We start from the raw sequence: 57258 nt of genomic DNA, 5'->3' as shown, positions 1-57258 counted from the left end.
CCAGGGCGACTACTGGCCCGGCCAGTACAGCCGTACGCACGTCGGCTCCGACCGCTTCTCCTACGCCGCCGTCATGGAGGGCATCCGAGCGGGCCGCATCTGGGTCGACCACGGCGGGCTGATCGGCGCCCTCGACGTCCGGGTGAGCGGCGGCCACCGCTGGGCCACGCTCGGCGGCGCCCTGCACGTCCGCAAGGGCACCGACGTCAGGCTGACCGTCGACGTGGCGATGGCCGGCGGCCCCAACTGGGCGGGCTTCGTGCCCAAGCTGGCCCGTGTCGACGTCATCCAGGGCGACGTCACCGGCCCGGTCGCCGACAAGGACACGTTCACCGCGCCGACGGCGAGGGTGGTCAAGTCCTACGAGGTGAACAAGTCCTCCGGCACGCTCCGTCTCACCTACGACCTCGGCAGGGTCGACCGGCCCGTCTACGTCCGCGTGCGCGGCACCGACGGCAACCGTGGCGCCGTCGGCGCGATGGGCGCCGCCGTTGACCCGGCCGGCCCCGCCATCGACGTCGTCGGTGACGCCGACCCGTGGCGCGACCTGTGGTTCTACTCCAACCCGGTGTGGGTCCTGCCCTCGTGACGCCGTACGTCCTGACGGTGGACGCCGATGTCAGGGACCTCCGCGCGGCCGACCGCCTGCTCCACACGCTGGCGGCCGAACTCGCCCTTCCCGAGGGCGTGTTCGGCTGCACCCACCTGGTGCGGGGAGAGCGTCCGCGGGTGGCGCTCTCCCTCGCCCTGCCGTCCGAGCCGCTCCTGCGTACCGCCCAGGAGCGGCTCACGGCCGGGGGCCGCGAGGTGTCACCGGGCGCGCCCGACGCGGTCGGCCGCGCGGTCCTCTACCCCGGCGTCTCGACCCTGACCGGCACCCTGACCGTCGCGGACGTCCTGTCCCGCTCGGCCATCGACCGCGTCACGGTGCTCGGTACCCCGGGCGCCCCCGCCCCCGACACCCCCCTGGTGACGAGGGAACACGTCCGCCCGCAGTGGCAGCACGACGAACTCGTGCTGACCGCCATGCCGGCGATCGGCGGCACCCTGGTCCCCTTCGAGGTCCCGGACCCCACGCCCTGCTGCGCCGACCACTGAGAGGAATCACCGCAACGCCGGTCCCCGACCTGAGAGTTGACTCTCACGTTGTCTGAGAGAACACTCTCATGTCATGGATTCCGGCAATCGCTTCGGCGACATCGAGATCACCGACCCGAAAGCCATGCGGGCCCTCGCGCATCCGGTACGCCTCGCCGTTCTCGAACGCCTCCAGCGCGAAGGCCCCGCCACGGCCTCCCAGCTCTCCCCGCACGTAGGGGCCACCCCCTCCGTCACGAGCTGGCATCTGCGGCATCTGGCGGGCTTCGGGCTGGTCAGGGACGCCGCCGAAGGCGGCAGCGATCGTCGCGAGCGGCGCTGGGAGGCGGTGGCGCGCGGCTTCCGGTTCCAGGTGCCTCGGGACGCGGAGGGCACCGCGGCCGCGCGGGCCCTGGGGCGGGAGATGTTCGCCCGGGCCGGCGAACTGACCGAGCGGTGGACCACCGACACCGAGCCCCGGCTGGAACCGGCCTGGCGCAGGGCCGTGAAGCTGGGCAACACCCGGATCGTCGTGACGGCGGACGAACTCGCCGCCATCGAGGACGCGATGGAGGCCGTACTCGCCCCGTACGTGATGCGTGCGGCCGCCGAGCGGCCGGCGCACACTCGCGGCGTACGTCTCCTGCGGTACGCCCTGCCGGAAGCGGCGGAGGACTCCGCCGACGGGACGGAGACATGAGGCTCGTGTCGTCCGCATCCCTGTGGCGGGACGGCAGGTTCACGCGCAGCTGGGCGGGCAGCGCCGTCTCACAGTTCGGCGACCGGATCTCCGAGCTCGCGCTGCCCCTGATCGCCGCCGGTGTGCTCGACGCCTCGGCCGACCAGGTGGCCTGGCTGACGGCACTGGTCTGGACGCCGAACCTGCTCGCCCTCGTACTGGGCGCCTGGGTCGAACGCAGGCCGCACAAGCGGCGGTTGCTGATCGCTACGGATCTCGTACGCGCGGGCGTGCTGCTCACTGTGCCGATCGCCCACGTGCTGGACGCCCTGACGCTGGGGCATCTGTACGTGGTCGCCTTGCTCACCGGACTGGCGAGCGTGGCGGCCGGCTGCGCGTGGGCGCCCTTCTTCGCGACGCTGGTGCCGCGCTCGGTGTACGTCGAGGCGAACAGCAAGTTCGGGGCCGCCCGTTCGGCGTCCTTCGTCGCCGGGCCGGCGCTCGGCGGAGGGCTCGTACAGACACTGACCGCACCGGTCGCCGTCGCCGCCGACGCGGTCTCGTTCGTCGTGTCCGCGCTGCTCCTGCGCTCTGTCGCGCTCGACGAGCCACCCCCGGCCACCGCCGCTCGCAACGCGCTCGTACGGGACGCGCGCGAGGGCGCGGCACACATCGTCCGCGATCCGATACTGCGGGCGAGCCTCGCCTGCACGACGACCGTCAACTTCTTCACGTTCATCTCCAGCACCGGACTCGTGGTGCTGTTCGCCGACCGGGTCCTCGCTCTCTCCCCGGCGGCCATCGGCCTCACGATGGGCATCGGCGCGAGCGGCTCCCTCGTCGGCGCGCTGGCGGCCCCCCGGCTGGCCCGGCGCATCGGCGTGGGCCGCGGTATCGCCGTCGGCGCCGTGCTGTTCCCGGCGCCCATCGCCCTCGCCGCCGCCGCGGACGGACCCGCCTGGGCGCGGGCCGGGACACTGGGGACCGCCTATTTCCTCATCGGCCTCGGCGTCATGCTCTTCGACGTCAACCTCAACTCCCTGCAGACCGCCGTGATCCCGGACGCGCTCCGCAGCCGCGTGGCCGGCGCCTACAGCACCGTCAACTACGGAGTGCGCCCGCTCGGAGCGGTCGTCGGCGGTGTGCTCGCCACCACCGTCGGCCTGCGCACGACCCTCGTCGTCGCAGCCGTCGGAGGGACCCTGTCCCTGCTGTGGCTGCTGCCCTCGCCGATACCGGGCATCCGCGCCCTGGACGGCGATCTGCCCACCGCGCCCGCCGAACCACCCGGTCACGCCACGGAATTGAGGCTGCCCGACCAACCCGGGTAGGTGCTCCTGGGACGCCTCGGCGCACGTGGAGTTGCCGGAGTTTCGTGGAGTGTCCGTGATTCGGGTCGGCTGGGGCGGATGACGTACGAGTCGGTGCGCGGCGATGGATCCGACAGCCGGGCGTCTTCCGAACCGGAGGAAGAGTCCGGCCGCCCACTGCGGCGGCACCGCGACTTCGCGACCTTCTGGGTCGCGCAGACTCTCTGCCTTCTCGGGGACTCCTTCGCGCTGATCGCTCTGCCGTTGCCGGTGCTCCAGGCGACCGGTTCGATCGCGCGGATGGGGCTGCTCACGGCGGTCGGTGGGGCCGCCTCGGTGGTCGCGGCGGTGTTCGCGGGGGCCGTCGTGGACCGGGTCGACCCGCGGCCGCCCCGATCGGCGCGGCCGTCCTCACCCGGGCCGCGGAACACCAGGGCACGACCCCGGTGAGCCTGGTCGCGGGCGCGTGCTGCGTGCTGATCGCGGGCGCCGCCCTGTTCACACCGATCCGGCGCTCGGGCCGCCGGACCTGACCCGGCCGCCACAGCGCTTCGGCAACACGGGGGTGCCCGTCGCAGTGCATTGGCCCTTGGCAGCGGCCTCTTCCACTTCGGCATGCGTGCGCCTGTTGGGACCGGCCCGATCCGGCGTACTTTCCCTGGGCCTGAGCGGGCCGGGTTGTAGACGCCGAACGTCCGGGTCGCCTCCGTTTGGACGACCGCGTCGACGGCGGCCTGGGCCTCGACACCTGCACGACGGATGCCGGGGACGCGCGGATCAGCTGCCCGTAGGCACCCGCCCGCACCGGCCGGCAATCCCTCGGGGTTGCCGGCCGGCCGCTGAAAGAACGTGGGTCACCGGGCGGGTGCGAAGACGAACGAGAACTTCGCCGGCTCGGCCTTCAGGAAGTACTGCGGCAGCGGGCCCGGACCGCAGGACTGCGAGCCGATGCCGTGCTGGCCGTGGTCGAGGTTGACCCACACCGTGTCGCCCGGCACCAGATCGGTGAGGTGCCGCGCGGCGTCCAGCTGCTCGCTGGTCCAGGGCCGCGCACTGAACCAGAACTCCGGCTCACCCTCGATCCGCAGCCCGCCGAGCTCCGCCCAGCGGACGTCGGACCGGGCGCCGTTCTCCTGCGGGCGGACGTACGGCGTCTGGAGTTCCTCGATGCTCGCGTCCCACAGCAGGAGCTTCGCCGCGGCCCTGGTGTCCGGATACGCCTCGCCCCCGCTGCCGAACCACGTCGCGGACCCGGTGACCGCCGCCGGCAGCCCGAGCCGCACCCCGAGCCGGGGCAGCGGTACCTTCCAGTCGCCCTCGGGAGTGACCGACACGGTCAGGCGCAGCCGTTCGCCGTCGGACGTCCACCGGTACACGGTGCGCAACGCCACGTCGCGGGCGGCGGGCGCCACCCGGGTCCGGACGGTCAGCGAGTCGGCCTCCGTCTCCACGCCGTCGAGGCGGTGCCGCATCCGGTGCAGGCCCAGCTGCCGCCACAGCACGCCCCAGCGGGCGTCGTCCTGCCAGGACGCGCCCTCGTCGTTGTCGGTGGGGGCACGCCACACGTCCAGGCGCGGACCGGTGACGTCCACCCCGCCGACGGACCGCAGGGCGCCGGTGCGGGCGTCGAAGGCGCCCGGGCCGAGCACGATCAGGTCGCCGTCGGCCCTGGGGCCGGCACCGGTGGCCGTGGCCAGGGGAGCACGTGGCGCGACCGTCCGCTGCGCCCACGCCACCTCGTGGCCCCGGCCCGCCCAGGGGCTGTCGGCCGCGAGCAGCGCCCGGACCGTCCAGCCGACCTCGGCCCCGCCGCCGTCGGGAGCGGCCGCCGGCAGCTTGACCTCCGCCGACTCACCCGGCGCGAGCGGCGGCACGGGCAGCGTGTGCGCACCCGTGGACTCCCCGTCCACCTGGTAGGAGAACTCGAACTCCAGGTGCGAGAGGTCGGCGAAGTCGTACGCGTTCGTCACCCGTACGGCACCGTCGGCACCCTCGATCCGCACCGGCTCGATGACCTTCTTGTACTCGACGAGCCCGGGGGAGGGCCGCCGGTCCGGGAAGAGCAGCCCGTCGCAGACGAAGTTGCCGTCGTGCAGCTCCTCCCCGAAGTCGCCGCCGTAGGCGAAGCCCAGCCCCGGGTGGCGGACGCCGTGGTCGATCCACTCCCAGATGAAGCCGCCCTGGAGCCGGTCGTGGCGCTCGAAGACCCGCTGGTAGTCCGCGATACCGCCGGGGCCGTTGCCCATCGCGTGCCCGTACTCGCACTGGATGAAGGGCAGTTCGCGCCGCTTGCCGGTACCGCCGTCCAGGTGCTGCCCGATCCGCTCGACCTCGGCGTGGGAGGCGTACATCCGCGAGTACACATCGGTGTCGCGGCAGTTCCAGTCGCCCTCGTAGTGCACCAGGCGGGAGGCGTCCCGGCCGTGGATCCACTCGGCCATCGCGGTGAGCCCGCGCCCGGTGCCGGCCTCGTTGCCCAGCGACCAGAAGACGATCGACGGGTGGTTCTTGTCGCGCTCGACCATCCGTGCGGCGCGGTCCAGGAGGGCCGGGGTCCAGCGGTCGTCGTCGACGGGATTGTCGCGCCAGCCCTGCTCGGTGAAGCCGTGGGTCTCCAGGTCGCACTCGTCGATGACCCACAGGCCGTACTCGTCGCAGAGGTCGAGGAAGGCCGGGTGCGGCGGGTAGTGCGAGGTGCGTACCGCGTTGAGGTTGTGCCGCTTCATCAGCAGCACGTCCTCGCGCATGGTCTCCAGGTCCAGCGCGCGGCCCTTCTCGGGGTGCCACTCGTGCCGGTTGACGCCCTTGAACAGGACCGCCCTGCCGTTGACCTTGATCAGGCCGTCCGCCAGGGCGACCGTGCGGAAGCCGATGCGCAGCGGCACCCGCTCGCCCGCGGTGACCAGCTCGCCGTCGTACAGCTTCGGCGTCTCCGCCGACCACGGCTCGACCGCGACGGTGACCGGTTCACCGGTCGCGACATCGATGTCGAGGGCGGGCACGGACACCCGTCCGTCGACGTCGGAGTCGACGCGCAGGGTGCCCTCGCCCGTGGTGTGGTCGTAGGAGGCGTGCACGAAGAAGTCGCCGGCCGCGCCCACCGGGCGGTGCAGCAGGGTGACGTCACGGAAGATGCCGGGCAGCCACCACTGGTCCTGGTCCTCCAGGTAGGAGCCCGCCGACCACTGGTGCACGCGGACGGCGAGCACGTTCCCGGCCGGCTTCAGCAGCGCGCCGACCGTGAACTCGTGGGGCAGGCGGGAGCCCTTGAACTCGCCGAGCTCGGTGCCGTTCAGCCAGATGCGGGCGCAGGACTCGACGCCGTCGAAGCGCAGCACGGCGTCGCCGTCGCCGAGGGCGGGCCAGTCGTCCGGCAGGTCGAAGACCCGCAGGTGGTCGCCGGTCGGGTTCTCCGTCGGGACGTGCGGCGGGTCCACCGGGAAGGGGTAGAGGTGGTTGGTGTAGATCGGCGCACCGAACGCGCCGTCGCCCTGGAGGACCCAGTGGCCGGGGACCGTGACCTCGGCCCAGTCCCCGGCGTCGTAGCCCTCCGCGGCGAAGGAGCCGCCCTCGGCGTCGGCGGTCGCCGACAGCCTGAAGCGCCAGTCGCCGTTCAGGGACAGGGACTTCGCGTCCGAGACGGCGTACCAGGCGCGGGGCGCCAGGGCTCCGGCGCCGGGTGCGACGTCCTCTACGTAGTCGACCGTTCGGGTGGTGCGGAAAGACATCGGACTCCAGGTCTCGGGAAGGGAACGTCAACCCTTGATGCCGGTCTGTGCGATCCCCTGCACCAGCCAGCGCTGGAGGAAGAGGAACACGAACACCAGGGGCAGGATGGAAACAGCCGTGGCCATGAAGATCGTGTGGAAGACGACGGTCTGGTTGGTCATATAGCTGGAGAGCGCGACCTGGACGGTCCATGAACTGGGATCCTGGCCGATGACCAGCGGCCACAGGAAGGCGTTCCAGCCATTGATGAAGGTGATGGTCGCCATCGCGGCGAAGAAGTTCAGCGAGTTCGGCACCACGACGCGCCAGTACGCACCCCAGTAGCCCAGTCCGTCCATGCGCGCCGCCTCCTCCAGCTCCTTGGGGAACCCCAAGAAGTACTGCCGGAACAGGAAGCAGGTGAAACCACTGAACAGGCCCGGAATGATCAGGCCCCGGTAGGTGTCCACCCAGCCGAGCGAGGAGACCAGCACGAAGCTGGGGACGAAGGTGACCGCGGTCGGGACCATCAGGGTCCCCAGGACGGCGTAGAAGACCTTGTTGGCGTGCTGGTAGGGGATGCGCGCCAGACCGTACCCCGCGAGGGAGCACACCAGCAGGACGCCGGCGGTGTGCAGGGTGGCCACGACCGCCGAGTTCCACAGGGACTGGGTGAAGGGGACCGTCTCGTCCGTGAAGAGTTCGCCGATGTTGCCCCACTGGATGTCCGTGGGGAAGAACTTCCAGTTCTCTCCGGTGATCGCGGCATCGGTGGAGAGGGCGTTGCGGACGATGATGTAGAACGGGACCAGGAAGAGGAAGGCGGCGACGCCGGTGGCGATGTACAGCCCGGTGGAACCCATCACGCCGCCACCGCGCCGGACGCGTCGGGGCCTGTCCGACGACGGTGCCGGCTTCCGCACCTCGGGCATGGTGGTGGTCACTTGGACTCGTCCCCCCTTCCGAAGCCCATGAGCTTGCCCTGGAGCAGGGTCACGGCACAGATCAGCACGGTCAGAATGAGTGCTCCCGCGCTGCCGGCGCCGTAGTCCTGGCTCTCGCCCAGGGCCTTGTAGTACAGCTCGACGAGTGGCGGGCGCCCCCAGGTGGTCTTCGACAGCAGGTTGTAGAACTCGTCGAAGGCCTGGTAGGCGGCGATCAGCAGCAGCAGGATCACTGCCGTGGATGTGGCGCGCAGCTGGGGCAGGGTGATGTACCGGAAGGTCTGCCAGCCCGGCTTGGCGCCGTCGATGGCGGCGGCCTCGTACAGCTCGTCCGGGATGTTCTGCAGCGCCGCGATGAACAGGATCATGAAGAAGCCGGACTGCAGCCACAGCCGGGCCGTCACGATGACCAGCCAGTACCAAGGCGGGTTGGGGTCGGACAGCCAGGCGATGTTCTCGATCCCGAACCAGCCGAGCACGGTGTTCATCAGACCGAAGCGGACACCGCTGAAGATGGACATCTTCCAGATCAGAGAGGCGGCGACATAGCTGACGGCGGTGGGCAGGAAGAACACCGAACGGAAGAAGGCCCGCATGAAGCGCAGCCGGTTCACCAGCAAGGCCAGGCTCAGTGAGAGCGCCCAGGTGGTGGGAACGATGAACGCGGCGAAGACGGTGAAGGTGCCGAGCGAGCCGACGAAGTCGTCGTTCGTCAGCATGTACGTGTAGTTGTCGAAGCCGATGAACTTGTCAGGCGTGACGGTGAAACGCGCCTCGAAGAAGCTGAGCCACAGGCTCCAGAGGATCGGCGCGTAGACGAAGATCGCCAGACCGATCAGGAACGGCCCGGTGAAGAGCCAGAAGGCGTAGGTGGGGCTGCCCCGCAGCCCCCGCCGCGGCTTGGCCCCAGAGGCCTTCGCCGGGGCGGGGCGCGCGAGGTCGCGCGTGGTCGTCGGCATGTCGTGGTCCGTCCCGCGGCCTATCCGAACAGCTTCTTGAGCTCGCGGTTGACGGTGGCGTCGGCCCTGTCGAGAGCCTTCTCCGGGTCCATGTCCTTGCGGACACAGTTGGCAAAGACGTCCTCGATGGCGGTGCGCATGGCCTGAGTCCAGCTGATGTTGTCGAAGTGTCCGAACTCGTTGAAGAGCCTGACGCCCTCGGCGGCGTTGCCCGACTTGAGCTTGGTGGCCTTCTCGGCGATCGAGGTGCGCGGCGGGATGTGGAAGCCGTAGGAGGTGGCCCAGTCCTCCTGGTACTCCTTCTGGTCGATCCACAGCCACTTGACGTATTCCTTGGCCGCGTCGACGTTCTTGCCCTTCGCGTTGACGAACATCGACCAGCCGCCGTTGTACACCGACTGCTTGCCGGAGTCCGTGACCTTCGGGAAGGGGAAGACACCCCAGTCGTCGCCGAGTGCGTCCTGGATCTGCGGCATCGCCCACATGCCGCAGAACTGGATGGCGCACAGGCCCTGGTTGAACGAGGAGGGGTCCCAGGATTCGGTCGGAGCGCCGAGGAGAAGGTCGCCGCTGGTGAACAGCTTGCGCATCTGCTTCAGGCCCTCGATGACGCCGTCCGTGTGGTAGGCGATCTCGTTCTTCTCGTCGAGGTGCTGGGCGCCGGCCGACCAGATCAACGTGTCGTTGACGCTGTGCAGGTCGTTGCCCAGGTACAGGCCCTTGACCTTGCCGGTGGTGAGCTTGGCCGCGGCCTCCATCAGCTCGTCCAGCGTGGTGGGCACCTCGACCTGGGCCTTCTCCAGCATCGACTTGCGGTAGAAGAAGAACTGCGGGTCGTCGATCATGCGGACGCCGTATGTCTTCCCGTCGACCGTGTGCGACGTGATGTCGGCCGGATTGAAGTCGTCCTTGACCGGGTCGATGATGTCGCTCAGGTCAGCCACCTGACCGCTCTTCACCATCTGGATCTGCGGGTGGAACTCGAAGACGTCCGGTGCGTTGTCGGTGAGCAGGGCCGAGAAGAGCTTGCTCTCGAAGTCCGCGCTGGTGATCCACTGCGTGGTCACGTCGGCGTCCTTGTACGCCTTCGCGTACCGCTTGACGGCCTGCTCGGTGCCCGCCTCGCCGTACGCGTGGAACATCTGCACGAGGCTGTCGCCGGAGCTGCTCCGGCCGGTATTGCTGCCGCACGCGGCAAGCCCACCTGCCGCGGCCAGGCCCATCGCGGCTCGCAGTACGGTTCGGCGGTCCCAGTTGCTCTTGCTCAGTGCCGACATGCTGACGTCCTTGTCTCGAGTGCGGCTCAGCGCCCGGTGGCTCAAACGGGGTTGCGGTGCGGGACGTTAACCTTCGGCTAAGGCTTCGGCAAGGGGTTGGACGAAGTCTGCGCGAAGCGTTGCGCGGCGTTCGGAATACCGGACGCGAGGGAGTTGCGGGGCACCGCACCAGCGGCCCGCAACTCCCTTGGTGCATAAGGGAGTTACTGCCGGAACCAGGCCTGGTTGGTCCCGCCGTTGCAGCTGTACACGCCTACTTCGCTGCCGTCGGCCGTCGCCTGCCCGCCGACGTCGAGGCACTTGCCCGAAGCCTCGTTGACGATCTGCCCGTTCGAGTTCAGCAGCCACCGCTGCCCGGCGTCACCGGTGAAGCCGGCCGAGGTCGCGAGCCCCGAACTCCCCGCCGTGAGATAGCCGTTGGGACCCCTCAGCGCACCCCGGCGGTCGTACGACCACCCCTGCTCGGCCCCGCCTGTGCACGCGCCGATCACCGCCCCCGAGGAGTCGGCCGTCAGGCACTTGCCCGACTGCACGCCCTGCCAGGCACCGGTGATCGCCGAGGAGGCGCCGTGGGGCTTCTGGTCGAGGACGTACGTCGTGATGGAGCGGGCCGGCAGCGCCGCGGACACCGTGCCGCCCTTCACCGGGGGCCGCGCGACATTCGCCCAGTTCTCGTCGGCCGACGTGCGGACCGCCTTGGTCGCCCGCAGCGGCGACCTGCTGTTGAAGTGCAGGTCCAGGTCGGTGCCGGTGGTGTTGTGGTTGTTGACCACGACGACCCACTTGCCGTTCCGGTCGTAGGCGGAGGCCTCCACACCGTCCGGAAGGCCGGTCACGTTGTGCATGACCGAGCCCGGCTTCACGAACTTGCTGTACTGGCCGAGCGCGTAGTACCGCTTGGTGAAGTACAGCGTCTGGTTGCCGTTCCTCGCGTAGTCCGGGTCGTAGTAGATCAGGCCGTCGTTCCAGCCCTGGTCGTTCCTGGCGAGCGGGTCGGAGCCGATCATCTCCGACAGGGCGACCCACCAGTGGAACGCCGAGTCGTGCGCGGTCGCGAAGTCCTTGTAGATGATCCGGGACAGGTTCAGACCGCCGTCGATCGTGGGGTCGTACTCCTGGGCCCAGCCCGTGCCGCCCTTGCCGAAGCAGCAGATCTCCGTCGACCAGGACGTCCTGCCCACCGACTTCGACGTCTCGTACACCTTCGCGCGGTTGGCGTCGGAGGGGTTGTCGTAGGTGTGGTGGGCCAGCTTGTCGATGTACTGCGCGGTGCCCGGCTCGTTGATCCAGCGTGGTACCTCGTCGTTGAACTTCACCGTGCTGGTGGACTCGTCGGCGATGATGCCGGTCCGCTGTCCCCGCGCCCGCTGTTCGGCGCCGAGCGCCCGCACGATGTCGTCGCGCTGCGGGACGTCGACGAGCATGCCCTCCTGGCCGCAGGAGTCGAAGCTGTTCGTCGGCTCGTTGAAGGGGCTGATGTAGTCGAGCCGCACGCCCTGCTGCGCGAAGTGACCGGTGACGTCGGCGACGTACTTCGCGAAGTCCTGCTCGTTCTCGGCCTTCAGATGTCCGCCGCAGCTCTTGCCGTTGGTCTTCCACTCGGCGGGCGCGCTGTTGACGAAGCCGATCAGATCCTCGACGCCGTACTTCGCGGCGGCGTACAGGAACGTACGGCCCGCCTTGTCCTTGCTCCAGTCGTACGTGCCGTCGGCGTCCCGGAAGTCCTCGGGGGCGCGCGGCGCGTAGGTCACGCCCGTGCCGCCACCGCCGATGTTGTAGCGGTAGGCGCTCAGGTCCAGGCCGTCGGGCGCGAACAGCAGCCTGGCGACCCGGGCCTGGACCTTCGGGTCGAAGTTCTTCAGGTCGTTGACCCACCAGGCGCCGGAGGCACCGATGTTGTCGATGGCCTGCGCGGCGTGCGGGGAGACCTCGGCCGCCGGAGCGGCGGCGGCGCCCGCGGGCGGGGCGGATATCAGGGGGCCCGTGACGGCCAGCGCCGCGGCGGCCGTCAGCAGAACCGATCTGCGGGGGTGGGGGTTGAAGCGGGGGAGAGTCATGTGCATCCCTTCCGTCGTCACGAAGGTGGTGCGGTACGGCTCCTTGCGGGGGTGGCGCGTTGTGCGGCAGTCCTCTGGCCCACGGTCTGCAGCGCCCCTTCGAGCGCGAACGTCGCCGCGCCCAGGCACACCGGGTCGGTGGGGATGGCGGAGAGGACGATCTCGGTGGCGGCCAGCGGCCGCCGCAGCGCGTGCCGGGCGACGGACTCGCGCACCTCGTGCAGCAGCGGTTCACCGAGCGCGGCGGCGACCCAGCTGCTCAGCACGACGACTTCGGGGTTGAACAGGTTCACCAGATCGGCGATCCCGGCGCCCAGATAGCGGGCCGTGTCCCGGACCACCTTCAGCGCCACCGGATCGTGCGCCGCGACCCCGCGGGCCAGCGCGTCGATCGTCGCCGTCTGGTCGTCCGGGTGCAGCAGCGCGCTCTCGGCGGCCAGCTCCCGCAGGTTCACCATGATTCCGGGCGCGCCGACATACGTCTCGACACAGCCGTGGTTGCCGCAGTGGCACAGCCGCCCGTCCAGCACGAGCGTCGTGTGCCCCCACTCGCCGGCGCTGTTGCTCACGCCCCGGTGCAGCCCGCCGCCGAGCAGGAGGCCCGCGCCCACGCCGGTGCCGAGGTTGACCACCACGGCGTCGCCGCGACCGCGTGCCGCCCCGAACCACAGCTCGGCCACCGCACTCGCGCGCAGCGGGTTGTCCATGTACAGCGGGTAGGCGATGTGCTCGGCGAGCAGTTCGAGCAACGGCACGTCGTGCCAGTCCCAGTTGGGCGCGTACTCGGCGACACCGGTGTCCCGGTCCACCTGCCCCGGCACGCTCACCCCGACGCCGAGCACCCGGGCGCCCTCCACCCCGGCCTGCGCGACCACCGAGCCGACGGCGGCGGCGACATGGCCGACGACCTGCTCGGGGCGGCTCTCGCCGGGGCGCATGTCCTCGTCGGCGCGGGCCAGGACGTTCAGCGCGAGATCGAACAGCTCGACCCGGACGTACGTCTCCGCGATGTCGACGCCGATCAGCGCGCCGCCGGAGGCGTTGACCGCGACGAGCCCGCGGGGCCGGCCGCCGGCCGAGTCCTCGAACCCGACCTCCGTGATCATCCTCAGGTCGAGCAGCTCGCCCACCAGCGTGGCGACCGTGGCGAGACTGAGTCCGGTGGCGGCCGCCAGCTCCTGCCGGGAGGTGGGTGACGCGGCGATGATCTGGCGCAGCACCTCGTAGCGGTTCGCCGTGCGGATGTCGCGTGATGTGCGCTTCACCGGGTGCCCCCGTCCCTTCGCTCCGGCCGGGTCGTCGTCGGCACCGGCGCGGCGCAAGGCTATGGTGTGCGGCGGACTTTCGACAAGGGGTTAGGAAAGGGGCTGTAGAAAGTCTTTCCGCTGGAAGCACCAGGTGTGGGGGGCTGGCGGGTATCAGCCGGCCGTCAGGCGCCGAGGATATCCCGCACGAACGCGTTGGCGAACTTCCCCTCCGGGTCCAGCTCCCGCGCCAGCGCCCGGAAGTCGGCCAGCCTCGGATAGCGCGCCCGCACGACGTCCGCCGGCAGCGCGAACACCTTCCCCCAGTGCGGCCGGGGCTCGAAGCCGGCCAGCGCCTCCTCCAGCCGCCGCACCACCGGCAGTACGGCCGCCGTGTCCTCGACCCACGTGAAGTGCAGCGCCACCGTGTCCCGCCCGTAGGCCGGGCTGAGCCACTGCTCGTCGGCCGCGACCAGGCGCACCTCGCAGGTCTGCAGCACGGGGGCGACCGTCGCCCGGATCGCGTCGATCGCGCGCAGCGCGGCCGGGGCGTGCTCGCGCGGCAGCAGATACTCCGACTGGATCTCCGCCCCGCTGCTCGGCGTGAAGTCCGCCCGGAAGTGCGGCAGTCGCTCGTGCCACGGCCCCGGCACCCCGAACTGCTCCGTGCAGTTGACCGCCGGCATCCCCGGCACCGGGTGCAGCTTCTCGGTGGCGGGCGCGGCCCAGGGGAAGTCCGGCAGCGGCTGGTCGGTGCGCCGCTTGAGCCACACCTGCCGGAAGCCGGGCGCGGCCCAGTCGGTGAACATGCTCACGCTGTACGCCGACGACATCACCGTCTCGAAGGCCGCCATGTCCAGCCCGTCCAGCGGCAGTTCGGTGAACAGGTGCTGCTCGACCTCGAAGGACGGCTCCAGGTCCAGGGTCAGCGCCGTGACGACACCGAGGGCGCCCAGCGAGGTGACGGCGCCGCCGAACCGCCGGTCCTCGCGGCCGACGGTCACCACCGCCCCGTCGGCCGTGACCAGCTCCACCTCCCGCACCGACGTGGCCAGCGAGCCGTTGCCGATCCCCGAGCCGTGGGTGCCGGTGGCGACCGAGCCGGCCACCGAGATGTGCGGCAGGGACGCCATGTTGGGCAGCGCGAGGCCGTGCGCGTACACCGTGCGGGCGAGTTCGGCGTACCGCACACTGCCCGAGACCCGCACCGTGCGGGCCGCCCGGTCGACGTCGATCGCCGGAGGCAGATCGGCGATGGACAGCAGCACGCCCTCGGGGCCCGGTTCGGCGATCTCGTTGAAGGAGTGCCCGCTGCCCAGCACCCGCACCCGGGCGCTCCCCGCGACCAGCGAGCCGATCGCGGCGACCGAGTACGGCCGGTGCAGCTCCTTGGCGGTGTAGGTGATGTTGCCCGCCCAGTTGGTGATCGTCTCCGTCATGCCCGCCGTCCTCCAGGTGAGTGCCTGCGCGTTGACCCTCTCATCCGCGGCTGCCTACCGTAGAGACCGTTTTCCATCGTCACCACACCCGCCCCGCACAGCCGTCCCGTCCCGCCCCGCACAGCCGTCCCGTCCCGCCCCACCTCGCCGAGCCGGAGGCCCCGTCCTTGACCGAGCGGCCGCACGCCCTGTTCGCCATGTCCGCCGAGAACGTGCCGCTGGTCTTCCCGCCGGGGGTGCTGGCGCGCCTGCGGGAGTCGGTGGACATCGACCCCGGCCCGGTGGCCGAGGACTTCACCGACCCGCGCCTCGCGGACTCCCTCGCCCGCACCGAGATCCTGGTCACCGGCTGGGGCTGCCCCCGCCTGGAGGCGGCCGTCCTCGACGCCGCCCCGAAGCTGCGCGCGGTTCTGCACGCGGCCGGCTCGGTCAAGGGCCTCGCCTCGCCCGAGCTGTGGCGGCGGGGCGTCGTGGTCAGCTCGGCGGCTCTGGCCAACGCCGTGCCGGTCGCCGAGTACACGCTCGCCATGATCCTGCTCGCCGGCAAGGACGTCTTCGCCGCCCGCGACCGGCTCCGCACCGGCCGCGTCTTCCCCGGCTGGGGCCTGGTCCCCGGCATCGGCAACCACGGCCGCCGGGTCGGCGTCATCGGCGCCTCGCGCATCGGCCGCAGGGTGATCGAGCTGCTGCGCCCCTTCGACCTGGTCCCCGCGCTCAGCGACCCCTACGTCGACACGGCGGGCGCCGCCGCCCTCGGTGTGCCCCTGCTGCCGCTGGACGACCTGCTGCGCACGTCGGACGTCGTCACGATCCACGCCCCCGCGACCGCGGAGACCCGCCACCTCGTCGGCGCCCGGGAGCTGGCCCTGATGCCCGACGGGGCGGTCCTGATCAACACCGCGCGCGGCGCCCTGCTCGACCACGAGGCCCTGATCGCCGAACTGCGCACCGGCCGGCTCTCCGCGATCCTCGACGTCACCGACCCCGAGCCCCTGCCCGCCGACTCGCCCCTTTACGACCTGCCGAACGCCGTCGTCACCCCGCACCTCGCGGGCTCCCAGGGCAACGAGGCCGCCCGCCTGGGTCTCGTGGTCACCGAGGAGGCCGAACGGCTGGTGGCGGGCGAGGAGCTCGCGTACCCGGTCGACCCGATGGCGCTGGCGCGGGAGGCGTAGGGCGGCCCCGGCGATCCGGAGGATGCCTGACGCATACACCCAGGAGGGGACCCGATGCGGTCCCGGCTCCGGTGGGGGCATACCGTGAGGAGTCGTACGCCAGAGAGCCTGTGTCATGTCCCCGGCCGGGCGCGCGGCGTCCGGCACGCACGCTCGCCGCGTTGCCGAAACGCCCGCGTGGCGCCGCCACGAGGGCGCTCCGGCGCCTTGCGATCGCACGCACCGGACGCCGCGCGCTGATCCGACCGGGAACATGACACAGGCTCCGAGCCGGGAGGAGATTACGGATGGGCAGCCGCACCGCACTGGTCGAGGATCTGATGGAGCGATTCCCGCACGTTCCGCGGGAAGCCGTCTTCAAGGAGGATCTGCTCCGGGGCGGGGTCGCCTTCGACCCGTCGGCCCTCAGCGACAACGAGGGCGGCGAGGTCAAGCCGAAGTCGTACTTCATCTTCTCCTTCGACCACGGGACCCTGCCGGAGCTGGGCGAGGCCGCGCTGCGGCGCCCGCCGGAGGAGATCATCCTCACCGGCGGCCCGTACGAACTGCGCCGCACCGTCGTCTCCGTGCGCGTGAACCCGGCCTCGCCCTACCGCGTCGCCGCCGACGAGCACGGCGTGCTCGGCCTCTACCTCGACGGCAGGCGCATCTCGGACGTCGGCGTGCCGCCCATGCCCGAGTACTACCGGCACACCCTTTCCAACGGGAAGTCGGTGATGGAGGTCGCCCCGACCATCCAGTGGGGCTACCTGATCTACCTGACCGTCTTCCGGGTCTGCCAGTACTTCGGCGCCAAGGAGGAGTGCCAGTACTGCGACATCAACCACAACTGGCGCCAGCACAAGGCGGCCGGGCGGCCCTACACCGGTGTGAAGGACGTCGACGAGGTCCTGGAGGCGCTGGAGATCATCAACCGGTACGACACCGCGAAGGCGTCGACCGCGTACACGCTCACCGGCGGCGCCATCACCTCCAGGCTCCAGGGCCGCGACGAGGCCGACTTCTACGGCATGTACGCCAAGGCCATCGAGGAGCACTTCCCGGGCCGCTGGATCGGCAAGGTCGTCGCCCAGGCGCTGCCCAAGGACGACGTCCGGCGCTTCAAGGACTACGGCGTGCAGATCTACCACCCCAACTACGAGGTGTGGGACGAGTACCTGTTCAAGATGTACTGCCCGGGCAAGGAGCGGTACGTCGGCCGGGACGAGTGGCACAAGCGGATCCTGGACTCGGCGGACGTCTTCGGCGCGCGCAACGTGATCCCCAACTTCGTGGCCGGCGTGGAGATGGCCGAGCCCTTCGGCTTCAAGACGGTCGACGAGGCCATCGACTCCACGACCGAGGGCCTGCGCTTCTTCATGTCCCACGGGATCACGCCCCGCTTCACCACCTGGTGCCCCGAGCCGACGACCCCGCTCGGCAAGGCCAACCCGCAGGGTGCGCCGCTGGAGTACCACATCCGGCTGCTCCAGGCCTATCGCCGGACCATGGAGGACTTCGGTCTGTCCTCGCCCCCCGGGTACGGCCCGCCCGGACCCGGCAACGCGGTGTTCTCGGTGAGTTCGTTCATGGACAGCCTCCCGGCGCAGGAGCCGACGGCGACGGAAACTCCGTCGGCGGTCTAGTCGGGCGGCACGGGCGCCGGTATAGGTGAGACGGACGGGGCTCGCGTCCGTACCCGTGGCTGGAGTTGCCGGTCCACCACGGTCTGTCATGACATCTGAACACGGCGCTTGTCAGTTGTGTTGAAAACGTGAAAGGGTCATGTCCCGCCGCGAGGTTCTCCCCAACTCCATTGCCAATATGGCGAGTTGACCTCGCATGTGGATGCAGGAGACTCATGCCCGACCTGCCGACCCCTCAGGACGCCACCGAGGCCGCGCTGTTCTCCGAGTGCTGGGACGCCGTGCTGTCGTACGCCGACCTGTGCACGGCCGGGTCCTCGGCGGCCGGGCAACTGGCCGCCGAGGCGTTTTCCGCCGGCATACGTGAGGCCCGCGAGACCGAGGCCATAACCTTCCGCAGCGCGGGCCGCCGCCCCGCCCGCCTGCCCCGGATCCCCCTCCTCCTGACCGCCGTGCGCAACACGGCGGCCGCCTGGGAGGAGAGCGGGCAGGGCCACAAGCTGGACCCCGACCTGCGTCTGTGGCTCAACTCCGACAAGGCCGCCCGCTTCGCCGGACCCCCGCTCCAGCGCCCGCTCGCGCTGCGCGGACTGCGCGACATGCAGGAACCGGACGCGGCACTGCTGTGGCTGTCCGAGGTGGAGGCCCTGCCGCAGGCCGTCGTGGCCCGCCGGCTCGGCCTCGACCCGGCCACCCTCGCCGAGGAACTCACCCAGGTGCGCGGCGTGTTCCGGGACCGCAGCCGGCGCAACCACCTCGACACCCCGATGGACGCGCACTGCCGCAGCTACGCCCGCCTCCTCGACGCCGTCACCCGCTCCGCCGCCGCCGACACCCCCGCCGACCTCTCCCGCCACCTCGCCACCTGCGTCAACTGCGCCGAGGCCGCCGCCTGTCTGCGGCTGCACGGCGGCGGGCTGCCCGGGGCCCTGGCCGGCGGAGTGATCGGCTGGGGCGGCCTCGCCTACCTGGAGCGCCGCCGCCGGGCCGCCGAGGTGCGCCTGGGCGCCGGGCGTCCCGAGGCGGCGGACGCGGAGGCGGGACCGCCGAACCCCGGCGCGCACAAGGCCCGCGTCGTGCGCGGCGGCCTCCTCGTCGCCGCCGTGCTGGTCTCCGCGCTCGCCCTCGCGGTGTCGATGATGCCGGGCGGCGCCGGTGACGGCACCGCGGCCGACGGCGACGCCTCCGACCGCCGGCCGGTCGCCGACCCCGGCTTCTCCCTGCCGGTCACGGCCGCCACCCGGTCGCCCACCGGCTCCGCACAGCCGTCGAGCAGCGCCCCGCGCGAGGACCCGCCCGAGCCGAAGGACCCCGAGCCCGAACCCCAGGGCACCCAGTCCTCCACGGCCCGCGAGGACGACCCGGAACCCTCCCCGAGCGCGGCCCCGGCCTGCGAGGTCGTCTACGACCTCGTCAACGAGTGGCCCGACGGCTTCCAGGCCACCGTCACCGTCACCACCGAGGAGGCCCTGGACGACTGGCGCGTCGGCTGGTCCTTCCGCGACGGTCAGACGGTCGGTCAGATGTGGGACGCGAACTTCGCCCAGAACGGCTCCCGGATCACCGCCGAGGCCGCCGACTACAACCGCACGGTCCCCGCCGGCGGCTCGCTGGCCTTCGGGTTCATCGCCTCCTGGGAGGGCGAGAACTCACCGGCGGCCGACTTCACACTCAACGGGGACGACTGCGCCTCATAATTCGGTTGACGGGCCTTCCCCGGCCCCGGCTAAAGTGACAGCGGTTCAAGGCGGTGGCCGATCGGCCACCGCAGTCGAGCGGACGTGTATGAGGAGGTGTCGACCAATGGCTGTCTTTGCGACGAGCGCTGCCCGCATCCAGACCATCAAGTCCACCTCCGTGGCCGCCGGCTGAACCCAGACCTCACTTCCCTCCGCGCCCGTGCGCGCGGCTGCCGGGGCCATTCCTCGTGAAGGGTCACCCGTTGACTTCCACCTCCGTTTTTCCCGCGTTGGCTCCCTACGGCTGGGACTCGGCCTGGGCCGACGCGTTCACCCCGTACGACGCCCAGGGGCTGCTGCCCGGGCGCGTCGTACGGGTCGACCGCGGGCAGTGCGACATCGTCACCGCCGACGGTGTCGTACGCGCCGACACGGCGTTCGTCACCCCGCACGACCCGATGCGGGTCGTGTGCACGGGCGACTGGGTCGCCGTCGAACCGGCGGGCAATCCGCGTTACGTACGGACGTATCTGCCGCGCCGTACCGCGTTCGTACGCTCCACCTCCTCCAAGCGGTCCGAGGGGCAGATCCTCGCGGCCAACGTCGACCACGCGATCGTCGCCGTGTCGCTGGCCGCCGAACTCGACCTCGGCCGCATCGAGCGCTTCCTCGCCCTGGCCTGGGAGAGCGCCGAGTAATACAGCACAGCCCTCACCTGCACAGATGCCGTTTGGAGCGGCCGGATCTGTGTTGTAGGAGGGAAACATGGCGAAACAGAAGGTGGCTGAGGAGTTCCGGGACGCGACTCCCGAGGAACTGGCGGGCAAGCGCCCCGTCGACTTGGCCGACCTCTATCTCCGCCGCAGCAAGAAGAGGGAAACGGTCGAGACGCTCAAACAGCACGCTCGCGACCTCCGCCGGGAGATGGACCGGCAGGGGCTCACCGTGCGCAAGGTGTGGCTGGAGCAGCGGAGTGCCTCCAAGGCGCACGTTCGTCGCGTGAAGCTTGAAGGCGCGATGGACGCCGTCATGGGCGGCGAGGTCAAGACGCTGGCGGTGTGGAAGACGGACCGTTTCGACCGACGAGGCATGGCTGCCATAGGCACTGCCCTGGACGAATTCGACCGGCGTCGGGCTCGGCTCTACGTCCTCCAGGAGAACCTGGACTCCACACAGCCGGGTGCCCGCATCGTCTTCGCCATCCTGGCCGAGCGGGCCCGGGAGGAGATCAAGGACCTCACCCTGCGAGTGACTACGGGTAAGACGGCGTCGCGTACGGCGGGAAAGTGGCCCGGGGGCCGAACGCCGTACGGTGTCCGGTCTCCCAGGGGATCGGGGCGAGTTGAGCGGGAGCCGTCCGAGTACCCGCACGCACGCCGGATCGCAGACGACCTCCTGCTCGGGCGCTCGGCTATGCGCGTGGCGCACACACTCAATGCTGAGGGACTCAGGACCCGCGACGGCGCTCTCTGGGATGCGCGCGCGATCACCCGCATGGTCCGTTCTACAGCCTGGGCCGGCCTCCTGCCGGAGAAGAAGAGGCTGTACGACGAGTACGGCCAGCCATTGGACACCTGGGTGCCCACGGACGAACCTGTTCGAGATGTTGAGGGCAACCCGGTGGTCATCGGGACAGGTGTCGTCACGCCGGGGGAGCGGCTGCGGATTCTTGCTCTGATCGACGAACGTGTCGCGAAGATCGGGGGAGGATCGCGAGGAAAGCGCCCACACACCACGTTTCTGGGTGGCTTCCTCGCTTGCCCGCGTTGCAAGGGGGCGATGACCGGTAGTGGTGGGAATCGAGGCCGCATGTACAGGTGCCGCACGCGTGCTGTGCACGGCAAGGACGTGTGCGTCGGTGTGGTGGTTCGAGCAGGACGTATAGACGCAGCTGTCGAAGCGATGTGGCTGAGTCACGTCTCCGCGCTTGAGTACGGAGACCCTGGCCTTGATGCCATCGTTCGGCGTTGGACCGTCCTCCACGACGTTGAGCGGGAGACCCGGAGGAAGGACGTCATGGCCGCACTCGATGCTGCCAACTCCCGTCGCGACAAGTTGGAGCACGACTTCTACGTCGAGGGAACGCTGGCGGAGGACCGGTTCAAGGTCTTGTCCGCTGAGCAGACGTCGGTCATCGACACACTCGACAACGAGGCTGCGGAACTCGCGCGAGAAGCGGACCTGTCGATCTTCTTTGCGGACGGACAGGCACTGGCCGAAGCATGGCAGGAGTCGACGATGGCGGACCGGCGCATGCTGCTCGGATGCGTCATGAAGTCCTTGACGATCACTCCCGCTCTCCGGCAGGGGGATCAGACGCCGATCATGGACAGGCTCGTTCCTGAGTGGGTGGCGTGACGCACTCGTAGCGTGCATGCATCTGGTTCGACTCCTGCCGGTGGCCCGTCTGGCTCGGTCACACGTGACTGACCTGGGCACCGCGTGACCTGAGGGACGGCCCCTCGGGGTTGAATCAGGGTCGAACCCTGGCTGCGGGCATCGTCGTTTCTGCCTGCCGCCCATGCGGCATATCCGGGCACCCTGGCTGAACTCGATCAGCGCTGGTGCGCCCTCCATCATCCTCTGGAAGTAATCACAGGTAGGAGCGTCTCGCTGACCGCTCCTGAGGAGAGCCGCTGGTTCCTGGCGAAGGCGGTCATGTGCGGCATCGTTGCGGCTCTCCGTCTGCCTGCATCGGCGACAACTCCCGAGGTGAGGTCGTCTACGTCCAGTCTTCAGCGAGACGGGACTGGTCCTCTGTCGACGCCGCATTCCTCGGCGCGTAGGGCTGTTCCAAGCGGATGTGTCGGCCCACCCACTGCTACGGCGAGGTGGGCTTCTGCGGGGAGCGGAGGACGAGCAGGGCGATCTCGCTGGGGGCGAAGATACGGAAGGGCGGTCCCCAGAAGCCGGTGCCGCGGCTGGTGTAGAGGAGGGTGCGGGGGCCGTGGCGGGTGAGGCCGGAGATGGCGGGTTGGTCGAGGCGGACCAGGTGGTGGAAGGGCCAGATCTGGCCGCCGTGGGTGTGGCCGGAGAGTTGGAGGTCGATGCCTGCCTCTGTCGCCCGGTCGACGAACTTGGGCTGGTGCGCCAGGAGCAGGACGGGCAGGTCGGGGTCGGCGCCGTCCAGGGCTCCGGCGAGGTGGGCGCGGTGGCCGGCCAGGCCGGAGGATTCGGCGGTGACGTCGTCGACGCCGGCGACCACGAGGGTGTCGCCGCCGCGTTCGAGGAGCAGATGGCGGTTGCGCAGGGGTTCCCAGCCCAGCTCGTCCATCAGGTCGACCCAGCCCTGGGCCTCGCTGTAGTACTCGTGGTTGCCGGTGACGTAGACCCGGGCCCGGGTGGCCTTGACCGTGCCGAGCGGGGCGGCCTGGGCGCGGCGGCGTTCGGCGGTGCCGTCCGCGATGTCGCCGGTGTGGCAGACCAGGTCGGCCTCCAGGTTGTTGACCGTCTCGCAGACCCGGGCCGACCAGCGGGCGCGCTCCAGCGGGCCGTAGTGAGTGTCGGTGATCAGGGCGACGCGGAGGCCGTCCAACCCGGCACCCAGCCGCGGGAGTTCCACGTCGAGGCGGCGCACGCGGGGCACGCGGCGGGCTTCGGCGTACCCCCAGGCGAGTAGTCCGGAGGAGATGCCGAGGACGGCCCAAGCGACGAGGCGGGCACGGTCCTGGCCGTCCCCGACGCCGGTCACGGTCAGGGCGAGCCGCAAGAAGACGCCGAGCAGAACGGACCAGGTGAACAGGACCCAGACAGTGCCCAGTAGCGTGTCGCCCACGATCGCCGCCCAGTCCTGCTGGCGCCGGCCGTGGCCGCGCACCATCGCGAGTGGCATGCAGATCAGGCCTAGGGTCAACAGGGCGGTACCGGCCAGCGTGACGGGCAGGGGCCAGTGCTGCCCGGAGTACAGGAGCACCCAGCAGGGCACGGCCCAGAGCAGGGCGGCGGCGACCACGGGGATGATGTAGCGCATCAGGCGGTGCACTCGGCTCTGTGGCGGAGATTGCACTTCGCTGTCGGTAGGTCGGGTGTTGCTGGTGTCGGTCACGCTTCGCCTCTCTGACCAGGCTGCCGTCCGGCGCGCTGTATTCGGTCGTCGTCCGGCCGGCCGGACGGGTTCATGGGTACGGCCCTGCGGGGCCGTGGGTTCTCTGCGGGATGGCAAGACTTGGCCGTGGACACCTGAAGCGGATCCGTCGCCGGCTCTTGCTGAGGTGCTTGGTTCGCTTTCGCTCCCGTCGGGCCACATGTCCGACGCAACCCGACCCGCGGACTCTCATCTCGGCCCAGGGGCCCCCACGCGCAGTCCGTCCATCACGAGGTCGAGCAGGCGATCCGACCGGGTCCGCCAGTCCCCGCCGCCCTCGATCTGCCAGATGCCCGCTATCGCGAGGATGAAGTCGTCGGTGGTGACGTTCGGGCGGATGGCGCCGGCCGCGTGGTTGGCGTTGATGAGCAGTGCGATCGCGTCGACCACCAGGGAGTATCCCGGCTTCGCCGGGCCCCCCGTCGCACTGATGGCCTGGCGCAGCGCATCGGCCAGGCCCGCCCTGGCCGTGGCGAAGTAGGCGAGGCGGCTCATCCACTCGCGCAGGGCCTCGTCGGGGCTCTCGCTGCTGAGGAGCTCGGAGGCGCTGTCGACGAGATGCTGCACCTCGCGTTGGTGGACTTCGAGGACCAGTGCCTCCCGGCTGGGGAAGTGCCGGTACAGCGTCCCCTGTCCGACCCCCGCCCTCTTGGCGATCAGGCTGAGCGGAGCGTCCGCGAACAGCGACAGCTCGGTCAACGCGGCCGCCAGGATGCGTTCGCGATTGCGTTGCGCGTCCGAGCGCTGAGGCGTCCCGTTCTTGGATTCCACTCGTCCTCCTCCCGGGCGTACCCGGCCTTCCCTTGATAACCGGACAGCAGTCCGCTACCTTCCTCGATACCGGACTATTGTCCGCTTAAGTTCACCATAACCGGCCGACGGCGCCGGTGGAAATGGCCGGTGGCGTGGGTGACCGGTGAGAAAGGAGGATGACCATGGGCCTGACCCCTTCGGCGGCATCCAGCGTCATCTCTTTGCACATCAACGGCGAGAAGCATCAGCTGTGCGTGGACCACCGCACCTCCCTGCTCGACGCCCTCCGCGAGAACCTCGGCCTGACCGGCACGAAGAAGGGGTGCGACCAGGGGGCGTGCGGTGCCTGCACCGTGCTGGTGGACGGGGTGCGGATCAACTCCTGCCTCGCGCTGGCCGTGCAGTACGACGATCGCGAGATCACCACCATCGAAGGGGTCGACCATCCGCTGCAGGAGGCGTTCGTCCGGCACGACGGATTCCAGTGCGGCTACTGCACGCCCGGCCAGATCTGTTCCGCGATCGGAATGCTGGCCGAGCACAAGGGCGGAGCGCCCAGTGCCGCGACCGAGCACCTGGCCGAGAGCGGCGGTGAGCTGTCCGAGGCGGAGATCCGGGAGCGGATGAGCGGGAACCTGTGCCGGTGCGGCGCCTACAACGGCATCGTCGCCGCGATCGGAGAGGTGGCCTGATGAAGTCCTTCTCCTATGTAGCCGTGTCCGACGTCGAGGACGCGGTCCGGGCCATCGCGGCCGAACCCAACGCCAAGTTCCTGGGCGGCGGCACCAACCTCGTCGATCTCATGCGGGAGAGCGTCGAGAGCCCAGACGCGATCGTGGACATCACACGCCTTCCGCTGACCGCGATCGAGGAGCTGCCCGACGGCGGCATCCGTATCGGCGCGCTCGTGCGCAACAGCGGACTCGCCGCGCATCCGATGATCAGGGCCCGGTATCCGATGCTGTCCCAGGCGATCCTTCACGGCGCCTCGGCACAGCTGCGCAACATGGCGACCGTCGGCGGAAACCTGATGCAGCGCACACGCTGCCTCTACTTCTACGACAGCGCCTCACCGTGCAACAAACGCGAACAGGGCAGCGGTTGCGCCGCGATCGGCGGCTTCACCCGCGGCCACGCGATCCTCGGCGCGAGCGAGCAGTGCATCGCCACCAACCCGTCGGACATGGCCGTGGCGCTGGTCGCCCTGGACGCGGTCGTCGAGGTGCGCAGCGAGCACGGGACCCGGCGGATTCCGCTGGCTGACTTCCACCGTCTGCCCGGCGGCACCCCGCACATCGAGACCGAGCTCGCCCCGGACGAACTGATCACCGCAGTCGAGGTGCCCGGCCTCCCGGTCGCGGCGACGTCGCGCTACCGCAAGGTACGCGACCGGGCCTCGTACGCCTTCGCCCTGGTCTCGGTGGCGGCGGCGATGGAGGTCCGGGACGGGCGCGTCAATGCCGTACGGCTGGCGCTCGGCGGCGTCGCTCCCAAGCCCTGGCGGGCCCACCCGGCCGAGGAGGCGCTGCTCGGGGCTCCGGCCACCGAGGAGTCCTTCGGCCGGGCCGCGGACGCCGTACTCGCCTCCGCGGTCGGACAGGGCGACAACGACTTCAAGATCGAACTGGCGCGACGCACCATCGTGGCGACCCTGCGCCGGCTTCTCACGGACGGGAGCGCCGCATGACCGAGACACTGCCCCACGCCGAGACGGGCGGCTCCGTCGTCGGCAAGCCCGTAGACCGTGTCGACGGACCCGCCAAGACCACCGGAGCCGCCGTCTTCTCCGCCGAGGTCGCCTATCCGGATCTCGCGTACGCCACGCTCGTCCCCGCGACGATCAGCCGCGGCCGGATCACCTCCATCGACACCGCCGCCGCGACCGCCGTACGCGGCGTGATCACCGTGCTCACCCACGAGAACGCGCCCGAGCTGAAGCCGCCGCAGCCGTTCAACCCGTTCAACTTCGCCACGTTCGCGGCCGGAACCCAGGTCAACTACCTCAGGACCGACGAGATCTTCTGGGACGGTCAGCCGGTGGCCCTGGTCGTGGCCGAGACCCTGGAGGCGGCACGCGAGGCCGCCGCCCTGGTCCACGTCACATACGAGGAACGTGCCTCGGCCGTGGACTTCGCCGCCGAAGAAGGCAACGCCCAGCCCCAGAAGGCCAACATGGTGCTGCCGAGCGGTGCGAAGAAGGGGGATGCCGAAGCGGCTTTCGCGGCATCGCCGGTCAAGGTCGATCTGCGGTTCACCACTCCGCCCCACAACCACAACGCGATCGAACCGCACGCCACGACGGCGGTGTGGGAAGGCGACCGGCTCACCGTGCACGACAGCACGCAGAGCATCGACTGGCTGCGCACCCACCTCGCCCTGCGGTTCGACGTCCCGCCGGCCAACGTGCGCGTCGTCTCGACGTTCGTGGGCGGCGGGTTCGGCGGCAAGAGCGTGGTCTGGGCCGGCACGATCCTCACCGCCCTCGCCGCACGTGCCATCGAACGGCCGGTGCGCATGATGCTCACCCGGGAAGCCGTCTATCAAACCGTCGGCGCGCGAGGCGCGTCGACCCAACGAGTCGCGCTCGGCGCCGGCACGGGCGGCAGGCTGACCTCGCTCATCCACACCACCGTCGCCCGCACCGGCCGGGTGGGCGGCCTCCCGGAGACCCTGACCAGCCCGTCACGGCACCTCTACGCCACCCCGACCATGCTGCTCCAGCAGAACCTGGTCGAGATGGACCTCATCCCGCCCTCACCGATGCGCACCCCCAGTGAGGGGATCGGAAGCTTCGCGCTGGAGTCGGCGATCGACGAACTGGCCTGCCAGGTGGGCATGGACCCGATCCGGTTCCGGATGCTCAACGAGCCCGAGACCAACCCGGTCGACGGCAAGGCGTTCTCCCGCCGCCTGTTGCCCGAGGCCTACGCGCTGGGCGCCGAGAGCTTCGGCTGGGACGAACGCACGCCGGAGCCGGGTTCGATGCGGGACGGCCGGTGGCTGGTCGGTATGGGTGTCGCCACGGCGTTCCACCCGGCCCAGCAGATGGCCGCCAACGTCACGGTCCGGTTGTCCGTCGATGGCAGCGTCCTCGTGCGGTGCGCCTTCCAGGAGATCGGCGTGGGTGCCGCGACGGTGCAGGCGCAGATCGCCGCCGACGCGCTCGGCGTTCCGTTCGAGAACGTGCGCGTCGAACACGGTGACTCGGCTCTGCCGAGCAGTGCCGCCGCGATTGGTTCCGTGCAGACCGCCACCGTGGCCAACAGCCTTCTGGAGGGCTGCGAGAAGCTCAGGAAGCGGTTGCGCACCCTGGCCCGCAGGCACGGCGCCTCCGGCCAGAGCTACACGGAGACGCTGGCCAGGGCGGGCCTGCCGTCCGTGGAGGTCGCGATCGGTTCGGACACCCGGGTCGGGAGGATGACCGGCCAGGTGAAGTTCTTCACGCGCTTCCTGCGGGAACAGCGGCGGTGGATGAAGGCCGCCTACGGAGCCCACTTCTGCGAGGTCCGGGTCGACCGGGACACCGGCGAGGTGCGGATCGCCCGGTGGACCGGCGTGTTCGACTTCGGCCGGGTGATCAACACGAAGACGGCGACCAGCCAGCTCCGCGGCGGCATCATTGCGGGGATCGGCATGGCCATGGGAGAGGAGACCCTCGTAGACTCCCGCAACGGGCGGATCATGAACCCGAGCCTCGCGGAGTACCACCTCCCCGTCCAGGCCGACATCCCGCAGATCGAGGTCAAGTGCCTCGACGTGCCCGACCCGACCATGCCGCTGGGCCTGACCGGCATCGGCGAGGTCGGCCCCACCGGGGTCGCCGCGGCAATCGCGAACGCCGTCCACCACGCCACCGGCAAGCGCATCCGCGACCTGCCCATCACCCTGGACAAGCTGCTGTGACCATGCGGGGCGGGACGGCTGCCACGGGTAGGCGTGGGGCCGAACCTGAGTCGGACCCAAGCCTCGTACCGCGGTACGAGGCCCATCCCCGCGGTCCCGCCCGCGGGGGGACCGGATCGGGGCCCACCCGCTCATAGCGTTGCTGGTGAGGTGTCCGACAGGCGCCCGGGGCCGAGGAAAGGCACGCTGATGATCGAGGCACGGGTACTGACCAAGAGGTATGGGGAGAAGACCGCGGTGGACCGGCTGGACTTCACCGTGAAGCCAGGCACCGTGACCGGCTTCCTCGGGCCCAACGGCGCCGGGAAGTCCACCACGATGCGCATGATCGTCGGACTGGACGCCCCGACCAGCGGCTCCGTGACGCTCAACGGCCGCCCCTACGCCAAGCACCGGGCGCCGCTCCAGGAGGTCGGCGCGCTGTTGGAGGCGAAGTCGATCCACCCGGGCCGCTCGGCGTTCAACCACCTCAACGCGCTCGCGCTGACGCACGGCATTCCCCGCAGCCGTGTCGACGAGGTCATCGACCTCGCCGGTCTGGGCAGTGTCGCGAAGAAACGGGCCGGAGCCTTCTCCCTCGGCATGGGGCAGCGGCTCGGCATCGCGGCGGCACTCCTCGGCGATCCGCAGACGGTGATGCTCGACGAGCCGGTCAACGGCCTCGATCCGGAGGGCGTGCTGTGGATCCGCAATCTGCTCACCTCGCTCGCGGCGGAGGGGCGGACGGTGTTCGTCTCCTCGCATCTGATGAGCGAGATGGCGCTGGTCGCGGACCACTTGATCATCGTGGGGCGTGGACGGCTGCTCGCCGACACGACGGTGCAGGACCTGGTCCGCGAGGCGGGCGGCAACACCGTGAAGGTGGCGACGCAGGACCCGGCGCGGCTGCGGGACATCCTGACGGGGCCGGGCGTCGACATCGTCGGCCAGGTCGGCTCCGAGGAACTGCACGTCACGGGACTCACCGCCCGTGAGATCGGACTGAAGGCGGCGGAGCACGGCATCCCGCTGTTCGAACTGAGTCAGCGAACGGTCTCGTTGGAAGAGGCGTTCATGGACCTGACCAGGGATGCCGTGGAGTACCACGGCACCACGACCGCTACCGACACCCTCGGGAGGGTGGCATGAGTTCCCTCACCACGATCGCGGAGGCCCGGCAGGAGCCGACCTCCCGGTCCCGCCCCGCCTACCGGGTGACGGGCTGGCACGTACTGCGCTCGGAGTGGGCCAAGCTGTGGTCGCTTCGCTCGACGTGGATCACGCTGACGCTCGGACTGCTGTTCCTGCTGGTGTTCGGGCTGATCATTTCCTGGCAGTTCAACGCGGGCAATCTGGACAGTGACTTCGAGACCTCCAAGGCGGTGGACCTTGCCCTGTTCGGTGTCCCCTTCGCTCAGTTGGCCCTCGGCGTCCTCGGTGTGCTGGTGATGGCGGGCGAGTACTCGACCGGAATGATCCGCTCGACGCTGGCGGCCGTTCCGCGCCGACTGCCGGTGCTGTGGTCCAAGGCCGCGCTCTACGGGCTGGTGGCGATGCTGGTCGCCTCGGCCGGGGCGTTCGTGGCCTTCCTGGTCGGCAGCCAGATCGTCTCCGGCACCTCGGCGGCCCAGAGCCTGTCGGACGCCGGAGTCCTCAGGAGCCTGCTGGGAGCCGGGCTCTACCTCGGCCTGATCGGCGTGATCAGCGTCGGCCTCGGCGCACTGCTGCGGTCGGTGGCGGGCGGCATCTCGGTGCTGGTCGGTGTGTTCGTCCTGCTGCCCGGACTGACCTCGCTCCTGCCCAGCTCCTGGGAGGACAACGTCAGCCCCTACCTGCCGAGCAATGCGGGCGAGTCCATCTTCGCCCTGACGCACGACTCCACCACGCTGTCCCCAGGGGCCGGCCTGGCGGTCTTCCTCGGCTGGACGGCCCTCACGCTGGCGGGTGCGGCCTACCGGCTCAAGCGCAACGACGTCTGAGTCGTCCGGACCACAGACGGGTGACCGACGTGAGCATCGACGACACCGGCGGAATGGGCCCCCTGGTCGCCCGGTTGAACCGCGGCGGCCAGTGGTTGCGGCACGCGGACCGGGCCCGTCCATGGGTGCTGGACACCGCGGTGGTCGTACTGGTCGCCGTGATGTTCTGCCTGCCGGACGTGCTGCCCGAGGGCTCGGGGGACGACGGCCCGCGCAAGATTCGTCTCACGGTCACCGAACTGCCCCTGGCGGCCACGTTGGCCCTGCAGGCCGGGCTGGTGCTGCCGCTGCTGTGGCGGCGGCGCAGACCGCTGATGGCCTTCGGTGTCATCGCGGCCGTGTTCCTGCTCCAGTGGTCGCTGAACGCCGCGCTGCGCGCGGACATCGCCCTGTTCGTCGCCCTGTACAGCCTGGCCCTGCACGGAAGGCTCCGGCAGCTTCCGTGGGCCGGTGCTGTCATGGCGGGCGCGATGGTGCTGGTCGCAGTGCGCGTGGCGGAGTCCGTGTCCGTCTGGGACGCGCTGTTCTTCCTGCTCAGCACGGCCACCGCGGCCCTCGCGCTCGGCCTGGTGATCAGGTTTCGCCGGGCCCAGCTCGCCGGGCTGCGGGAGCGGGCGGCCCGGCTGGAGATCGAGCGCGACCAGCGCAGCAGGCTGGCGACCGCCACCGAACGCGCCCGGGTGGCCCGGGAGATGCACGACATCGTCGGCCACAACCTGGCCGTCATCGTCAGCCTCGCCGACGCGGGTGCGTACGCCAGCGACGCGGCCCCGGAACGCGGCAAGGAGGCGCTGAACCTGATCGGCGACACCGGGCGCCAGGCGCTCGGCGAGCTGCGCAGGGTGCTCGGCGTGCTGCGTGAGGCGACGGACACCGACGACTCGCCGTCCGGGCCGCCGCTCAGTCCGCAGCCCGGCATCGCCGACATCGACATGCTGTGCGCCGGTGTGCGGGCCGCCGGCCCGGAGGTGGTCTACCGCACGGTCGGTGACATGGACGCCCTGGACGCGGGGGTGCAGCTGGCGGCGTATCGCATCGTCCAGGAAGCCCTCACCAACTCTCTCAAGCACGCCGGGGCCGACACCCGGGTGGGCCTGTCGATCCTCGTCGAGGACGGCCGGCTGGAGATCCTGGTCCAGGACACCGGCCCGTCGGGTCCGGCCGAGCCGCCCAACGAGGAAGGACACGGACTGGTGGGTATGCGTGAACGAGCGGCACTCTACGGCGGGACTGTCAGTGCCGGGCCCGAGGCCGGCGGGGGATGGCGTGTGAAGGTCGGCCTCGACCTCCTGTCCCGGGGTGGTGACCGATGACCACCGTGCTCGTCGTGGACGACCAGCCGCTCCAGCGCTATGCCTTCCGCCTCCTGCTGGAGTCCGCCACCGAGACGACTGTGCTCGGTGAGGCCGCACACGGTGCCGAGGCCGTCCGCCTGGCGGCGGAACTGCGCCCCGACGTCGTCCTCATGGACATCCGCATGCCCGGCATGGACGGCATCGAGGCCACCCGCCGCATCGTCGCGGCCGGTGACCGTTCCCGCATCCTCGTGCTGACCACCTTCGACCTCGACGAGTACGTCCATGCCGCCCTCCGGGCCGGGGCCAGCGGGTTCCTGTTGAAGGACGTGCGCCCCGAAGAACTCCTGGCCGGCATCCGGGCCGTGGCCGCCGGCGACGCCGTGATCGCCCCCGCCCTCACCCGTCGGCTCCTGGACGAGTACGCACAGCATGTCCCGCAGCCCACCGATCGCCCGGCTCAGGAAGCCCGGCTGAAGGGGCTCACCGACCGGGAGCGCGAGATTCTCGTGGCCATCGGCAAGGGTTGGACCAACGGGGAGATCGCCGCCCACTTCGTCGTGGCCGAGTCCACCGTGAAGAGCCACGTCCGCAGCATCCTGGCCAAGATCGGTGCCCGTGACCGCATCCAGGCCGTGATCTTCGCCTACGACCTCGGACTGGCCCGCCCCAGGTCCGGCTGACTCGATCCAGTTTCTGTTGCACTCCTGTCGGTGGAGTGCAATGCTTGCACTGTAACCCTAGATGTGCAAAGCAGTGGACCGGCGTCGGACTGTCGCGCGTCGGAACGCGGTTGACGAAAGGGGCGCTGCGATGAAGGTCGCTGATGGTGTCGCGGTGTTGGAGCTGCCGATGAAGGTGATGGGCTTCGACACGGTGATCCACCCGACGGTGGTCTGGGACGACGAGGACGTCGTGCTGATCGACACCGGGCTGCCCGGCAGCCTGCCGTATCTGACCGAAGGCATGGATGAGGCCGGGGTCCCGCTGGCCCGGGTTGACAAAGTCGTCCTGACGCATCAGGACCTGGACCACATCGGGGGCTTGGGCGGTGTGTTGCAGGCCGTGCCGGGACCGGTGGAGGTGATCGCGCACGAGGACGAGGCGCCGTACATCCAGGGCGACAGGCCACTGCTGCGGATGAGCGGCGACGGCCGCGCGGCGATGCCGGCCCCGGCCGACGAGGTGCAGCGTCGCGAGATGCTGCAACTGATGGAGGCGGCCAAGAACATGGAGAAGGTCCACGTCGACACGGTGGTGCAGGGCGGCGAGGTGCTGCCGTACTGCGGGGGCATCACGGTGGTCCACACCCCGGGCCACACTCGGGGGCACATCTGCCTCTACCTCGACCGGACCAAAGTCCTCGTCTGCGGCGACGAGTTGGAGGTCCGCGACGGCTCGCTGGCCGGGCCCAGGCCGGGGCTGTCGGCGGACGATCCGATGGCCCGTCGCTCGATCGCCGAGCTTGTCCCCTACGACGTCGACACCGCGATCTGCTACCACGGCGGCCTCTGGCGCGACGACACCAACCAGCGCATCCAGGAACTGGCCCAGGAAGGGGGACTGCGGTGACACCTCAGGGATCAGGACCGCGGCTTCCCGGCCCGCAAGGCGCAACCGCGTTCGGCGACGCGCAGGGTGCCGGAGCACACTGGACGGCCATCCGGTTCACGGACGGCATCATGACCGACGCGTTGGCCAAGCACCTGCTGGGACTGCAGCAGTACGGCATGACGGACCTCGGTGAGGTTCTCGAGGTCTGTGCCCAGCTGGAGGACGGCACCGAGGAGAGCTGGGTCACGGGGTGGGCGAGTTTCGCCGCGCGGTTGCAGCGGCGGGCGGAGCAGGCCGAGGCGGCCGGCAAGCTGGTCACCGCGTCGACGGCGTATCTGCGGGCTTCGACGTACTGGCGGGCGTCGGTGATGTACTTCAGCGATGCCGAGGACCCTCGCATGGCCGACAACTCCAACGCGACCGCTCTGTGTTACGAGCGGTACCTGAAGCTGTCGGGCTACCCGGGCCGGCGCGTCGAGATCCCCTACGAGGACGGCTTCCTCCCGGGGCACTTCTACACCTCCCCGGTCGCGGGGGAGAACGCGCCGGTCCTCGTGATCACCCCGGGGCGCGACACCTGGGCCGAAGACACCCGCTGGATCTACGACGGTGCCATCCGTCGCGGCATACACGCCCTGATCTACGACGGCCCCGGTCAGGGCCTCGCGCTGCGACAGGGCAAGCTGCCGTTCAGGCCGGACTGGGAGAACGTCCTGGCCCCGGTGATCGATTTCGCCATCGCCCAGCCGGGGGTGGACCCCTCGCGGGTGGGGCTGTTCGGCGTGAGCTTCGGTGGCTTCCTGACGATCCGGGCGGCCGCGTTCGAGAGGCGCGCCAAGGTCTGTGTCACCGATCCGGGCACCGTCGACTGGGGCGGCTCGATCTCCGGCAGGCTGCGGATGCTCGCGGACCTGCCGCCCGACCGGATTCCGCTGCAGATGCGCAACCTGATCAGGGACTACGCCTGGAAGCACGGGGTGCCGAACACCATCACGGACGTGATCGAAGCCCTCGCCCCGTACGACAACTCGCAGTTCGCGGGCCGGGTGTCCTGCGAAACGCTGGTGATGGACGGGGCCGAGGAGATGACGCCGGGGGAGGCGCGCAAGCTGTACGACGCCTTGAACTGCCCCAAGGACTACCTGCTGTTCGACGCGACCAGCGCGGCGCAGACCCACTCGCAGATGGGCAGCTACGCCACCGCGACCGAGTTCTTGTTCGACTGGCTCGACGAGCGCCTGTGACCGCTCATCGATGGAGAGAAGGAAAGAAGGAATCATGCGCATTGCGGTAGTGGGTGCCACGGGCCGTACGGGCAAAGAACTCGTCAGCCAGGCACTGGCCGACGGACACGAGGTGGTGGCCTACGTACGCCGCCCCGAGGCCGTCGCCCCCACGCCCGGACTGACGGTCGTCGGCGGGCAACTCGACGACGAGGTGGCGTTGACCGACGCCCTGGGCGGCTGCGCCGCGGTGGCGGTGGCACTCGGCAACCCGGTCACCAAGGCGAGTGCCCCATTGATGCAGATCGCCATGCCCACCGTGATCGCGGCGGCGAAGGGCGCCGGTGTGCGGCGGGTCGTGGTGCTGTCGGCGCTAGGGGTCGGGGCCACCTTGGCCAACGCCCGTTATCCCTACCGCTTCGGCTGCCGCACCTTCCTGGCCGGGGCCTTCAGGGACCACCACGCGGGCGAGTCCTTGCTCGAGAGCAGCGGTCTGGACTGGACCACCATCCACCCCGGCCCTCTGTTCGACGGCGCACGCACACCGCACCCGACCATCGTCGACGCGGCCGGCGGCCACCAGATGCCCAGAGCACCCAGGACGATGCGGGCAGATGTGGCCGCTGCCATGCTGGGCATGCTCACCGACCCGACCACCGTCGGCAAGCAGATGCTCATCACCTCGGTACAGCGATGAGAGAGCGCGCGAGTGTGACCAACCGCCGGCGGACCGCGGCCCTGATCACCGAGTCCGCACTGGACCTGGCCGAGGAGCGCGGGGTCGACGGGTTCACCATGGACGAGCTCGCCGAGCGGGTCGGCGTCTCCCGGCGGACCCTGTTCAACTACGTGCCGGGGAAGCTGGACGCGATCCTCGGTGCTCCGCAGAGTCCGGATCCGGCGTCACTGACCGTCTTCCGGGCGGGCGGCCCGACCGGCCGTCTCACCGAGGATGTCAAGGCCACCTTCGCCGATGTGCTGGACGCGACGCACACGCCCTCGGCGCAGGTGGAGCGGATTCGGCGGCTCGTCGCCTCGGACGCCCGGCTGCACAAGGCGATGCATGACAAGTTCGGCCATTTCGCCAGTGTCTTCGCGAACGCGCTGATTGAGCGCGACGGGGAGAGGTTCCCCCCTTTCCGCGCCCAAGTGGCCGCGACCGTCACACTGTCGCTGTTCGGCGTCGCACTCGACGCCTTCGTCGCCGATCCCACCGCGAGCCTCGCCGAGCACTTCGTGGCCGCCTTCGACGGTGCGGCCGCCCTCTTCGCCTGAGATCGACGCGTGAGCTGCTGTGCTTCGTGGGCCCTGCGGCCCACCGTCCAGACGGGCGGTGGGCCGCAGGGCCTGGAGACGTGTGTCAGAACATGCCGTTGTCGTTCGCCGAGGTCTCGGGCACCTGCGTCGAGGCGTCCCAGTGCTCGACGATCTTGCCGTGCTTCACCCGGAAGATGTCGATCGCCGCGGTGCCACGGTCGGTCGGGGAGACCGTGATGTGCGTGTGCAGGGTCACGAAGTCACCGTCGACGAGGACCCGCTTGAAGTCCACGTTGACGTTCGGTACCGCCTTGACGAACCCGGTCGCCCAGGTGACCCAACCCTCCTTGCCGTCGGCGACGTTGGGGTTGTGCTGGACGAGGTCGCCCAGGTAGCGGTCGGCGGCGGCCTGCGGCTGCTTCCGGTTGATGCCGAGGTCCACGAAGCCGAGCACCACCCGCTTGTTGAGCGCTTCCTTGGCGCTGTGGCCGGCCGGGGAAGCGACTGCTACGGATGACTTCGGCGCGGTGTCGGCGTTGGCGAAGGCGGTGGTGCCCACGGTCAGTGCGGCGGTGGTGAGGACACCGACGCTGACGAGCGTGGCGCGTCGGCTGAGTCTGCGGGACTGCATGAGTGTCTCCAGTGGGTTGTGGCGTGGTGCGGTGATTTCGGGGAGTCAGGCTGCATCCACCGTCACCGGCTGGGCCGGGGCGCGGTGGATGGGGGTCTGGGTGCCGGTGAGAGGTGCACCGGTGGCCCCGTGTCGCGCGGCGATGATCTCGGCGGCGATGGACAGGGCGGTCTCCTCGGGCGTACGGGCGCCGAGGTCGAGGCCGATCGGTGAGTGCAGCCGGGCGAGTTCCCGCTCGCCCAGGCCGGCTTCGCGCAGTCTGCGTGCGCGGTCGGCATGGGTGCGGCGGGAGCCCATGGCGCCGATGTAGGCGACCGGCATGCGCAGGGCCTGCTGGAGGAGGGGGATGTCGAACTTGGCGTCGTGAGTGAGGACGCACAGGGCGGTACGGGTGTCGGTCTCGGTGCCTCGCAGATAGCGGTGCGGCCAGTCGACGACGACCTCGTCGGCCTCGGGGAACCGGGCCCGGGTGGCGAAGACGGGACGGGCGTCGCACACAGTGACGTGGTAGCCGAGGAACTTGCCCACCCGGACCAGCGAGGCCGCGAAGTCGATCGCCCCGAACACGATCATGCGGGGTGGCGGGACGTGCGCCTCGACGAGCAGGGTGATCCCGCCGGGGCAGAGCGATCCGTCCTCGGAGAGTTCGACGGTGCCGGTGCGTCCGGCCTGGAGCAGGGCGTGTGCCTGAGCGGCGGCCGTCGCCTCCAGTGCGGTGTGGCCGGGCGGGCAGGAGCCTTCGTGGGCGCCGTCGGCGCGGACGAGCAGCGCCTGTCCGAGGAGGGCGGCGGGTCCCCGCACGATCCGGGCGAGCGCGGCCGGCTCGCCGTCGGCCGCGGCGGCCAAAGCGGAGCCGACGATCTTCCTGGCGGGCGTGTGCGCGGTGATCGGCGTGATGAGGATGTCGATGATCCCGCCGCACGTCAGCCCCACGGCGAAGGCGTCCTCGTCGCTGTAGCCGAACCGCTCGACCACGCTCCTGCCGTCCTGGAGGGCCTGTCGGCACAGGTCGTAGACCGCCCCCTCCACACAGCCGCCGGAGACCGACCCGAGGGCCGTCCCCTCGCTGTCCACGGCGAGGGCGGCCCCTGGCCCGCGCGGCGCACTGCCGCTGACGGCGACGACGGTGGCCACCGCGAACTCGCGGCCCTCGTCGAACCAGCGACTCAACTCCTGGGAGATATCAAGCACTTGGTCCCTCCGTGGACAGGACGCGATCGGGTCGGTCGGGCAGGGGGCAGCGGCAGCGGGCGTCGGAGTGTGGCGGACTCGCCAGGATCGGGGGTCGTCCGCCCGGCGCACCTCGATGGCGGCACCGAAGGCCGGTCGCGCGCCACGGGTCACTCGCCGGGCTGTGGCTGGCGCTATGGTGAACACAGGTGGACTGGTGTCCGCTAAACGAGAACGTACCGGACAGCTATCCGGTTAGCAAGGGGTCGGGGCGTGAGCCCGGGAGGAGGGGAAGTGCCGTCGAGGAACAACGGGCCTCAGCGCTCGGACGCGCAGCGCAATCGGGAACGGATCCTGGAAGTGGCGCTGGCCGAGTTGTCCCGTGACGTGGATGCTCCGCTGAGTTTGATCGCCAAGAAGGCGGGGGTGGGGCAGGGCACCTTCTATCGCAACTTTCCCAACCGTGAGGCGCTCGTCCTCGAGGTGTACCGCCACGAGGTACAGCTGCTCACCGACGCCGCGACGGAACTGCTCAAGACCCGGGAGCCCGACGCGGCCCTGCGGGAATGGCTGAACCAGCTCGCCCGCTTCGCTTCCGCGAAGACCGGCCTGTCGGATGTGATGCGTCAGATCGTCGGTACGACGGATGCTTCGGCCCAGCCCGGATACGCGCTGGTGGCCGAGGCGGTCGGGAACCTGCTCGCCGCCAATCACGAGGCGGGCACCATTCGTCCGGGGGTGACCGTGGACGACTTCATCCTGGCGATCGCCGGTATCTGGCAGCTCGATTTCCGTGGTGACTGGCAGGCTCAGGGGGCTCGGCTGCTGGACCTTGTCATGGATGGGTTGCGTGCGGGGGCGCCCACGCGGGGCTGAGGGGCCGAGGCCTGGGAGCGGCCGATCCGGCTGTCGAGCGGACCGGCCTGAACAACCGCAACTGACGCCCTCGCCGCAGAGCCGTAAAGGGCCGTAAGAGCCAAGGCCCGTAAGGGTGTCGGGGCTACTCGCCAGCTGCCGGGGTCATGTTCTTGTTGTGGCGGAGCAGGTTCCGCGGATCCCATACGGCCTTGACCTCGGCCAGCCGCCGGTACTTGGCCGCGCTGCCGAACACCCCGCGGCGCCACGCCTCGCCCATGTCCTGGGTGAGGTTGGTGTAGGCGTTGGGGAGCGTGTACGGGCTCAGGGCGGACCTGGTCGCCTCGGCCCACTCGTCGAACGACGCGTCATGGACCCGTTCCGTCCACACCGGCGCGCACTCCCACAGCCAGGACGCTCCCTTCCGGGAGAAGGCGGTGGCGTCCTCCCCGACGTCCTCGGAGATCGCGCCGCCCAGCGACCACACGTTGATCGTGCTCATGGTGCCCGGTGCGTCCGGCACCGCCGCCAGGCGCTCGACCAGTGTGTCGACCACGGCTTCGCCGAGCGTGGCGAGATAGCCGCCCCGTACCGTGGTGCGCCGGCCGTAGGGGACGACCGCGTCCAGCATGCTGTTCGTCTTCAGCCAGGTCGTGGGCCCCACGGTGTCGAGGACCGGTGTGCCGAGCGCGGTGAGCCGCCCGATGATCTCCTCCGCGTCCCCGCGAGGCCCGGTGTGGCACGGGATGAGGATCAGGACCGGCTTGCCATGCACCTCCTCGGGCAGTCCCGGAAGCGGCGGCGCGACGGTGAGGGTGGTGCCCAGGCCGAGTTCGCGGGGCGCGTCGGCCATGAAGGGGTGCAGCTTCGACAGTACGGCGGCGGCTTGTTCGCCGGGGAAGACGATCTGCCCGGAGACGACTTCGGGGCCCAGGGTATGAGCGCGGTACTCGAAGGCGGTGACGACGCCGAAGTTGCCGCCGCCTCCGCGCAGCGCCCAGAACAGGTCCGGGTTCTCCATCTCGTCCGCGTGGACCTTCCGCCCGTCGACGGTGATCATCTCGCAGGCGAGCAGGTTGTCGACGGTGGCGCCGAACCGGCGCATGAGGTGCCCGATTCCGCCGCCGAGGGTGAGTCCGGCGATGCCGGTGGTGGTGACGGTGCCGGACGGCACCACCAGGCCGTGCTCCTGCGTGGCCGCGTCGAGTTCACCGAGGACGACACCGGCCTGGGCCCGCACGGTACGGGTCCGCGGATCGACAGTGATCTCGCGCATGCCGGACAGATCCAGCACCAGGGCGCCGCCCGGCATGGCGTAGCCGTCGGCGCCGTGGCCGCCGCCCCGCACCGCGACGGGCAGGTCGCGTGCCGACGCGTACCGCAGGGCGGCGGCGACGTCGTCCTCGTCGACGCATCGGGCGATCAGCGCGGGGGGCGTGTCGGCGGCACGGCCGTTGAAGACGACCCTGGCCGCGTCGAAGCCGGCGTCCCCGCCGCGCAGGACGGCGCCTCGGAAGCCGGGCGCGAAGTCGGCGTGGGCGGGGGATGTGGGGGGAGAGCTCGTCGGGCTCATGTATGCCTTTCTGAAGGCGGGCGACCTGCGCGCGGCCGCCCGGTAGTGCGGGGTGGTGCCCCCGTCAGGCGAGGTCGGAGAGGTCCTCCGGCGTCAGGGTGATCGACCCGGCCGCTATGTTCTCCGCCAGGTGGTCGGGGGAGCCCGTGCCCGGGATTGCGAGGGTGACGGGGGAGGAGGCGAGCAGCCAGGCCAGGGCGATCTGGTGGACCGTCGCGCCGTGCCGTTCGGCGACCTTGGCTACACGGTCGGCGTCGAGGTCGCTGGTGCCGCCGCCGAGCGGGAAGAACGGCACGAAGGCGATGCCGGCTTCCTCGCAGGCCGTCAGGAGCTCCGCGTCGTCGCGCTTACCGGAGTGGAAGTGGTTCTGCACGGCGACGACGGGCGCGATCGTACGGGCCTCCGCGAGGTGGGCCGTGTCGACGTTGCTGAGACCGAGGTGGCGGATCAGGCCCTCCTCCCGCATCGCGGCGAGCGTTTCGAACTGCGCGGCGATGGACTCGCCGTGGGGCGGTTCCATCGCGCCGACGCGCAGGTAGACGACGTCGAGGCGGTCCACGCCGAGGGTTTCGAGGTTCGCCTCGACCATCGGGCGCAGAGCGGCGGGGTCGGTGGTCTGCCGAAGTCCGCCGTCGGGCGTGTCCCACGGGCCGACCTTGGTGGCCAGGACCAGGCCGGCCGGGTACGGATGGAGAGCCTCGCGGATCAGGGCGTTGGCGCTCACGGCACCATCGTCACTGCGGTAGAAGGACGCGGTGTCGATGTGGTCGACGCCGAGCTCGACGGCGCGGCGCAGGACCGCGCGACCGGCTTCGGGGTCGCGGGCCGGCCCGGTGAAGCCGTTGGTGGACAGCCGCATGGCTCCGAAGCCGATCCGGTTGACCGGCAGGTCACCGCCGAGCAGGAAGGTGTCGAAGGGGGTGTGGGTATCGAGGGTCATCGTCGTCCGTTTCGGAAGCGTGCCGCGTTCGCGGCAGTCATGGCAGGTGGGGATACCGGTTCGTCGTCAGTCCGTGATGACGGCGTCGCGGTGGATCCACTCGGGGCTGTGGGCCGCCTTGAACAGGAAGTCGGCGACATCCGCGCGGCTGATCGTCGGGTTGCCCTTCATCGGGAGACGGTCGCCGGAGAGGTAGGTGCCCTTGGCGGGCTTCTTGGTCAGCATGGTCGGGTAGACCAGCGTCCAGTCCAGGCCGCTGGAGCGGATCGTCTTCTCGGACAGCTCCTTATTGGCGTAGATGTTGCGCAGGAAGGTGCTGTACATGACCTTCTGCGCGGGGCTCGCCGACCGGTAGGTGTCACCCACGCCGAACGAGGACAGCCACACCAGGCGGGATATCCCCATTTCCCTGGCCGCGCCCGTCACCGCCGTCGCGGCGCGGGTGAACAGGTCGTCGGCGCGGACGGAGGTGCTCCTGCCGAGCGCCGATATGACGGCGTCCTGACCGATCATGGCCTTGGCGACATCGTTGTGCGAAGTGGCGTCGCCGGCGACCACGCGGATCCGGTCCGCCAGGTCGTCCAGCGCCTCCGGCCTGCGGGCCAGGACGGTGACGGTGTCGCCGGCCTCCAGGGCCAGGTCGACGACGTGGCGGCCCGTGGGCCCGGTGGCACCGAGGATGAGCAGGTTCATGGCGTGAGCCTTTCGTGAGGTGGTCTGTGTGGGGGTACCGCCCGCGCCTGCTGATCGCCTGGGCGGAGTGGCGGGCGGACCCTAAACGGACACCTGTCCGCTGAAGTTCAACGTACCGGACGGGTGTCCGTTTAGCAAACGCGGTCGTGCCGGGCGGCTGCCTGCGGGGTCGCTGGGCGAGGCGGGGGTCGGTTGGGTCGGGGTCGCCGGAGGCGGCGCCCGGCAGGGCTGTACGGGTGTTGTTCGACCGGCATTCGGTGCTGCGTGTGCGACCAGGCCCGCTGTCACGCGGATGGCCTATCGCGGGGCGCCGAATCGCGGCCCATGGCGAACGATGGCGTCGACCCTGCGCGTCTGTGGATTCGCGCGTGAAGTTCTGAACCGCTTGCCAAGTGGACATCTGTCCGCTACGTTCGAACGGCGGGCGGACAGTAGTCCGTTTACGTTCCGTCGCAGGGACGGCCACGGCCCGGCGAGTGCTCGGTGGTGCGACCACCGGCACCGTCACCCGCCGTCGCCGACGGCCCTCGTCCCGGGTTCGTGCGCCCGAGGAGGCCGCCCCGCCCACCACGAGGGAGGAGCGTCAGTCCGCCGTCCCACTAGCCGGCGTCGGCGATCCCCCTCCATCGAGTCGAGGCATGCGGCTCACCGCCGGCTCACCGCCCCGTGCTCGAGTCGAAGAGATTGGCAACAACATGACCGACATCACCCGCATCCTGCTCCGCAACGGCCACGTCATCGACACCGAGCCCGAGCCGGTCGCCCACCCCGGCACGGACGTCCTGATCGAGGACGGCCGGATCGCCGCCGTAGGTCCGGACCTCCCGGCGGAGGGTGCCACCGTCATCGACGCCACCGACCGCATCGTGCTGCCCGGGTTCGTCGACACCCATCGGCATGTGTGGCAGTCCGCGCTGCGCAGCGCCGCCGTGGACATGGACCTCATGGGCTACCTCGGTGTCATGGGACAACTCGGCGCACGACTCCGGCCGCAGGACATCCACGCCGCGACCCTGGTCGGCGCGCTGGAGAGCCTCGACTCCGGCATCACCACCCTGATGGACTTCTCGCACGCGCTGAACACACCCGAGCACGCCGACGCGGCCGTCGACGGTCTGCGGGCGGCCGGGCTGCGCGCGGTGTTCGGCTACGGCTTCCCGCCCGGTGCGCCCGCGAACTACGACGACGTCCGCAGAATCCGTGCCGGGCGGCTGGACGACGACGAGGCGCTCGTCACCATGGCGCTCGCCCCGATGGGCCCGTCGTTCACGCCTCCCGAGGTGGTGGCCGGGGACTGGGGTCTGGCGGCCGACCTGGGCCTGCCGGTGACGTTCCACGTCAGCGCCGGTCCCGTCGCGGCGCAGCCGGTCTCGGTCTTGCGCGAACTCGGTCTGCTGGACGTCAAGGCCCTCTACGTGCACGGCAACTCGCTCGACGACGACGAGCTGAAGCTGATCGCGGACTCCGGTGGCCACGCCTCGGTCACGCCGAGCACGGAGGCGATGCTGAGCATCGGTCGGCCCGTCACCGGCCGCTACCGCCGGGCCGGTGTGACCACGAGCCTGGGCGCCGACGCCGTGACCTCCGCCCCCGGCGACATGTTCTCCGTGATGCGCGCGGCACTGGTCGCCAGCCAGGTCGCCGACGACGCCGCCGAGCGGCTGAGCGTCAGGGACGTGCTGCGGATGGCCACGCTGGACGGTGCCGCCGCCCTCGGTCTGGCCGACCGGATCGGCTCGCTGCGTCCCGGCAAGCAGGCCGACGTCATCCTGCTCAGGCTGGACGACCTCAACCTCCTCGGCGCCGAGCGCGACCCGATCGCGGCCGTGGTCACCGCCGCCCACCCCCAGAACGTGGACACGGTCCTCGTCGCCGGACAGGTCGTGAAGTCCGCGGGCCGGCTGGTCAACGGCGACCTGCCCCAGGCCGCCCAGGCCCTGCGGGACACCGCGGCCGCCGTCAGCGGCAGCTGAACGCGGCCCGCCACACGAACGACCCGACGGCCGGTCGGCGAGTCCGACCGGTCGGTCTGGGCCAATCGGCCCTCCGCTCAACGACAGCCGTGTTCGCCGACCCGCGGCGCGCGTGATCGTCACGCCGTCCGCCCGGCAGGGCTGTGGAGGGCCGTTTCCTTTTGCCCCACCGCAGGACAAGTTGCCTCACCTCAAGACAAGTTGTCCCACCGCAAGACAAGGAGTTCCATCATGGCTGGAAGGTTGGCAGGCAGGATCGCCGTCGTGACCGGAGGTGCCAGCGGCATCGGTCAGGCGATCGCGAAGCGTCTGGCGTCCGACGGCGCCGACATCGCGGTCGCCGACATCAACCCGGCGGACGAGACGAGCGAACTCGTCAAGGCGACCGGGCAGCGGTTCTTCAGCGCACAGGTCGACATCTCCGACGAAGCGCAGATGAACGCCTTCGCCGCACAGGTGCGGGACACTCTGGGCTCGGTCGACATCGTCTCCAACAATGCGGCACTTGTTGAACTGGTCGACTTCGACAATGTGACCTTCGAGAGCTGGACCAAGATTGTCTCGGTCAACGCGGGCGGCGCCTTCCTGACCGCCAAGGCGTTCCTGGACCAGCTCAAGAACTCCAGTGCCGGCCGGATCATCAACATGACGACCACCGCCTACTGGGAGAACACCCCGTCTTTTATCTCGTACCTCTCGTCCAAGGGCGCCATCAACGGGCTCACCTATGCGATGGCGGCCGACCTCGCCAAGTACGACATCACGGTCAACGCAGTTGCACCCAGCGTCGTCCGGACCCCGTTCACGCTCTCCAGGCTGCCTGAGCAGGTCTTCGAGCATCACATGCAGCTGCAGGCCCTGAAGCGGCAGGAGACGCCCGAGGACGTCGCCAACGCGGTGGCGTTCCTCGCCTCCGACGACGCGGCGTTCATCACCAGCCAGATCCTCTCCGTCGACGGAGGCCTCACCCGCCGCTGACGTCGTCTCGGCCGGAGCCCCTCTCGCGAAGGAACTCGCGGGAGGGGCTCCTCTGCTGAGCGGGGTCCCGGCTGCCGTCGGTTTCTGTCGGTCGCCGCAGGGCGCATCCCTTGTCAAGCGGATGCCTGTCCGCTACGGTCGGGCGTAGCGGACTATTGTCCGCTTAGGGCCCGCGACTTGAGCGGGCGTGTCCGGCGTACTCGGCCGGTGGCTCTCGCCACCGCTGCCGCGCAGGTGTTCCCTCGATCCGGCGGCACCGCGACCAGGCCTCGCACCGAATGGAGATACCCGTGACCCCAGTCTCAGTCCACGGAACGACCGTGATCCTGCCCACCCAGGACGGAGACGCCGACGCGTACCTGGCGCGCCCCGACGACGGGGCCGCGCACCCGTCCGTCATCCTCTACACGGACATCATGGGCGTGCGTCCGAGTATGAAGAAGATGGCGGACCGGCTGGCATCGGCCGGCTACGCGGTCCTGGTGCCCAACGTGTTCTACCGCAGCGGCCCCGCGCCCGTAGTGGACATGCCTGACGTCGTCACCGAGGACATGCTCTGGGACGTCGTCGGCAGGGCCGTGCCGGTGGCGCAGGCGCTGACGCCGAAGGATGCGATGCGCGACGCGCTCGTCTGGCTCGACTGGCTGGAGGTCAGCGAGTTCACCACCGGCGGGCCCGTGGGCATCACCGGCTACTGCAACGGCGGCATGCTGTGCCTGCGTACGGCGGGTTCCTATCCGGACCGCGTCGCCGCCGCGGCCATCATCCACGGCTCCCACCTGATCACCGACGCGCCGGACAGCCCCCATCTGGTGGCCGACCGCATCAAGGGCGAGGTCTTCTTCGCCAACGGCGACAAGGACACGGTCAACCCGCCCGAGGAGGTGGAGTCCTTCAACGCGGTCCTCTCCGCGGCCGGTGTCCGCTACCGCAGTGAGATGTACGCGGACGCCCAGCACGGCTTCTGCTCCAGCGACCTTCTGCCGCTCTACGACAAGGCGGCCGACGAGCGTCACTGGGCGGGTCTGCTGGACCTGTTCGACCGCACTCTCTGACGCGCGCCGCTCTTCGCCGAGTTAAGTGAACGCCGTACTGTTGTTAACGGTACGGCGTTCCGCTAACTTGACCGTGGATCGATGAAGGCAAGTGCGTCGTAGAGGAAGGCTGACCATGGCCCCAGTCACGTCCAGTGCTGTCACCCTGAGCGTCAACGGCGAGAAGCACACGCTCTCCGTGGACCACCGCACAACCCTGCTGGACGCCTTGCGTGAGCGACTTGACCTCACCGGCAGCAAGAAGGGCTGTGACCACGGGCAGTGCGGCGCCTGCACCGTCCTGCTCGACGGCCGCCGGGTCGTGTCCTGCCTCCAGCTCGTGGTGGCCGCCGAGGACCGTGAGATCACCACGGTCGAGGGTCTGGCCGAGGACGGCCGACTGCACCCCGTGCAGCAGGCGTTCCTCGACCTGGACGGCTACCAGTGCGGTTACTGCACCCCCGGGCAGATCTGTTCGGCCGTCGCCGTGATCGGGGAACACGCGGCCGGCTGGCCCAGCGCGGTCACGGCCGACGTGCGGCCCGAGGCCGAGCCGACGCCGCTGAGCGCGGCGGAGATCCGGGAGCGGATGAGCGGCAACCTGTGCCGCTGCGGCGCGTACGTGGCCATCGTCGAAGCCGTCGGCCAGGCCGCCGCGACCGCCGCGGAGCGGACCGGGACCGAGGAGGCCGCGGCGGCATGAGGGAGTTCACCTACCAGAAAGCTCCGGACATCGCCGGTGCCGTGGCCCTGCTCGACGCCGATCCGGAGGCGCGTTTCCTCGGCGGCGGCACCAATCTCGTCGACCTGATGAAGTCGGGCGTGGAGCGTCCGGCGCGACTCGTCGACGTACGCGAACTGCCCCTGAACCGCATCGAGGTGACCGCGGAGGGCGGCCTGCGCATCGGCGCCACCGTCACCAACACGGACCTCGCCGTCCATCCCGAAGTCCGGCGCCGCTACCCGGCGCTGGCCCAGGCCGTGCTGGCCGGCGCCTCCGGGCAGCTGCGCAACATGGCCACCGTCGGCGGCAACCTCCTCCAGCGCACCCGCTGCGGCTACTTCACCGACGTGACCAAGGCCTGCAACAAACGCGTCCCCGGCAGCGGCTGCCCCGCCATCGAGGGTGAGCACCACAACCACGCGATCCTGGGCGCCTCCCCGCACTGCGTCGCCACCCACCCCTCCGACATGGGCGTGGCGCTGACCGCCTTCGACGCCGTCGTCTCGTACGAAACGGCTGGCGGGCAGGGCGAGTTGCCGCTCGCCGACCTCTATCTCCCGGTGCGTGACACCCCGCACCGGGAGACCGCGCTGCCACCGGGTGCGCTGATCACGGGTGTGACCCTGCCGCCCACCCCGGTCGCCGCCCACTCCCGCTACCGCAAGGTGCGCGAACGCGCCTCGTACGCCTTCGCGATCAGCTCGATCGCCGCCGCGATCGACGTCCGGGACGGTGTCGTACGCGAGGCGCGGCTGGCGTTCGGGGCGGTCGCGTCCCGGCCGTGGCGGGCCCGCGTCGCCGAGCGGACGCTGACCGGGGCGTCGGCCGACGCGGTGAGTTTCGCGGCGGCCGCCGATGCCGAGCTCGCGGCGGCCGCGCCGCTGGCCCACAACGCGTACAAGGTCCGGCTGATACGCAACCTCGTGGTGGCCGTACTGACGGAGATGGCCGAGGAGGACGCCCGATGAACACGGCGACACATACGCAGGGCAAGGCCGTCGGACTCCCGCATGTCCGGGTGGAGGGCCGGGACAAGGTCACCGGGGCCGCCCGCTACGCCGCCGAGATCTCCTTCGACGGCCTCGCCCACGGCTGGCTGGTGCTGTCCACCATCGCCCGGGGGCGAGTCCGCTCCATCGACACCGCTCCGGTCCTCGGCATGCCGGGCGTCCTCGCGGTCCTGCACCACGGGAACGCCCTGCCGGTCGACATCAGTTGGGTCGATCCGCAGCTGGGCCCCCCGGACGGGACTCTCGGTGTCTTCCAGCACGATCGGGTGCCCTACGCGGGATGGCCGGTGGCGCTGGTCGTCGCCGAGACGCCCGAACAGGCCAGTGAGGCCGCCGAGGCACTCAAGGTTGACTACGACCAGGAGGAGCACGACGTCGACCTGTCCTACGACCACCCCGGCGTCTACCCCCTGGTCGGCCCGCTGAGGCCGGCGACGCAGGAGAAGGGGGACCTGGCCGCCGAGCTGGCCGCGTCCGACGTCGTGGTCGAGGCCGAGTACACCACCGGGCAGGGGCACCACAATCCCATGGAGCCCCACGCGGCGGCGGCCCGCTGGGACGGTGACCGGCTCGAAGTCCTCGACTCGAACCAGGGCAGCCCGATGGTGGCCGGCGCTCTCGCGCAGCTCTTCTCGCTCGAACCGACCGCCGTCCGGGTGTGGACCGAGCACGTGGGCGGCGCGTTCGGCAGCAAGTCGCAGGCCCGAACGCACCATGTGGCCGCCGCGATGGCCGCGCGCATCCTGGACCGGCCGGTCCGTGTGGTGCTGACCCGGCGCCAGATGTTCTCCCTCACCGGCTACCGCAGCGCCACGGTCCAGCGGATCCGGCTCGGCGCGAATCCCGAGGGGAAGCTGCGGGCCCTGGAACACCGCTCCCTGTGCCAGACCTCGACGACGTACGAGTACGTCGAGGCGAGCACGATGATGACCCGGATGATGTACGACGCCGACGCGCACCACACGGTCAACCTTGCGGTGCGGCTGGACGTACCCACACCGGGGTTCATGCGGGCGCCGGGAGAGGCGCCGGGCTCGTTCGCGCTGGAGTGCGCGATGGACGAACTCGCCGAGAAGTGCGGCGTCGACCCGATCGAACTGCGCCTGCGCAACGAGCCCGAGCGCGGGCCGATCTCCGGGATGGAGTACAGCAGCCGCAATGTGATCACCTGTTTCCGTGAGGGCGCCCGCAGGTTCGGCTGGGCCGAGCGGGACCCGCGTCCCGGCGTCCGGCGGGAAGGCCGCTGGCTGCTGGGGACCGGCACGGCCGCGGCCACGTACCCCACGCACGTCATGCCGTCCTCGGCCTCCGTGACCGCGAACGCGGACGGAACCTTCACCGTGAGGATCGCGGCGTCGGACCTCGGGACCGGGGCACGTACCGCGCTCACCCTCATCTCCGCCGACGCGCTCGCGGTGGCGCCCGAGCGTGTCCGTGTCGAGATTGGGGACACCGCCTTCGGGTTCGCGATGGTCGCGGCCGCCTCGGCGGGCACCCGTTCCTGGACGTTCGCCATCAGGAAGGCGGTCGCCGGCCTGAGGGAGCAGTTGTCCCAGGGTGCCGCCGTTCCGCCCGAAGGCATCACGGTGATGGCCAACACCTTCGCGGAGTCCGGTGCTCTCCACCATGACGACAAGGAACGGCACACGTACGGTGCGCAGTTCGCCGAGGTCGCCGTTGACCCCGCCACCGGCGAGGTGCGGGTGCGGCGCATGCTCGGCATGTTCGCGGTGGGCCAGATCGTCAACCCGCTGACCGCGCGCAGCCAGCTCATCGGAGGCATGACCTGGGGCCTGTCCATGGCCCTGCACGAGGAAGCGACGCTGGACGAAGCAACGGGCAGTCTGGTGGGTGCGGACTTCGCCGGCTATCACATCTCCGCGCACGCCGATGTGCCGGCCATCGAGGCGGACTGGGTGGACGACCCGGACCCCGACGACCCGGTCGGGATCAAGGGACTCGGCGAGATCGGGAACGTGGGCGCCGCCGCGGCGATCGCCAACGCCGTCTGGCACGCGACCGGCGTACGCCACCGGCGCCTGCCGATCCGGCCCGACCGCGTTCTCCTGACCACGCCAACTGCTTGACGCCGCAAAGGAGTCGGGCAACCGGTCATGGAATGTCCGGAGTGCGGATGCCCGGGCCTCGCGGGGCGAGCGAGGTCCGGGCATCCTGGCCCAGGGCCTCGTGGGGGAGCGAGACCCTGGGTGTTCCGGGTTCAGGCCTGGAGCGAGGCCAGCTCCACGACCGTCACGTCCGACGGTGCCCCGACCCGGGTCGGCGGGCCCCACGCGCCGGCGCCCCGCGACACGTACAGCTGCGTGTCCCCGTACCGCTCCAGGCCCGCCACCGTCGGGTTCGCCAGCTCCGCCACGTAGTTCATCGGCCACAGCTGACCGCCGTGGGTGTGTCCCGACAGTTGCAGGTCCACCCCGTGCCGCACGGCCTGGTCGACGAAGACCGGCTGGTGCGCCAGCAGGACCGACGTCCGCGACGGGTCCCGGTCCGCCAGCGCGGTGGCGAGGTCGGGGCCGTCGTCGTGGTCCTCACCGGTCACGTCGTTGACGCCGGCGAGGTCGAACGCCGGGAGCTCCACCCGCTGGTTGGCCAGCAGCTTCATCCCCAGTTCCTGCACGTGCTCCGTCCACTGCTCGGCGCCGGAGATGTACTCGTGGTTGCCGGTCACGAAGAACGCCCCGTGCCGAGCCCGCAGCGCGCTGAGCGGCTCGACCGACGATCGCAGCTCGCCGACCGACCCGTCCACCAGGTCGCCGACCACGGCGATCAGGTCCGCCTGGGTCGAGTTCACCGTCGCCACGACCTTCTCGGCGAAACCGCGCCCCAGGACCGGGCCCAGATGGATGTCGCTCACCACCGCGATCCGGAAGCCGTGCGCCGACCTGGGCAGCGTCGCCAGCGGCACCGTCACCCGCTTCACCCGCGGCCCGCGCAGCACTCCGTACGTTCCATAGCCGACCGTGCCGACTGCCACCGCGGCCGCCGCCCCGCCGACCAGCCGCGCCGCGAACATCCGCCGTGACAGGTCCGCGGGAGCCGCGACGCCGGTGTCGGCCGCGGGCGGGTCGGCGGGCAGGGAGGCGGGCGTGCCGTCCGGCACCGTGACCGGCTCGGGGGCCGGAGCCTGCGCGGTGGCCGACGCCCGCGTGGCCCGGCGCCGCAGCAACCAGGTCAGCGCGGGCCGGAGCACCTCGCCGGCGAGGACGCCGAGCAGCAGATAGAGCGCGACGGCGATCCACAGGTACGCGGGCCAGGACAGGACCCGGACCAGTCCGAATGGCAACCCGGCCCACGAGCCGAGGAACGCCGTCAGCATGAACGCGGGTCCCGCCACGAACACGGCGGTGCCCAGTCGCCGCCACAGCGTGCCGGGGGCGGTCGTATCCCGGACGAGCCGGCGCCACACGTACCAGTGCAGAACGCCCATCAATGCGATGATCACCGGGATGACCAGCACAAACACGATTACCACGGCTTGGCAGCCCTTTCTGAACGTTCATTACTGGTGGCCACTGGCCGGACAATTGCTCCACGTGATACCGACCATGGCCGCGCTTTCGCGCCAGGCACGGTCCTGGGCCTCCTGGCTGCGGGCCAGTTCCGAAGGGTCGGGGAACTTCGGTTCGCCCTTGACCAGGGAGATGTAGATCCGGCCGGGCGGTGGTGTGACGTGTCCGAGGGCGACTTCGGACAGGGCCTCGCCCGAGCGTTCGGGCGTGCCCATGACGTACTCGGGGCGGAAGAGGCCGACCACCCGGAAGACGGTGCGCATCAGGAACGTGACGAACACGCGCCTGGCGCGGGAGCTGTCACGGCCGAGCGAGGTTCCGCCGGTGAGGCCGGGGCTGAAGGCGATCACGGTGATCTTGCGCGCCTTGATGTCCTCCTGCGCGGCGTAGGACTGCGCGGTCAGCATGTTGCACAGCTTGGACGCCGAATAGGCCCGCACGCCCGCACCGAAGCCGCTCTTGGTCGGGTGCGCCAGCTCCCGCAGCTCAAGGGACTTGGGCGCGAGCGGGGTGACCGCGGGATCGTGCGTCTCACTGGTGGTGATCACCAGGCGGCCGTGGTCGGCCATGTGCGGCATGAGGAGCCGGGCCAGCAGGTAGTGGGCGAGGTGGTTGACCGCGAACGTCAGCTCGTAGCCCTCCGCGCTCCGCCCCTCGACGCCGCCGGTCTGCATGCCGGCGTTGAGGACCAGGACGTCGATGCGGGCGTCGCCGAGCTGCCGCACCACCGCGTCGGCGAAGGCGCGGACGCTGTCGAGCGAGGCGAGGTCGAGGGGGACGACCTCGGCGCCGGGCGGTAGCGTTCCGCTGCCCCGGGCGCCGACGATGACCCGGGTGTCGGGCTGGGCGGCGATGTGCCGCACCGCATGGGCGCCGAGCCCGGCTGTGGCGCCGGTCATGACGACAACGCGCTGCGGGGGTGACTTGGTCCATGGCTGGTCGTCCCGTCCTGATGAGTGGGGGCTCTGCCGACTGCGGCGCCACCCTTGGGTACATTGTTAATGTAACTGCAAAGATATTGTCAATTGATAAAGAGTGGATCGGGGTGGCCGCGCAGGCCGGTCGCGCTACTCGAGTCCCTTCTTGCCCGGCGCCCAGAACGGCTTGGTCAGCACCTCGCGCCGGTCCCAGCCCAGCTCCCGTACCAGCAGCTGCTTCACGGCCTGAACGGTCCGCGCCTCCCCGGCGACGTAAGCGACCCCGCCCGGCTCGGGAGCGAGGCGCCGTACCCCGTCGGGGAGCGACGTGCCGCCCCTGGTGAGCCAGTCGAGCCGGTCGGAGTGGCGCAGCGGGAGCCGGTCCGAGGCCGTCTCCGTCTCCACACACCCGGAGACCCGCGCCCCGTCGGGCAGCGCGTCCAGCATCGCGCCGAACGCGACGGACGCCGTCTCCTCCCCGACGAAGACGTGGTGGGAGGCGTCAGGGCGGAGCGTGAACGTGCCCTCGGGCTTGCGCAGTCGCACCTGCTCGCCGACCTGAACGCCTCGGCCCCACGCCGCGCCCGGCCCGCCCACGGGGTGGTCCAGCACGCACAACTCGACGGCGCCTTCGGGGTCGTAGCGCCACACGGAGTACGTCCGCGGGGTCAGCCCGCCGACCAGGATCCGCACCTGCTGTCCGGGCCGGACGTCGAGACCGGCGAGCTTGTCGCTCTCGACGCGCAATCGGCGCATGCGCGGGGTGATCGGTTCGGCACTGGTCACGGTGGACCGGACGAACAGCAGGTCGAGAACGGGGTTGAGTACTGCGGGGGCGGGCATGGATGGCTCCTTGAGGTGGGGGGAGGGGGTGCCTTCAATTGCGTACGGCGTCCAACGCCGACTGGAGTGACTGCTGGTAGCCGTGGCTCGTGTACGTGGCTCCGGACACCACGTCGATGTCCGCGCTCTGCGCGGCCAGGGTCTGCTGGTTCAACTGCTGGACGGCGTATACGTTGAGCTGCTCCTCCAGCGGGTCGGCTTTGGGGTACTGCACGGCCGTGGCCTCGGTGATCTTCCCGTTCCGTACGGTGATCCGGACCTGGACCGGGCCCCAGATGGTGTCGGCCGGGTCACCGGTGACGGTCTTCGCCCCGGTTGTGGCCGATCCGCCGCCCGGACTCGTGGACGCACCCGGTCCGCCCGGACCACTGCCTGAACCGCCGGCCCCGCCCGGCGCGTTGCCGGAGGAGGAAGGCGCGGGCGCGGCCACGGTGATCTCGGGCGGCGAATGCGGCTTGAGCGCTATCAGCAGCACCATTCCGGAGACCGTGACGACGCTCGCCAGCACGATCCGGCGCAGTGGGCCGGTCCTCTTCAACGGATGCATGACAGCCTCACATCTGGAACGACTCGTGATGGATGCGACGGTTCGGGACCCCGGCCGCGCGCAGTGCCTCGTACATGTCCTCGGCGAACCCGGGCGGCCCGCACAAGAAGACGTCGTGGTCGGCGAGTTCGGGCACCATGCCGTGCAACGTGCCGGGACTGAGACGGGGCCGCTTGCCGTCCGGGCCGTTGAGGGCGTAGAGCACTCTGGCGCCGCGTCGGCGGGCTATGGACTCCAGTTCGTCCTTGAGGGCCAGGTCCTCGGCCGAACGCGCCCGGTACAGCAGAGTCACCTCGCCCGGCAGCGTCTCGAACAGGGCGCGCAGCGGGGTGATGCCCACCCCTGCCGCGACCAGCAGCGTCTGGTCCGTGGTCCGGCGGTCGGCGGTGAGCGCGCCGTACGGGCCTTCCGCCCAGACCCGAGTGCCGGGCCGCAGACGTGCTACCGCCGCGCTGTGGTTGCCGAGCGCCTTGACCGTGATGCGCAGTCGGGCACTGCCGGGTGGTGCGGACAGCGAGTACGGCGTCGACGTCCACCACAGGCCGCGGGTGAGGAACCGCCACCGGAAGAACTGCCCGGACTCGGCTCCCAGCTTCTCCAGACGCCGGCCCCGCATGACGACCGACCACACGTCCGGCGCTTCCCGGTGCACGGACTCCACCCGCAGCCGGTGGCGCAGATTGAGCACAACCGGCATGAGGAACCGGAACCACACCACCAGGGCCAGAACGCTCAGGTACAGGGCGAACCAGATGCCTTTGGCGACTTCGTCGCCGGCGAACTCCGCGCCGAGCGAGATCTGGTGGCCGAAGGAGAGGAAGACCGATCCGTATGTCAGCAGGTGCAGGAAGTACCAGAACTCGTAACTGACCCTGCGGCGGACGGCCCGTGCCGAGACGATCCCAACGGCGATCAGGACGGCGGTGCCGAGGGCGGCGGGGAGCACCCTGTCGGTGTGCAGGGCGACGGTGTTCGCCTCGTCCCAGAACGAGACCCGGGCCAGGTCGGCGTACCCGGCGATGATCAATACGGCATGGGCGACCAGCAGACAGATCGTGTAGCGCCCGGCCATCGCGTGCCAGCGGGCCACCCGGTCCGAGCCGACCCGGCGCTCCAGCAACGGCACCCGGGCCATCAGGCCGACGAGCAGCACGCACGCATACCCGCACAGCAGCCCCGAGATCCGCCCCGCCGCGGTCAGCCAGCCCGCGGTGCCCACCACCGATCCGGTGTTCCGCCACCACAGGGCGACCACGGCGGCGGCGCCGGCCCACAGCAGGATCAGCAGCAACGTCGCCGGATCGCGACGCCGCACGGACGGTGGGAAAGGGGGCGCCTGCTCCCGGTACACCGTGGTCATGGCCTTTTCCTTTCGGGTGTGTCGACGCCGCGGCCGCGCGATGGGCGACGGTGTCTCACTCGACGCCGACCATGACCGCGCTCTCGCGCCACAACCGGTCCCGGGCGTCCCGGCTGCGGGCCAGTTCGGAGGGGTCGGGGAACGTCGGTTCGCCCTTGACCAGGGAGACGTAGAGGCGGCCGGGCGGCGGGGTGACGTGCCCCAGGGCGACTTCGGCCAGCAGCTCGCCCGAGCGTTCGGCTGTGCTCATGACGTACTCGGGCTTGAAGAGGCTGACCGCGCGGAAGACGGTGCGCATCAGGAACGTGAGGAACGCGCGCCGCATCCGGGAACTGTCACGGGAGAGCGAAGTGCCGCCGGTGAGACCGGGGTTGAAGGCGACCACGGAGATCCGGCGGAGCACGACCTCGTCCAGCGCCGCGAAGGCCTGCGCGGTCAGCAGGTTGCACAGCTTCGAGGACGAGTAGGCGCGCACGCCGCTGCCGAAGCTGCTCTCGCTCGGATGCGCCAGCGCCTGGGGCTCCATGGTCTTCGGTGCGATGGGTGTGTTGGCGGGGTCGTGCGTGGAGCTGGTGGTGATGACCAGGCGGCCGTGGTCCGCCATCAGGGGCAGCAGGAGGCGGGCCAGCAGGTAGTGGGCGAGGTGGTTGACCGCGAACGTCAGCTCGTAACCTTCCGCGCTGCGCTTTTCGGTGGCGGCGTTCTGCACGCCCGCGTTGAGGACCAGGATGTCGATACGGGCATCGCCCAGCGTCCGTGCCACCGCGTCGGCGAAGGCTCGGACGCTGTCGAGCGAGGCCAGGTCGAGCGGGAGCACCTCGGCGCCCGGCGGCACTGTTCCGCTGCCCCGGGCGCCGATGACGACCCGGGTGTCGGGCTGGGCGGCGATGCGCCGCACCGCGTGCGCGCCGAGCCCCGCGGTGGCGCCGGTCATGACGACGACGCGTTGCTGCTTGAGGGGATTCATGACGGAGTTGTCCTGTCCTTGGTCAATGAGGGGTCGGTGCTGCCGCGCTCGGTCTTCGAGCGGGCGCGCACGTGGCGCTCAACTGCCGGTTGCCGACACGGCGCCACTATGGGATCGTTGATAACGTAACCCCTAGGACATTATCAATTGATAAGGAACGAGTTGTCAACGTCAACCTCTGACTCAGGCACGCCCGGCGAGACCCCTTCTTCCGTCACCGGCCACCAACTGCTCGCCGGATTCGCGAGCCTGCGCAAGGGACTGAGGCAGTGGATGCAGGTGAACATGCCCGCCGGTGGCGGCGGGCTGACCGTCCCCCGGGCCACTCTGCTGCTCGGCCTGACGCTCAAGAGCGAACCGGCGGGCATGAGCGAACTGGGCGAGCCCCTCGGCATGTCTCCCAGAAGCATGACCGTCCTGGTGGACGGTCTGGAGAAGGAGGGCCTGGTCCGCAGGGTCACCCATCCGCACGACCGCCGGGTCAAGCTCGTCGAGCTCACCCCGGCCGGCCGGCAGGTGGCCCAGCGGGAGCTCGGGCCGTCGCATGCGGCCGCGGCGGCGTTGTTCGACGACTTCACGGCCGAGGAGCGGGCCGAGCTGCTCAGGCTGTTGGTGAAGGTGGGCGACTCCCTGCGTGCGCGTGGGATCGACGTGCCCTCGCCGGGCCAGGGTTGATCACCCGGGAGGTGCGTGTTGACTCCACCAACAAGCGGGCGTGAGCGCCTGCCGGCCATGGACACGCTGCTGGCCGCCGCGGTGTTCGGGATCTCGCTGCTGGCGCCCGTTCTGGACGACAACAGCGACACCCGGCCACTGACCCTCCAGAGCGCGTTCTACGCGGCCGTGATCTGTGCGTCGCTCACGCTCCGGCGCCGCTGGCCGTCGGCGGTGCTCGCCGTGACCGTCTCCGGGACGGCCGTCAGCTTTGCGGTCACCGGGCACAGGAGCCCGCTGCTGGTGGCCGCGATGATCGCGATGGGCACGTGTGCGCTGCACCGGCCGCGGCGCGAGGCGGTGCCGGCGGTCGCCGCCGCCGCGGTCCTCCTGGCCGGGACGAGCGTGGTGTTCGACCACCGCGGGTGGCTGGGCCCGGAGGTCGTCGCGCTGTGCGCGCTGAGCGCCTCGGCCGCGGCGGTCGGGTTCGCGGTCCGCAACCGGCGCGCCTACGTCGCCGCGGTCGAGGAGCGGGCGCGGCGCGCCGAGGAGACGCGGGAGGAGGAGGCGCGCCGCCGGGTCATCGACGAGCGGCTGCGGATCGCCCGCGAACTGCACGACATCCTGGCCCAGCACATCGCCATCATCAATGTGCAGGCGGCGGTGGTGAACCACGTGATGGAGACGGAACCCCGACAGGCCAGGGAGTCCCTCGCGCACATCCGGCGGGCCGCCCGGTCGTCACTGGAGGAGGTCCGCACCACGATCGGGCTGCTGCGCCGGCCCGGCGCCCCGGACGAGGCGGCGGTCGAGCCTTCCCCGGGTCTGGACGCGCTGCCCGACCTGATCGCGGGCTTCACGGCCGTCGGCCTGATCGTCGACCAGAAGGTCGCCGGGACGCCCGTGGACCTGCCCGCGGCGATGGGGCTCACTGCGTACCGGGTCGTTCAGGAGGCCCTGACGAACGCGAGCAAGTACGCCTCCCGGCCCTGCGCTGAGCTGGAGCTCCACTACCTGCCGTCCGGCTTGCGGATTCACGTCCGCAACCGGGCAGATTCCACCCCATCGCAGTCCGGAACCTCCACAGGGCGAGATTCCCTGGAGCCGGGGGAGGGCGGCCTCGGGCTGCTCGGTATGCGGGAACGCGCGCATGCCCTTGGCGGGACCTTCGCGGCGCGCATGACCGACGGCTGGTTCGAGGTGCGCGTCCTCCTGCCGCACGAAAGGGCGGGGACATGACGATCAAGATTCTGCTGGCCGATGACCAGGAGCTGGTCAGGGCCGCTTTCAAGGTCCTGGTGAACACCACGCCCGACATGGAGGTGGTGGGTGAGGCGTCCGACGGAAGGGAGGCGGTCCGGCTCGCCCCCGGGGCCGACGTCGTGCTGATGGACATCCGGATGCCCGGCTCGGACGGCCTCACCGCCACCCGGCAGATCACCTCCACGCTGCCGAACGTCCGAGTCCTGGTGCTGACCACGTTCGAGATCGACGAGTACGTGTTCGCCGCGCTGCGCAACGGGGCCAGCGGGTTCCTCAGCAAGGGCGTCGACCCGGCGGAACTGCAGCAGGCGATCCGCCTCGTCGCGAAGGGCGAGGCGCTGCTGTCCTCGGGTGCGACACGCGCGCTGATCGCCCGGTTCCTGGGCGGGTCCGCGTCAG

Annotated in this window: 49 protein-coding genes and 2 pseudogenes (1 of these 51 only partly in view); 31 read left to right on the top strand and 20 right to left on the bottom strand. The window is 70.5% G+C overall.

Annotated features, from left to right (window positions below; translation table 11 throughout):
* From AC3ETA_RS10595 to AC3ETA_RS10575, 5 genes and pseudogenes are all read left to right on the top strand, one after another.
* On the top strand, positions 1-589 hold the 3' portion of the coding sequence (locus AC3ETA_RS10595; RefSeq protein ID WP_432192575.1) for a PHP domain-containing protein. Its footprint begins 1136 nt before the window's first position; 589 of the gene's 1725 nt are visible here — the last part of the coding sequence; the start codon falls outside the window, past its left edge; its stop codon occupies positions 587-589.
* Complete coding sequence (locus AC3ETA_RS10590) at positions 586-1098, top strand: hypothetical protein (protein ID WP_432192574.1); 513 nt, start codon at positions 586-588, stop codon at positions 1096-1098. Before AC3ETA_RS10595 ends, AC3ETA_RS10590 begins: the two co-directional genes overlap by 4 nt.
* A gap of 73 nt (positions 1099-1171) precedes the next feature.
* A complete protein-coding gene (locus tag AC3ETA_RS10585) occupies positions 1172-1777 on the top strand; it encodes a helix-turn-helix domain-containing protein (RefSeq protein WP_432192573.1) in 606 nt (201 codons plus the stop codon).
* Positions 1774-3087, top strand: coding sequence for an MFS transporter (locus AC3ETA_RS10580; RefSeq protein WP_432192572.1), 1314 nt, complete (start codon positions 1774-1776; stop codon positions 3085-3087). Before AC3ETA_RS10585 ends, AC3ETA_RS10580 begins: the two co-directional genes overlap by 4 nt.
* Before the next feature lie 78 nt (positions 3088-3165).
* Positions 3166-3453: pseudogene (locus tag AC3ETA_RS10575) on the top strand (MFS transporter); the annotation flags it as partial.
* A gap of 467 nt (positions 3454-3920) precedes the next feature.
* Here AC3ETA_RS10575 and AC3ETA_RS10570 read toward each other — a convergent pair.
* From AC3ETA_RS10570 to AC3ETA_RS10540, 7 genes are all read right to left on the bottom strand, one after another.
* Positions 3921-6794 (bottom strand): glycoside hydrolase family 2 TIM barrel-domain containing protein, encoded by a 2874-nt coding sequence (locus AC3ETA_RS10570; protein ID WP_432192571.1) that lies wholly within the window; start codon positions 6792-6794, stop codon positions 3921-3923.
* Positions 6795-6821: 27 nt separating this feature from the next.
* Entirely contained in the window at positions 6822-7718 is an 897-nt protein-coding gene (locus AC3ETA_RS10565) for a carbohydrate ABC transporter permease (RefSeq protein WP_432192570.1), read from the bottom strand.
* Positions 7715-8677 carry a carbohydrate ABC transporter permease gene (locus AC3ETA_RS10560; protein WP_432192569.1) on the bottom strand — a complete coding sequence of 321 codons (963 nt, stop codon included), beginning with the start codon at positions 8675-8677 and terminating at the stop codon, positions 7715-7717. The genes AC3ETA_RS10565 and AC3ETA_RS10560 overlap by 4 nt, the downstream gene beginning before the upstream one ends.
* 20 nt (positions 8678-8697) lie before the next feature.
* The gene (locus tag AC3ETA_RS10555) at positions 8698-9954 is read right to left on the bottom strand and encodes an ABC transporter substrate-binding protein (protein ID WP_432192568.1); all 1257 of its coding nucleotides are present in this window, start codon (positions 9952-9954) and stop codon (positions 8698-8700) included.
* Between the two features lie 203 nt (positions 9955-10157).
* Positions 10158-12011: a glycoside hydrolase gene (locus tag AC3ETA_RS10550; protein WP_432192567.1), complete on the bottom strand. Its 1854-nt coding sequence runs from the start codon at positions 12009-12011 to the stop codon at positions 10158-10160.
* A gap of 17 nt (positions 12012-12028) precedes the next feature.
* Complete coding sequence (locus AC3ETA_RS10545) at positions 12029-13276, bottom strand: ROK family transcriptional regulator (RefSeq protein ID WP_432192566.1); 1248 nt, start codon at positions 13274-13276, stop codon at positions 12029-12031.
* Positions 13277-13440: 164 nt separating this feature from the next.
* Positions 13441-14694 (bottom strand): D-arabinono-1,4-lactone oxidase, encoded by a 1254-nt coding sequence (locus tag AC3ETA_RS10540; protein WP_432192565.1) that lies wholly within the window; start codon positions 14692-14694, stop codon positions 13441-13443.
* 167 nt (positions 14695-14861) lie between these two features.
* Here AC3ETA_RS10540 and AC3ETA_RS10535 point away from each other — a divergent pair, with 167 nt between their 5' ends.
* From AC3ETA_RS10535 to AC3ETA_RS10515, 5 genes and pseudogenes are all read left to right on the top strand, one after another.
* Positions 14862-15869: a hydroxyacid dehydrogenase gene (locus AC3ETA_RS10535; RefSeq protein ID WP_432192564.1), complete on the top strand. Its 1008-nt coding sequence runs from the start codon at positions 14862-14864 to the stop codon at positions 15867-15869.
* 287 nt (positions 15870-16156) lie between these two features.
* Positions 16157-17494 (top strand): radical SAM protein, encoded by a 1338-nt coding sequence (locus AC3ETA_RS10530; protein ID WP_432192563.1) that lies wholly within the window; start codon positions 16157-16159, stop codon positions 17492-17494.
* A 215-nt stretch (positions 17495-17709) separates the two neighbouring features.
* Positions 17710-19191 (top strand): cellulose binding domain-containing protein, encoded by a 1482-nt coding sequence (locus AC3ETA_RS10525; protein ID WP_432192562.1) that lies wholly within the window; start codon positions 17710-17712, stop codon positions 19189-19191.
* A 245-nt stretch (positions 19192-19436) separates the two neighbouring features.
* A pseudogene (rsgA, locus tag AC3ETA_RS10520) lies at positions 19437-19862 on the top strand (GTPase RsgA); the annotation flags it as partial.
* A 76-nt stretch (positions 19863-19938) separates the two neighbouring features.
* On the top strand, positions 19939-21531 hold the full coding sequence (locus AC3ETA_RS10515; RefSeq protein ID WP_432192561.1) for a recombinase family protein: 1593 nt from the start codon (positions 19939-19941) through the stop codon (positions 21529-21531).
* Between the two features lie 463 nt (positions 21532-21994).
* On the opposite strand, the gene AC3ETA_RS10510 is transcribed toward AC3ETA_RS10515, so the two are convergent.
* Complete coding sequence (locus AC3ETA_RS10510; RefSeq protein WP_432192560.1) at positions 21995-23218, bottom strand: metallophosphoesterase; 1224 nt, start codon at positions 23216-23218, stop codon at positions 21995-21997.
* A 228-nt stretch (positions 23219-23446) separates the two neighbouring features.
* The gene (locus AC3ETA_RS10505; protein WP_432192559.1) at positions 23447-24028 is read right to left on the bottom strand and encodes a TetR/AcrR family transcriptional regulator; all 582 of its coding nucleotides are present in this window, start codon (positions 24026-24028) and stop codon (positions 23447-23449) included.
* 164 nt (positions 24029-24192) lie between these two features.
* On the opposite strand from AC3ETA_RS10505, the gene AC3ETA_RS10500 reads away from it, so the two are divergent.
* The 11 genes from AC3ETA_RS10500 (at position 24193) to AC3ETA_RS10450 (ending at position 35218) form a co-directional block, all read left to right on the top strand.
* Positions 24193-24702, top strand: coding sequence for a 2Fe-2S iron-sulfur cluster-binding protein (locus tag AC3ETA_RS10500; RefSeq protein WP_432192558.1), 510 nt, complete (start codon positions 24193-24195; stop codon positions 24700-24702).
* On the top strand, positions 24702-25697 hold the full coding sequence (locus AC3ETA_RS10495; RefSeq protein WP_432192557.1) for an FAD binding domain-containing protein: 996 nt from the start codon (positions 24702-24704) through the stop codon (positions 25695-25697). Before AC3ETA_RS10500 ends, AC3ETA_RS10495 begins: the two co-directional genes overlap by 1 nt.
* Positions 25694-27913 (top strand): xanthine dehydrogenase family protein molybdopterin-binding subunit, encoded by a 2220-nt coding sequence (locus AC3ETA_RS10490; RefSeq protein ID WP_432192556.1) that lies wholly within the window; start codon positions 25694-25696, stop codon positions 27911-27913. The genes AC3ETA_RS10495 and AC3ETA_RS10490 overlap by 4 nt, the downstream gene beginning before the upstream one ends.
* A 189-nt stretch (positions 27914-28102) precedes the next feature.
* Complete coding sequence (locus AC3ETA_RS10485) at positions 28103-29041, top strand: ATP-binding cassette domain-containing protein (RefSeq protein WP_432192555.1); 939 nt, start codon at positions 28103-28105, stop codon at positions 29039-29041.
* Positions 29038-29871, top strand: coding sequence for an ABC-2 transporter permease (locus AC3ETA_RS10480; RefSeq protein WP_432192554.1), 834 nt, complete (start codon positions 29038-29040; stop codon positions 29869-29871). Before AC3ETA_RS10485 ends, AC3ETA_RS10480 begins: the two co-directional genes overlap by 4 nt.
* Before the next feature lie 20 nt (positions 29872-29891).
* A complete protein-coding gene (locus AC3ETA_RS10475) occupies positions 29892-31184 on the top strand; it encodes a sensor histidine kinase (protein WP_432192553.1) in 1293 nt (430 codons plus the stop codon).
* A complete protein-coding gene (locus AC3ETA_RS10470) occupies positions 31181-31849 on the top strand; it encodes a response regulator (protein WP_432192552.1) in 669 nt (222 codons plus the stop codon). Before AC3ETA_RS10475 ends, AC3ETA_RS10470 begins: the two co-directional genes overlap by 4 nt.
* 130 nt (positions 31850-31979) lie before the next feature.
* Positions 31980-32738, top strand: coding sequence for an MBL fold metallo-hydrolase (locus AC3ETA_RS10465; protein ID WP_432192551.1), 759 nt, complete (start codon positions 31980-31982; stop codon positions 32736-32738).
* A 110-nt stretch (positions 32739-32848) separates the two neighbouring features.
* Positions 32849-33964 carry an alpha/beta hydrolase family protein gene (locus AC3ETA_RS10460; RefSeq protein WP_432192550.1) on the top strand — a complete coding sequence of 372 codons (1116 nt, stop codon included), beginning with the start codon at positions 32849-32851 and terminating at the stop codon, positions 33962-33964.
* Positions 33965-33998: 34 nt separating this feature from the next.
* On the top strand, positions 33999-34640 hold the full coding sequence (locus AC3ETA_RS10455) for an NAD(P)-dependent oxidoreductase (protein ID WP_432192549.1): 642 nt from the start codon (positions 33999-34001) through the stop codon (positions 34638-34640).
* On the top strand, positions 34637-35218 hold the full coding sequence (locus AC3ETA_RS10450; RefSeq protein WP_432192548.1) for a TetR/AcrR family transcriptional regulator: 582 nt from the start codon (positions 34637-34639) through the stop codon (positions 35216-35218). The genes AC3ETA_RS10455 and AC3ETA_RS10450 overlap by 4 nt, the downstream gene beginning before the upstream one ends.
* 85 nt (positions 35219-35303) lie before the next feature.
* Here the strand turns inward: AC3ETA_RS10450 and AC3ETA_RS10445 are convergent, their stop codons facing one another.
* Positions 35304-35831 carry a nuclear transport factor 2 family protein gene (locus AC3ETA_RS10445; RefSeq protein WP_432192547.1) on the bottom strand — a complete coding sequence of 176 codons (528 nt, stop codon included), beginning with the start codon at positions 35829-35831 and terminating at the stop codon, positions 35304-35306.
* Between the two features lie 45 nt (positions 35832-35876).
* Positions 35877-37022, bottom strand: coding sequence for an XdhC family protein (locus tag AC3ETA_RS10440; protein ID WP_432192546.1), 1146 nt, complete (start codon positions 37020-37022; stop codon positions 35877-35879).
* Between the two features lie 273 nt (positions 37023-37295).
* Here AC3ETA_RS10440 and AC3ETA_RS10435 point away from each other — a divergent pair, with 273 nt between their 5' ends.
* Positions 37296-37877, top strand: coding sequence for a TetR/AcrR family transcriptional regulator (locus AC3ETA_RS10435; RefSeq protein ID WP_432192545.1), 582 nt, complete (start codon positions 37296-37298; stop codon positions 37875-37877).
* A gap of 124 nt (positions 37878-38001) precedes the next feature.
* Here AC3ETA_RS10435 and AC3ETA_RS10430 read toward each other — a convergent pair whose 3' ends face one another.
* The 3 genes from AC3ETA_RS10430 to AC3ETA_RS10420 form a co-directional block, all read right to left on the bottom strand.
* Positions 38002-39429 carry an FAD-binding oxidoreductase gene (locus tag AC3ETA_RS10430; RefSeq protein ID WP_432192544.1) on the bottom strand — a complete coding sequence of 476 codons (1428 nt, stop codon included), beginning with the start codon at positions 39427-39429 and terminating at the stop codon, positions 38002-38004.
* A 64-nt stretch (positions 39430-39493) separates the two neighbouring features.
* Positions 39494-40369, bottom strand: coding sequence for an aldo/keto reductase (locus AC3ETA_RS10425; protein WP_432192543.1), 876 nt, complete (start codon positions 40367-40369; stop codon positions 39494-39496).
* A 66-nt stretch (positions 40370-40435) separates the two neighbouring features.
* Positions 40436-41062 (bottom strand): NAD(P)-dependent oxidoreductase, encoded by a 627-nt coding sequence (locus tag AC3ETA_RS10420; RefSeq protein WP_432192542.1) that lies wholly within the window; start codon positions 41060-41062, stop codon positions 40436-40438.
* A 695-nt stretch (positions 41063-41757) separates the two neighbouring features.
* Here AC3ETA_RS10420 and AC3ETA_RS10415 point away from each other — a divergent pair.
* From AC3ETA_RS10415 to AC3ETA_RS10390, 6 genes are all read left to right on the top strand, one after another.
* A complete protein-coding gene (locus AC3ETA_RS10415) occupies positions 41758-43035 on the top strand; it encodes an amidohydrolase family protein (RefSeq protein ID WP_432192541.1) in 1278 nt (425 codons plus the stop codon).
* Positions 43036-43266: 231 nt separating this feature from the next.
* Positions 43267-44013: an SDR family NAD(P)-dependent oxidoreductase gene (locus tag AC3ETA_RS10410; protein ID WP_432192540.1), complete on the top strand. Its 747-nt coding sequence runs from the start codon at positions 43267-43269 to the stop codon at positions 44011-44013.
* A 290-nt stretch (positions 44014-44303) separates the two neighbouring features.
* A complete protein-coding gene (locus AC3ETA_RS10405) occupies positions 44304-45068 on the top strand; it encodes a dienelactone hydrolase family protein (protein WP_432192539.1) in 765 nt (254 codons plus the stop codon).
* Positions 45069-45183: 115 nt separating this feature from the next.
* On the top strand, positions 45184-45750 hold the full coding sequence (locus AC3ETA_RS10400) for a (2Fe-2S)-binding protein (RefSeq protein WP_432192538.1): 567 nt from the start codon (positions 45184-45186) through the stop codon (positions 45748-45750).
* On the top strand, positions 45747-46739 hold the full coding sequence (locus tag AC3ETA_RS10395) for an FAD binding domain-containing protein (protein WP_432192537.1): 993 nt from the start codon (positions 45747-45749) through the stop codon (positions 46737-46739). The genes AC3ETA_RS10400 and AC3ETA_RS10395 overlap by 4 nt, the downstream gene beginning before the upstream one ends.
* Entirely contained in the window at positions 46736-48868 is a 2133-nt protein-coding gene (locus tag AC3ETA_RS10390) for a xanthine dehydrogenase family protein molybdopterin-binding subunit (RefSeq protein ID WP_432192536.1), read from the top strand. The genes AC3ETA_RS10395 and AC3ETA_RS10390 overlap by 4 nt, the downstream gene beginning before the upstream one ends.
* Positions 48869-48999: 131 nt before the next feature.
* Here the strand turns inward: AC3ETA_RS10390 and AC3ETA_RS10385 are convergent, their stop codons facing one another.
* From AC3ETA_RS10385 to AC3ETA_RS10360, 6 genes are all read right to left on the bottom strand, one after another.
* A complete protein-coding gene (locus AC3ETA_RS10385) occupies positions 49000-50271 on the bottom strand; it encodes a metallophosphoesterase (protein ID WP_432192535.1) in 1272 nt (423 codons plus the stop codon).
* Between the two features lie 27 nt (positions 50272-50298).
* On the bottom strand, positions 50299-51207 hold the full coding sequence (locus tag AC3ETA_RS10380) for an SDR family NAD(P)-dependent oxidoreductase (RefSeq protein WP_432192534.1): 909 nt from the start codon (positions 51205-51207) through the stop codon (positions 50299-50301).
* A 168-nt stretch (positions 51208-51375) separates the two neighbouring features.
* The gene (locus AC3ETA_RS10375; RefSeq protein WP_432192533.1) at positions 51376-52068 is read right to left on the bottom strand and encodes a siderophore-interacting protein; all 693 of its coding nucleotides are present in this window, start codon (positions 52066-52068) and stop codon (positions 51376-51378) included.
* Between the two features lie 34 nt (positions 52069-52102).
* Positions 52103-52615 (bottom strand): FMN-binding protein, encoded by a 513-nt coding sequence (locus AC3ETA_RS10370; protein WP_432192532.1) that lies wholly within the window; start codon positions 52613-52615, stop codon positions 52103-52105.
* Positions 52616-52622: 7 nt separating this feature from the next.
* Positions 52623-53975 (bottom strand): ferredoxin reductase family protein, encoded by a 1353-nt coding sequence (locus AC3ETA_RS10365; RefSeq protein ID WP_432192531.1) that lies wholly within the window; start codon positions 53973-53975, stop codon positions 52623-52625.
* A 55-nt stretch (positions 53976-54030) separates the two neighbouring features.
* Positions 54031-54942, bottom strand: a complete 912-nt coding sequence (locus AC3ETA_RS10360; protein WP_432192530.1) for an SDR family NAD(P)-dependent oxidoreductase — start codon at positions 54940-54942, stop codon at positions 54031-54033.
* A gap of 162 nt (positions 54943-55104) precedes the next feature.
* Here AC3ETA_RS10360 and AC3ETA_RS10355 point away from each other — a divergent pair, with 162 nt between their 5' ends.
* From AC3ETA_RS10355 to AC3ETA_RS10345, 3 genes are all read left to right on the top strand, one after another.
* A complete protein-coding gene (locus AC3ETA_RS10355; protein WP_432192529.1) occupies positions 55105-55617 on the top strand; it encodes a MarR family winged helix-turn-helix transcriptional regulator in 513 nt (170 codons plus the stop codon).
* Between the two features lie 18 nt (positions 55618-55635).
* Positions 55636-56835, top strand: a complete 1200-nt coding sequence (locus AC3ETA_RS10350) for a sensor histidine kinase (RefSeq protein ID WP_432192528.1) — start codon at positions 55636-55638, stop codon at positions 56833-56835.
* On the top strand, positions 56832-57258 hold a 427-nt coding region (locus tag AC3ETA_RS10345; RefSeq protein WP_432192527.1), incomplete at its 3' end, for a response regulator. The genes AC3ETA_RS10350 and AC3ETA_RS10345, both read left to right, overlap by 4 nt.

The sequence above is a fragment of the Streptomyces sp. bgisy027 genome, assembly GCF_057710365.1.
The sequence above is the reverse complement of the archived record's forward strand: the minus strand, read 5'-3'. Positions and strand labels throughout refer to the sequence as shown.

Bases quoted from the DNA above. Each gene is read 5' to 3' on its own strand.
- AC3ETA_RS10485 (WP_432192555.1), top strand. From the start codon at position 28,103: ATGATCGAGGCACGGGTACTGACCAAGAGGTATGGGGAGAAGACCGCG.
- AC3ETA_RS10560 (WP_432192569.1), bottom strand. From the start codon at position 8,677: ATGCCGACGACCACGCGCGACCTCGCGCGCCCCGCCCCGGCGAAGGCC.
- AC3ETA_RS10500 (WP_432192558.1), top strand. From the start codon at position 24,193: ATGGGCCTGACCCCTTCGGCGGCATCCAGCGTCATCTCTTTGCACATC.
- AC3ETA_RS10480 (WP_432192554.1), top strand. From the start codon at position 29,038: ATGAGTTCCCTCACCACGATCGCGGAGGCCCGGCAGGAGCCGACCTCC.
- AC3ETA_RS10470 (WP_432192552.1), top strand. From the start codon at position 31,181: ATGACCACCGTGCTCGTCGTGGACGACCAGCCGCTCCAGCGCTATGCC.
- AC3ETA_RS10495 (WP_432192557.1), top strand. From the start codon at position 24,702: ATGAAGTCCTTCTCCTATGTAGCCGTGTCCGACGTCGAGGACGCGGTC.
- AC3ETA_RS10450 (WP_432192548.1), top strand. From the start codon at position 34,637: ATGAGAGAGCGCGCGAGTGTGACCAACCGCCGGCGGACCGCGGCCCTG.
- AC3ETA_RS10360 (WP_432192530.1), bottom strand. From the start codon at position 54,942: ATGAATCCCCTCAAGCAGCAACGCGTCGTCGTCATGACCGGCGCCACC.
- AC3ETA_RS10415 (WP_432192541.1), top strand. From the start codon at position 41,758: ATGACCGACATCACCCGCATCCTGCTCCGCAACGGCCACGTCATCGAC.
- AC3ETA_RS10460 (WP_432192550.1), top strand. From the start codon at position 32,849: ATGACCGACGCGTTGGCCAAGCACCTGCTGGGACTGCAGCAGTACGGC.
- AC3ETA_RS10570 (WP_432192571.1), bottom strand. From the start codon at position 6,794: ATGTCTTTCCGCACCACCCGAACGGTCGACTACGTAGAGGACGTCGCA.
- AC3ETA_RS10390 (WP_432192536.1), top strand. From the start codon at position 46,736: ATGAACACGGCGACACATACGCAGGGCAAGGCCGTCGGACTCCCGCAT.
- AC3ETA_RS10525 (WP_432192562.1), top strand. From the start codon at position 17,710: ATGCCCGACCTGCCGACCCCTCAGGACGCCACCGAGGCCGCGCTGTTC.
- AC3ETA_RS10395 (WP_432192537.1), top strand. From the start codon at position 45,747: ATGAGGGAGTTCACCTACCAGAAAGCTCCGGACATCGCCGGTGCCGTG.
- AC3ETA_RS10400 (WP_432192538.1), top strand. From the start codon at position 45,184: ATGGCCCCAGTCACGTCCAGTGCTGTCACCCTGAGCGTCAACGGCGAG.
- AC3ETA_RS10455 (WP_432192549.1), top strand. From the start codon at position 33,999: ATGCGCATTGCGGTAGTGGGTGCCACGGGCCGTACGGGCAAAGAACTC.
- AC3ETA_RS10555 (WP_432192568.1), bottom strand. From the start codon at position 9,954: ATGTCGGCACTGAGCAAGAGCAACTGGGACCGCCGAACCGTACTGCGA.
- AC3ETA_RS10515 (WP_432192561.1), top strand. From the start codon at position 19,939: ATGGCGAAACAGAAGGTGGCTGAGGAGTTCCGGGACGCGACTCCCGAG.
- AC3ETA_RS10420 (WP_432192542.1), bottom strand. From the start codon at position 41,062: ATGAACCTGCTCATCCTCGGTGCCACCGGGCCCACGGGCCGCCACGTC.
- AC3ETA_RS10425 (WP_432192543.1), bottom strand. From the start codon at position 40,369: ATGACCCTCGATACCCACACCCCCTTCGACACCTTCCTGCTCGGCGGT.
- AC3ETA_RS10365 (WP_432192531.1), bottom strand. From the start codon at position 53,975: ATGACCACGGTGTACCGGGAGCAGGCGCCCCCTTTCCCACCGTCCGTG.
- AC3ETA_RS10430 (WP_432192544.1), bottom strand. From the start codon at position 39,429: ATGAGCCCGACGAGCTCTCCCCCCACATCCCCCGCCCACGCCGACTTC.
- AC3ETA_RS10410 (WP_432192540.1), top strand. From the start codon at position 43,267: ATGGCTGGAAGGTTGGCAGGCAGGATCGCCGTCGTGACCGGAGGTGCC.
- AC3ETA_RS10580 (WP_432192572.1), top strand. From the start codon at position 1,774: ATGAGGCTCGTGTCGTCCGCATCCCTGTGGCGGGACGGCAGGTTCACG.
- AC3ETA_RS10370 (WP_432192532.1), bottom strand. From the start codon at position 52,615: ATGCATCCGTTGAAGAGGACCGGCCCACTGCGCCGGATCGTGCTGGCG.
- AC3ETA_RS10445 (WP_432192547.1), bottom strand. From the start codon at position 35,831: ATGCAGTCCCGCAGACTCAGCCGACGCGCCACGCTCGTCAGCGTCGGT.
- AC3ETA_RS10380 (WP_432192534.1), bottom strand. From the start codon at position 51,207: ATGACCGGCGCCACAGCCGGGCTCGGCGCCCATGCGGTGCGGCACATC.
- AC3ETA_RS10465 (WP_432192551.1), top strand. From the start codon at position 31,980: ATGAAGGTCGCTGATGGTGTCGCGGTGTTGGAGCTGCCGATGAAGGTG.
- AC3ETA_RS10585 (WP_432192573.1), top strand. From the start codon at position 1,172: ATGGATTCCGGCAATCGCTTCGGCGACATCGAGATCACCGACCCGAAA.
- AC3ETA_RS10375 (WP_432192533.1), bottom strand. From the start codon at position 52,068: ATGCCCGCCCCCGCAGTACTCAACCCCGTTCTCGACCTGCTGTTCGTC.
- AC3ETA_RS10490 (WP_432192556.1), top strand. From the start codon at position 25,694: ATGACCGAGACACTGCCCCACGCCGAGACGGGCGGCTCCGTCGTCGGC.
- AC3ETA_RS10550 (WP_432192567.1), bottom strand. From the start codon at position 12,011: ATGACTCTCCCCCGCTTCAACCCCCACCCCCGCAGATCGGTTCTGCTG.
- AC3ETA_RS10540 (WP_432192565.1), bottom strand. From the start codon at position 14,694: ATGACGGAGACGATCACCAACTGGGCGGGCAACATCACCTACACCGCC.
- AC3ETA_RS10530 (WP_432192563.1), top strand. From the start codon at position 16,157: ATGGGCAGCCGCACCGCACTGGTCGAGGATCTGATGGAGCGATTCCCG.